The following is a 56,946-nucleotide window of genomic DNA, read 5'->3' as shown; positions in this document are numbered from 1 at the left end:
CCGCAGCGCCTAGTCTCAGGCGAAAGGCACTCTAGTAGGAAATTGGATCCATGGCACAGACGTCCTCGCAAACTGCCGGGCTGCGGCTTGGTGTGAATATTGACCACGTGGCCACCGTGCGCAACGCGCGCGGCGGCTTGGCACCGGACCCGGTGCGGGCGGCCAAATTGGCCGAGGAGGCCGGCGCTGACGGGATCACGGCGCATCTGCGAGAGGATCGCCGCCACATCACCGATGCCGATATCGACGGGCTGATGGACGCCCTGAGCGTGCCGCTGAATTTTGAGATGGCAGCAACGGAGGAAATGCAGAAAATTGCGCTGCGCCATAAACCCCATGCGGTGTGCATCGTGCCGGAAAAACGCGAAGAGCGCACCACCGAGGGAGGGCTGGAAGTGGCCCGCGAGGAAAACAAGCTGGCGCATTACATTGCGCCACTACGGGATGCTGGATGCCGAGTATCAATCTTCATTGCTGCGGATCAGCGCCAGATTGAAGCCGCGCATCGCATCGGCGCCGAGGTCATTGAGCTGCACACCGGGGCGTATTGCGATGCCCATGCTGAAGGCGACTTTGCCAAGCGCGATGCCGAGTTGGCCGCCCTACGCGAGATGTCCAGCTTCGCGCATTCACTGGGGTTGGAGGTCCACGCAGGCCATGGTCTGACCTATGATTGCGTACAACCCATCGCCGCGTTTCCTGAGGTGCGTGAATTGAATATTGGTCATTTCCTCATCGGCGAGGCGATCTTCAGAGGGTTGACCCCCGCCATCGCCGAGATGCGCCGCCTGATGGATGAGGTGCGCGGCTAGGACAGCCACCGACGCCCACGGGTCTTGCCAGTTCCGGTCAGATCGCCTTTGATCAGGGCATGATATTGGGCGTTGGCACTGACTTGGCAAATATCGAGCGTATTCAGCGCACTTTGGACCGGTTTGGTGACCGGTTCAGAAACCGTGTCTTCACCGATATTGAACAGCGTAAGGCCGAGCGGCGCATGGATGTCGCCGGAACCTATGCCAAACGCTGGGCTGCAAAGGAAGCCTGCTCCAAGGCGCTTGGCACCGGTTTGCGCATGGGGATCGCCTGGAAAGATATGGCGGTTTCCAATCTGCGCACGGGCCAGCCGGTTATGCATGTCACCGGTTGGGCCGCTGATCGGCTGGCCAAGATGACGCCGCCGGAGCACGAAGCCATCATTCACGTTACATTGACGGACGATCACCCTTGGGCACAGGCCTTCGTCGTGATTGAGGCGCGTCCAATCGCTCGTGAACCGCTTGCGACGCCGGGCGATGCTTGACTTACCCGGATCGGCCCCGCATGTAGCGCCGGACCCTTGTTTACAGTTAGACCGGAGAGCCTGATGACGGCCAAAGCAACAGTCGGAAGTTCGATCCTTGAGACGGTCAAGACGATTGTCTACGCCCTGCTGATCGCGGGTGTGTTCCGCACACTGTTCTTTCAGCCGTTCTGGATTCCTTCCGGCTCTATGAAGGAAACGCTGCTGATTGGCGACTTTCTGTTCGTAAACAAGATGGCCTATGGCTATTCCTCCGCTTCCTGTCCCAGCCTGAAATTCCCCAGTGTCGGCATCGACATCGACAGCAGTGATATCTGTGGATTCCTTGATGGTGACAACTCTCGTATTTGGGCCGGTGAGCCCGAGCGCGGTGATGTCGTGGTCTTCCGTCATCCGGTCAATCAGAACGATTTCATCAAGCGGCTGATCGGTCTGCCGGGCGATAAGATCCAGGTCAAGAATGGGGTGCTGCACATCAACGGCGCTGCTGTCGCGCTGCAGGATGCGGGCGACTTTGAGGAGTTGATGGCGCCTCAGGGCCCAGCCGGATCTTACCCACTGTGCGAAAACGCACCGGTGGGTGAGGGTGCGATGTGCACGAAGTCCCGTCAGATCGAAACGCTGCCGGGTGGCAGCCAGCATGTTGTGCTCAATATTGGCAATCAGGGGATGGATCACACTGGGATCTATCAGGTGCCTGAGGGGCACTACTTCTTTATGGGCGACAACCGCGACAATTCCTCCGACAGCCGCTTGCCGCAATCAGCGGGTGGCGTTGGTTATGTGCCCTATGAAAACCTCATTGGTCGTGCGGATCGTATCATGTTTTCCTCGGCTGGCCGGTCGATGCTGTTCTTCTGGACTTGGCGCGGGAATCGCTTCTTTAAGGGGATCGAGTGAAACTCTCCAAGGATATGCGCGCGTTTGAGACGCGGATCGGCTATAGTTTTTCCCAGCCGTCACTTCTGGTGCGGGCGCTCACACACGCCTCTGTGTCTTCTCCCAACCGTCAGGACAATCAGCGGCTGGAGTTTTTGGGCGACCGGGTGCTTGGGCTGGTGATGGCTACAGCGCTTCTGGACACGGATAAGGCCGCGACAGAAGGGCAGCTGGCCCCGCGGTTCAATGCGCTGGTGCGCAAAGAAACCTGCGCGGATGTGGCGCGTGATATTGATCTGGGGGCGGTGCTGAAACTGGGCCGCTCCGAGACCATGTCCGGCGGGCGGCGAAAACTGGCGCTGCTGGGCGATGCGATGGAGGCCGTGATTGCAGCCGTCTATAAAGATGGCGGGTTTGACGCGGCGCAGGAGCTGATCCTGCGGCTCTGGGGCAATCGTATCGGTCGGGTTGAGGCGGATGCCCGTGACCCGAAGACCACCTTGCAGGAATTCGCCCAAGCGCGGGGGGAACAGCCCCCGGCCTATGTGCTGGTGGAGCGAACAGGCCCGGATCATCAGCCGGAATTTACTATTTCCGTGCAGTTGCAGGATGGCACCGAAGGCCGCGCGACTGCCGGATCGAAACGTCAGGCCGAACAGGCCGCTGCCAAATTTCTGTTGGCACGATTGGAGCAAGAAAAATGACCACACGCGCCGGCTTTGTTGCCCTGATTGGTGAACCCAACGCAGGCAAATCCACGCTTCTCAACCGCATGGTTGGGGCCAAGGTGTCGATTGTGACCCATAAGGTTCAGACCACCCGCGCCCGCATCCGTGGTGTTGCGATGGAGGGCGAGAGCCAGATCGTTTTTGTCGACACGCCTGGCCTGTTCCAGCCGCGCCGTCGGCTTGACCGCGCAATGGTTGCCGCTGCCTGGGGGGGCGCTGCGGATGCCGATGTGGTCGTGCTGATGGTGGAGGCGCATCGGGGTATCACTGAAGGTGTCGAGCGCATTCTGGAAGGTCTTGAGAACATCGGCGAGGGTCGCAAGATCGCCTTGGCAATCAACAAGATCGACCGCGTTCAGTCCGAGGTCTTGTTGGGTTTGACCAAAGATCTGAATGAACGTTACGCGTTTGCTGATACCTTCATGATTTCCGCAGAAAAGGGGCATGGTGTCGACCATCTGCGCGGCTGGCTGGCAGAGCAGTTGCCAGAGGGGCCGTGGCTCTATCCCGAGGACCAAATCGCCGATCTGCCCATGCGGATGATCGCGGCTGAAATGACTCGTGAGAAACTGACCCTGCGGCTGCATCAGGAACTGCCCTACCAGCTGACCGTGGAAACCGAAAACTGGGAAGAGCGCAAGGATGGGTCTGCCAAGATCGATCAGTTGATTTACGTCATGCGTGACGGTCACAAGGGTATCGTGCTGGGCAAACGCGGTGAAACAATCAAAGCGGTGAGTCAGGCAGCCCGCGCTGAGCTGGAAGAGTTTCTTGACCGCAAGGTGCATCTCTTCCTGCAGGTGAAAGTGCGCCCGAACTGGCTGGAAGAATCCGAACGTTATTCCGAGATGGGTCTCGATTTCAAAGACGGGAACTGATCCCAAATGGCACGGCTGACGGCCAGTTTCTGGGTGCAGGCTTATCTCACGCGCTTGCGGCTGGCCGATATCCCCGCCTTTGTGACCGCGCACGGGGATGACACGGCGGGCGCCGTCCTGATCAAGCTGAACACGCTGGACCGCCGCGCGCAGGCCTTGCATCGCTCTTACGATCTGATGAGCGGTACGCGAAGCTGGGTCACGCTGACAGACGGTGATGAGGCCGAAGTTGATGCCGCCATCGCCAAACAGCGCAGTTTTGATCCCGATCTTTGGGTGATTGAGGTCGAAGATCGTCAGGGCCGTCACCTGCTGGACGAACCGGGGCTGGACTGATCATGGAATGGCGCGACGAGGGCATATTGCTGACGATGCGCCGTCACGGAGAAAGCGGGGCTATTGTCGATGCGTTTACTGCGGAACACGGGCGTCACGCCGGCATCGTGCGCGGCGGCGCAGGGCGTAGGATGGCCCCTGTGTTGCAGCCCGGTGCGCAGCTGGATCTGACTTGGCGTGCCCGCCTTGAAGACCACCTTGGCAGCTATCAGGCTGAATTGATCCGAAGCCGTGCGGCGACTGCCATGTCCAGCCGGTTGGCGCTTGCTGGATTGAACGCGGTGACTGCGCTGCTTGCCTTCTGTCTGCCGGAGCGGGAAGCCCATCCGGAACTCTACCTGCGCAGCACACAGATTCTGGACCTTCTGGGCCGCGATGACATCTGGCCTCTGGCCTATCTGCGTTGGGAGGTGGCCCTTCTGGAGGAGATGGGTTTTGGTTTGGAGTTCGAGCAATGCGCTGTTACCGGCAGTCGTCTCGACCTGATCTATGTCTCACCCAAGAGCGGGCGCGCTGTTTCACGCAGGGGGGCAGGTGCATGGGCTGATCGGATGTTGCCCTTACCGCCGGTATTGATGGGCCGTGGTGGGGCGGAGAATAGTGAGATCGTGACAGCCCTGTCCACCACGGGCTTCTTCCTGCAAAACCGGCTTGCGCCATCGCTTGGCAATCACCCGCTGCCGGAGGCCCGCGAGCGGCTCATCGATGTTCTCAGCCGGCAATCGTGAAGATCATTTCGCGCCCGGCTTCGTTCGACAGGATCATCACCGCGCCTTTAATCTCTACGATCTCCATCGCCTGCAACGCGGCAAGGACATCGGTTTCTTCCTGCAGGGCGGAGCACACCATCCGGGTCGTGGCGAGGTTCCCGACCTCAAACCAGGGATAGGGCGTGGTGAGTTGCCCGGTCACCTGGTTGCAAGGCAACTCACCGGTCAGTGCGCCGGGGCGGGGGAAGTTCAGCGTCGTGACCGCTGACACCGCGTCGCCGTCGACCTCTCGTAGCTGCCATGTGGCGCTGCTGCCTCCGTATGCCCGCAAGGTTTCATCGCCAGTGCAGGCGCTGAGGGTGCCGGTGCAAAGCATGGCAAGCATCAGAAAATACGTCTTTTTCATGGTGGCACGCTAACTTCTGATGGCCGCACGTCAAGACGCAGACAACGAAAAACCCGGCACAGGCGTGCCGGGTCAGTTGCAGCTTCAAATCTGCACAGTGATCGGTCCGTGATCAGGCCAGCAGGCGCCGTGCGATTACCTGTGCCTGAATTTCTGCGGCGCCTTCAAAGATATTGAGGATGCGGGCATCACACAGAACCCGGCTGATTTTGTATTCCAGTGCAAACCCATTGCCGCCATGGATCTGCAAGCCGTTGTCAGCTGCCGCCCAGGCGACACGCGCGCCGAGCAGCTTAGCCATGCCGGCTTCTAGGTCGCAGCGGTGGCCGTTGTCCTTTTCCCAAGCAGAGAAATAGGTCAGCTGGCGCGCGATCATGATCTCTACTGCCATCATCGCCAGCTTAGAGGCTACACGCGGAAAAGCGATCAGCGGCTTGCCAAATTGCTTGCGATCCTGCGCATATTGCATCGCAATATCGAGTGCGGATTGCGCAACACCGATGGCACGGGCGGCGGTCTGGATGCGGGCGGACTCAAAGGTTTCCATCAATTGCTTAAAACCCTTGCCCTCATCTCCGCCAAGCAGGTTTTCACGCTTCACGTGAAACCCGTCAAAGCCCAACTCGTATTCCTTCATGCCGCGATAGCCCAGAACCTCGATCTCGCCGCCTGTCATACCTTCGGTCGGAAACGGGTTTTCATCGGTGCCCGGTGTTTTCTCGGCGAGGAACATCGACAGGCCACGGTGATCGGTCGTGTCGGGATCCGTCCGCGCCAGAAGCGTCATGACATGGGTGCGGGCGGCATGGGTGATCCAGGTCTTGTTGCCGGTGATCTGGTAGTCGCCATTGTCGTCCTTTACGGCGCGGGTGCGCAGGGAGCCGAGGTCGGAACCTGTGTTGGGTTCTGTGAACACAGCCGTTGGCAGGATTTCTGCACTCGCAATCTTGGGCAACCAACTGGCTTTCTGCTCCTCGGTGCCGCCTGCGATGATCAGCTCAGCCGCGATTTCGGAGCGGGTGCCAAGGCTGCCGACGCCGATATAGCCGCGTGAGAGCTCCTCTGAGACCACGCACATGGAGGCCTTGGAGAGGCCAAACCCACCGTATTCTTCAGGAATGGTCAGGCCAAAAACACCCATTTCGGCCAGCTCCTCGATGATCTCCATCGGAATGAGCTCATCTTTCAGGTGCCAATCGTGGGCGTTCGGCTCTACCTTTTCGAGCGCATAGCGACGGAACTGGTCGCGGATCATCTCCAGTTCTTCATCAAGCCCAGAAGCGCCAAACATCACGGATCCAGCCTGATCCTGCATCAGTTCGACCAGCCGCAGGCGGGCGGCCTGGGTATTGCCGCTGTCGCAGAGCGTCATCACAGCAGGGGCCATCAGCATCCGCTGGCTGTCCTGCGACAGGCCGAGATCCTGCAGACGCAGGATTTCACCCTGGTTCATCTGGATGCCACCGTAGATCTGCCAGAGGTATTCGCCAAAACCGATCTGAAGCATCAGCTGCTCCATCTCGCCAAATTTGCCGTCTGCCTGTAACTGTGCGGCCCAACGATGCATTTGGCGCAGGCTGTAAGCGTAAGTCGCAAGCCAGGCGAGCCCATGTGCAGCCGTCTGATGCGCCTCAACCAACACTCCGGAGACGCGCCCATCCTCGCTGACCTGTTCACGTACCGTCGCGCGCGCGGCCTCCAGCAGCTGGTCCACCGGCTCCAGCGCAGCAGCTGTCAGTGTCAGCACGTCAGAGATAAGCGTCGGTTGCATTTGCGGGTCCTGTCCGTCGTGGGCCATGAATCACATCCTTTTCAGCTGCGTATGTGGTAGATCATTTTGCAGTTGCAGCGCAACAAAAATACCCTGTGACATTACGTTTGGATCAAAAATTACGTAAAGATTTTGCGCGCGCAGCGGAGAAAACCTGTGCTAAGGGTCTGATCATGTCAGATAATTCAATTGTTATGCTTTTCCTCCCAGCAGAGTTGATCTCTGTACATCTACTTGCGGCCTTTGCAATTGCGGCGCTTGCCGGCGCCGTGAAGGGGATGGTGGGGTTCGCCATGCCGATGATTCTCGTGTCCGGCCTCAGTCTGTTCCTGCCACCGGATATTGCTTTGGCCGGGCTGATCCTGCCGACTTTGGTGACCAACGGAATGCAGGCCCTGCGGCAGGGGGGGCAGGCGGCCTGGCAGTCGATGAAGCGGTTCAGGATCTTCCTGCTGATTGGTCTCGTTTTTCTGCTGGCCAGCGCGCAGCTTGTCCGGGTTCTACCGCAGGATATTATGCTGATCCTGATTGGTGCCCCGATCACCCTGTTTGCCGTGCTGCAGCTGTTTGGGATCGCCATCCCGATCTCCCGTGCCACGCCGCGCGTTGAGGCGATAGTTGCTGCCTTCGCCGGGTTCATCGGTGGATTCTCCGGGATATGGGGGCCGCCGACAGTGGCCTATCTGACCGCCCTTGGCACGGAGAAACGTGAACAGATGCGGGTACAGGGCGTGATTTACGGGCTGGGCGCGGTGGCGCTGCTGGTTGCGCATATCGGATCTGGTGTGATGCGGGCAGATACAGCGCCGTTCTCGTTACTGCTGATCCCGCCTGCTATTTTTGGTATGTGGATCGGTGGACGCTTGCAGGACCGGATCAATCAGGTCACCTTTCGACGGGCGACGCTGGTTGTATTGCTGGTCGCTGGGGCAAATCTGCTGCGACGGGGCCTCATGTATTAGGGCCTAACAGACATGTTAGGGCCGGTATGGGGCGGAAAGCACGCGAAGAGGACCGCAGATGGCAAAGCGACTGAGCGCTGAACAGCTGGCCACCACATCCATCGCGGTCGCGCTTCTGGTACTCTGTGCAAAGGCGCTGGCCTGGTGGCTGACCGGTTCAATTGCGCTGTTTTCCGATGCGATGGAGTCTCTGGTCAATATCGGCGGCGCAATCATTGCCTGGTTTGCGGTTCGCTACGCCAGTCGCCCGGCTGACGCGGGGCATCCCTTTGGTCACCACAAGGCGGAGTATTTCTCGGCTGTCGTGGAAGGGATCATGATCATCGTGGCAGCCCTGCTGATCCTTCAGGAGGCGATCAGCGCCTTACTCGTGCCGGCTCCCTTGGTTTGGAGCGCGGCCGGGTTGTGGGTCAATGCGGGCGCAATGGTAATAAATCTTCTTTGGGCGCGGGTGCTGATCGCACGGGGGGCGGCACTTAAATCCCCAGCATTGGCCGCAGGCGGTCGCCATCTGATGAGCGATGTTTGGACCTCTGCGGGAGTTCTGATGGGGTTGGTTCTCGCGATGGGGACGGGCTGGTCATTGCTTGACCCGGTCCTGGCCCTGCTGGTTGCGGTTAACATCCTGCGTGAAGGCTATCTGGTTGTGGCCTCATCAGTTGGGGGGCTGATGGATCAGGCTGCGCCCCAGAATGAGCGGGATGAGATTGCTGCGATCATTCACAGAACCGCCCAAGGCGCGTTGCAGGTGCATGGGCTAAAAACCCGCAGGGCCGGGCAGGCGGTGTTTGTCGAATTTCACATGGTCGTTGCAGGAGACATGACCGTGCGGGCATCTCATGCGATCTGTGATCGCATTGAAGAAGCTATCCGCGTGGCGCTGCCGACGGCGCAGGTCACGATCCACGTGGAACCAGAACACAAGTTGGAAGACAGCGGTATCAAGCCGGGACAGTAACGCGTGGGAAACCCGGAAAGGGAAAAGCCCCAATCAGAAGATCAGGGCTTTTTGTGTTTCGAAGCTGTGGAGCTCAGCCGATGGCCGCGGCTTTCACGTCATCATCAATGTAGGGCAGGTACTGTTCAAAGTTGTCAGAGAACATCTGAACCAACTTCGCAGCCTGGGTATCATAGGCGGCCTGATCATCCCAGGTGCGGCGCGGATCCAGCAGAACTTCGGCCACACCGGGAACGGTCACAGGTACATCAAAGCCAAAGTTGCCGTCCTTGCGGAACTCTGCTTCAGCGAGGGAGCCGTCCAGCGCTGCGGTCAGTAGGGCACGAGTGGCACGGATCGGCATGCGCGAGCCGATGCCGTAGGCACCGCCGGTCCAGCCGGTGTTGACCAGCCAGCAGGTTGCACCGTGCTCGGCAATCTTTTCACGCAGGAGGTTGCCATAAACTTCCGGACGGCGCGGCATGAAGGGCGCACCAAAGCAGGTGGAGAAAGTGGGCTCCGGCTCGGTCACGCCGCGCTCGGTGCCGGCCACCTTGGAGGTGAAACCGGACAGGAAGTGATACATTGCCTGCGCCGGTGTCAGCCGCGCGATCGGAGGCAGCACCCCAAAGGCATCACATGTCAGCATGATGATGTTCTTGGGGTGACCGCCGCGTGCGCTCTCCGAGGCATTGGAGATGTAGTGCAGCGGGTAGGCGCAGCGCATGTTGGCGGTCAGGCTGTCGTCGTTGAAGTCCAGCTCCTTGGTCTCCGGATTGAACACCATGTTTTCGATCACGGTGCCGAATTTGGAGGTGGTGGCGTAGATTTCCGGCTCTGCCTCAGCATTCAGGTTGATGGTCTTGGCATAGCAGCCGCCTTCGAAATTGAAGGTGCCGTTGTCGGCCCAGCCGTGCTCGTCATCGCCGATCAGGACCCGGTCCGGGTCTGCAGACAAGGTGGTCTTTCCGGTGCCCGACAGGCCAAAGAACACAGCCGTATCGACCGGATTGCCCTTGGCGTGGTTGGCGGAGCAGTGCATCGGCATGATGCCCTTCTCCGGCAGCAGGTAGTTCAGCAGCGAGAAGACAGATTTCTTGTTCTCACCGGCGTATTCAGTGCCGCCAATCAGGATCATCTTGCGATCAAAGTTCATCGCGATCACGGTCTCGCTGCGGCAGTTGTGGCGCTCCGGATTGGCCTGAAAGCTGGGGCAGTTGATGACAGTGAAATCCGCGATAAAGTCGTCCAGATCTTCACGGTCAGGGCGGCGCAACATGGTGCGAATGAACAGACCGTGCCAAGCCAGCTCGGTCACCATGCGGACGTTGATCGCATGGGCGGGGTCCGCACCACCGACGAGGTCCTGAACATAGTATTCCTTGCCCTGCATATGGGCGAGCATATCTTCATAGAGCGCGTCAAAGCCCTCGGGGCTCATCTCGGCATTGTTTTCCCACCAGATGGTCTTGGCCACACTGTCAGTCTTTACGACATGTTTGTCCTTGGGGGAGCGGCCGGTGAACTTGCCGGTGGTGACAAGAAAGGCGCCGCCATTGCCAAGCGTACCCTCGTCGCGCTTCAGGGCCGCCTCAATCAGGGCTGGCTCCATGAGGTTATAATAGACGTTCCCCAGTCCTTCGATACCTTGATCTTCGAGGCGGAATTGCGGGTTAACCCGTCCAGATGCCATGTGTTCTTTCTCCTGTGTCGACCATCAAAGGCCGCAAACAATAAAAGCCGCGCCCTGGGGCAGAAATCGGCACAACCAGCCGATGTGGCTGGTCTTAACATGAGGGTTTGCACGCTGAACAGAACGGTTTGACGCAGTTAGCGCCATCAAGGCGATGTTTAGCGCAACCATTTTTTTTAAAGACAATTTGCAGGGGTGACTGCCGGAATCTTCAGCGCCTGCTAAGGTATTTTTGTCTCAATTGAGGCGAAACTGTGTCCAGATTCTTCAATTGGCATTGATTCGCCGAGATAGAACGGCGATGAACGTCTAAAAAACGCAAAAAGAGCAGATTAGGGGCCAATCAGATGTCTAAGATTGCTTTAGTCGATGATGATCGGAATATCCTGACTTCGGTCTCGATGACCCTTGAGGCTGAAGGCTTCGAGGTGGAGACCTACAATGACGGGCAGGCTGCGTTGGACGCGTTCAACAAAAAACTGCCGGATATGGCCGTTCTCGATATAAAGATGCCGCGTATGGATGGCATGGACCTGTTGCAGCGGCTGCGGCAGAAAACCCAGATGCCGGTGATCTTTCTCACCTCCAAAGATGATGAGATAGACGAGGTGCTGGGCCTGCGCATGGGGGCTGATGACTACGTCAAGAAACCGTTTTCTCAACGGCTTCTGGTCGAGCGGATCCGCGCTTTGCTGCGCCGTCAGGAAGCGATCAGTGGCGATGCGGTCGCCACGACCACTGAAAACAAGGTGATGGAGCGCGGCAACCTGCGGATGGATCCGCTGCGCCATTCGGTCAGCTGGAAGGGGCAGGACGTGTCACTGACTGTGACCGAATTCCTGCTGCTGCAAGCGCTGGCGCAACGCCCCGGTTTTGTCAAAAGCCGAGATCAGCTAATGGATGTCGCCTACGATGATCAGGTCTATGTTGATGACCGCACCATCGACAGCCATATCAAACGTCTGCGCAAGAAGATGCGCAGCGCGGACTCTGAATTCTCGGCGATTGAGACGCTTTACGGTATCGGATACCGTTACAATGAAGAGTAACCCCCGTATGGGGGCAGGCGGAGTAAAACGCCGATGCGCGATTCCGGCATAAGCCGTTCACAGCGGGATAATGATGTTGTTCTGGGCGACGACTGGGTCGCACCGGACCAGAACGTCACGCGTGAGCTGCAGGACAAGCGCGCGCGCCGTGGTGTGCTGTCGCTGCGGGGCTCGCCGCTGACGCGTAAGATCATCACGCTGAACCTCATCGCGCTGATTATTCTCGTTTCGGGCATTCTCTATCTCAATTCCTCACGCCAGAGTCTGGTGCTGCAGCGCGCCGGGGCCCTTGCGGCAGAGGCGATGCTGATCTCGGATGTGTTTGAGGCGCAGCTGCCTGAGGTTGGCACGGTCAGCCTTGCTGTCGGCGATGGCATCGATCCGGTGACCACTCTGCAGAATATTAGCCTGCGCGCCGGGGCTGAGGTCTTCGTTTTTGATACCGCTGGCACGCTGATCGCACAGACCAAAGGTGTCGAACAAGGCGGCGCGCTGGATCTGCTGACGGATGACAACCCGTCAGCCACCCTGATCAGCGATGGTCTCGCTGCGCTTTGGTCGGCGGCGGGCGGCTTGCTGAAATCGGACGCACCGGAGCCTGAGGCTCAGCCGCTGGAAGACCAGCTGCGCGGTATGGTGCAGCAGGCCTTGGCAGGCGGAACCGAGGTGAAGGCCGTCGTCGATACCAGCGGCGGGACGGTGTTCTCCGCAGCTACGCCGATCCTCTTTCAGGGGCAGGCCATTGGTGTTGTGACACTGGCGTCGCCCACCGGCGAGATTGACGCCTTGGTTCGTGGCGAACAGGAACGCGTTTTGCAGATGTTTGTCGTGGCCTTGGTTGTTTCCATCGGCCTGAGCCTCGTCCTCGCCTCTACCATCGCCAACCCGCTCGCGGATCTGGCCGAAGCGGCTGAGCTGGGCCGGGACGGGGATTCCCGAAAGTCCAAACCGGGGCGTATCCGCATCCCCGATTTGAGTGCACGCCCCGATGAAATCGGCCGCCTCAGCCGGGCGCTCCGCGGCATGGTGAAGGCACTCTATAACCGCATCGACAGCAACGAGCAGTTTGCAGCGGACGTGGCGCATGAGATCAAGAACCCGCTGGCGAGCCTGCAATCCGCCGTGGGAACGCTGCGGATGATCAAACGTGAAGACCAGCGTGAGAAGCTGTTGGATGTCATCGAGCATGACGTGCGGCGTCTGGACCGGCTGGTCAGCGACATTTCCAACGCCTCACGACTGGATGCGGAATTGGTCAAAGAGGATGAAGAGAGTTTTGACCTGCTGCATATGCTGGGCAACCTCAACCAGTTCCTTGGCGAAGACGCCCGCGGGAAGGGCATCGACTACATCACTGATTTGCCGAAAACCCCAATCATGATTCAGGGATTGGAGGCTCGGCTGGCCCAGGTTTTCGTCAACCTGATTACAAATGCGGTTTCGTTTTGCGAGGATGGCGATGCGATCCGGGTCTGGGCGCGCCGCCGCGACAATCGCGTTTTGGTCGTGGTCGAGGATACCGGTCCCGGCATCCCCGATCAGGCCCTAAGCAAAGTGTTCAAGCGTTTCTATTCGCAGCGCCCTGTTGAGCACTTTGGCAATAACTCTGGCCTCGGTTTGGCAATTTCCAAACAGATTGTCGAAGCACACGGTGGTGTGATCTGGGCTGAGAACATCCGCCCGACCGAAGCCGACATCACTTCGGAGCCTCTTGGCGCGCGGTTCGTCGTTGGCCTGCCGGTCTGAGTGATGATCGCGACCCTCACCTGTCGGCTGCACGCCAGCTGCGTCGACGTCGCTGGGAATGGGCTATTGATAACAGGTGGATCCGGCAGTGGAAAATCGACATTGGCATTGCAGTTGATGGCCTTTGGGGCGGCGCTGGTCTCCGATGATCAGGTGATCGTGACTGTAAACGATCAGGGGCTGGAGGCCTCAGCCCCTGAAGCCCTGCATGGCATGATCGAAGCGCGCGGCGTAGGGCTGTTGCGGGCCAGCGCATGTTCGCGATCCCGGCTGACCGCCGTTGTTGATCTGGAACAGCTTGAAACAGATCGCCTGCCACCCCAGCTGGAAACCATGATCCTGAACCAGCCAATCCGCCTGCTGCGCCGCGTCGATGGCCCCCAGTTCGCGCCCGCACTGATACAGTTGCTCAAATACGGAAGCGTTAACCCCGATGCGTGACCCGGATATTGCCTGCGACCCGACGGCGGTGCCGATCGTCCTGGTGACAGGCCCGTCTGGTGCAGGGCGTACCACTGCGATCAATGTGCTTGAGGATCTCGGGTTTGAGGCGATTGACAACCTTCCGCTTCGACTACTGCCGGGACTGGTTGACGCCAACAGCCTGACTCGCCCGATGGCGCTTGGACTCGACAGCCGCAACCGGGATTTCTCCCCGGCGGCGCTGCTTGATGTCATCGATATGCTGTCAGCGCGCCGGGATCTTGATCTGACCGTGCTGTACCTTGATGCGGACCGTGAAGTCCTGCTGCGGCGCTATTCGGAAACGCGCAGGCGGCACCCGCTTGCTCCGGCAGAAGATCCGGAGGTCGGGGTCTTGCGTGAGATTGATCTGATGCTGCCGATCCGCGACCGCGCTGATCTGTTGCTGGATACCTCCGAATTGAACATCCATCAGCTAAAGGCGGATATCGAACGGCGCTTTGCCCCTGGCGGGCGGTCCTTGGCTGTGTCCTTGCAGAGCTTTTCCTATAAACGCGGCGTTCCGCGCAGTATCGATATGGTGTTTGACTGCCGCTTTCTGCGCAACCCTTACTGGGAACAGAGCCTGCGCAGTCTAGACGGGCGCGACGTGGCGGTACAGTCTTACGTTCGTGAGGACAGCCGCTATGAGCCGTTCTTCGATCGGGTGCTGGATCTGATCCGCTTGCTGTTGCCTGCCTACCGAGAAGAAGGTAAATCGCATCTCTCTATAGCATTTGGATGCACCGGAGGGCAGCACCGCTCGGTCACACTGGCAGAAACCCTGGCAAAGGATCTTGCGGAAGACGGGCAGCAGGTGTCAATTAGGCACCGCGAGCTGCACGGCCCGCGACAGAAGTGAGGGACCGGCTTGATCGGAATCGTGATCGTTGCACATGGGGGGTTGGCCAGAGAATATCTGGCCGCCGTGGAGCATGTCGTGGGTCCTCAGGTCTGCCTTGAGGCTATCAGTATCGGTCCGGAAGATGACCGGGACGAGAAACAGCGCGAGATCTGTCGGGCCGCTGACGCGGTCGACAGCGGCGGTGGCGTGGTGGTGGTCACCGATCTGTTTGGCGGGTCTCCGTCTAATCTCAGCCTTTTGGCCTGCACCCCAGCTAATCGAAGGATTCTCTATGGGGCCAATCTTCCTATGCTAATCAAACTGGCAAAATCCCGCCATCTACCGGTGGCCGATGCGGTCCGGCATGCCATGGAGGCGGGTCGCAAGTACATTAACGCCCAAAACATCAACCCCGAAGGGGAGCAAGCGCACTAAATGGTTCAGAAAACGCTGAAAATCGTCAACGAAAAAGGACTGCACGCGCGCGCATCGGCCAAGCTGGTTGAAGTGGTTGAAGGCTTTGATGCCACGGCCGAGGTGTCGCGGGATGGGTTGTCGGCGTCCGGAGACAGCATCATGGGGCTTTTGATGTTGGCAGCCTCAAAAGGAACGACTATTGACATCGAGACTTCGGGCCCGGATGCAGAGGCGCTGGCCTCAGCGCTGGATACGCTTGTTGCCGATAAGTTCGGCGAAGGCTACTGAGGCTCATTCACGACTACGGAACAGGACAAGGCACTTGGCGGATACTGCGCATGATCGGGACACTGGCGTGACGCCAGGGACCGAAGAGACCGGCGAGATCTATGACCGCCGGACGCTCACCTACGCCAATTCCTTTGATGATCGCTGGACGTCGCTTGCGATCCGGGCGATCGAATGGTGCACAGGAAAGCTGACAATCCTGCGCATGGTGCGTCGTTTTGAACGCAGTAATGCTGAATATCGTGGTCAGAAATTCTGGCGCGGTGCCCTGAATGTAATGGGTATCGATCTCGAAACGCCCATGGAACAGATCCAGCGGATCCCTGGTGAAGGACCGGTGGTTGTGGTTGCGAACCACCCACATGGCATGGTCGATGGCATGATCTTTGCGGACCTCATTGGCCGGGTACGGCAGGACTACCGGATCCTGACACGCTCGGTACTGACCGGATTGGATGAGGCGGCGACCTCTTTCATGATCCCGGTGCCATTCCCTCACGATCCCGAAGCGCAAAGCAAGATGGTCGAAATGCGGGCCAAAACCATGGCTCATCTGAAGGAGGGCGGTGTGGTGGCGTTGTTCCCCTCCGGCGTGGTGATGTCGTCAGAGACATGGTTCGGCCCCGCGATTGAGCAGGAGTGGAACGTCTTCACAGCGCAGCTGATCCGTCGTTCCGGCGCGCGGGTGGTGCCAATTTTCTTCCCGGGCAGCAATTCCCGGTGGTACCAGATCGCCAACCGGGTGTCGCCAATCCTGCGGCAGGGGTTGCTGCTGCATGAGATCGTGCGATCCTGCAATAAACCACAAAGCCCGGTTGTCGGCGAACCGCTGACCGAGGCGCAGATGGAAAAACTGCAGAGCGATCCGCGCGGTTTTATGGCCTGGCTGCGGGAGCATACGCTCAGCCTCGGCGAAGACAGCTGATCAATCGCGAGTTCTTCTTCTGGCTAAAACACCCCTGGGGTGAATCGGTCGCCAGAGCAAGAGGGGGCAACGCCCCCTCCTCCCATTCAGGATCAGCGCGTTGGCACCGGTGTTTCACCGCGATAGTCATAGAATCCGCGCTGCGTCTTGCGGCCAAGCCAGCCGGCTTCCACATATTTTGTCAGCAGCGGGCAGGGGCGGTATTTTGTATCCGCCAGACCGTCATGCAACACGTTCATGATCGCTAGGCAGGTGTCCAAGCCGATGAAATCAGCCAGTTCCAACGGACCCATCGGGTGGTTGGCACCCAGTTTCATCGACTCATCGATTGATTTCACCGATCCCACGCCCTCATAGAGGGTATAAACCGCTTCGTTGATCATCGGCATCAGAATGCGGTTCACGATGAAGGCGGGGAAATCTTCGGCGCTGGCAGCAGTCTTGCCCAGCTTTTCCACCACCGCATGGCAGGCTGAGAAGGTGGCCTCATCAGTGGCGATACCACGGATCAGTTCGACCAACTGCATCACCGGCACCGGGTTCATGAAATGGAACCCCATGAACCGCTCTGGGCGGTCGGTGCGGCTGGCCAGTCGGGTGATGGAAATCGAAGATGTGTTGGACGTGAGAATCGTGTGCGGCAGGAGATGCGGCAGCAGATCCTCGAAAATGGCCTGCTTAACAGTCTCCCGCTCTGTCGCCGCCTCGATCACCAGATCGGTCTTGCCAATATCGGCCAGCGTCAGTGAGGTCGAGATGCGCCCCAGCGTGGCCTCAACTTCGGTCTGGTCAATCTTGCCTTTGCTGGCTTGACGGGTCAGATTTTTCTGAATTGCGCTTACGGCCGCGTCCAGCGCTTGCTGATTTATATCATTAAGAACAACGTTGTAGCCTGCCAAGGCCATCACGTGAGCGATGCCATTGCCCATCTGGCCTGCACCAATCACGCCTATTTTCTGGATGTCCATCGCTCATGCCTCTTGGGAGTTTTCCGGCGGATCATACTGGCGGGTCTGCGGAGGGCACAAGGCCGATTGGGTGGCTTTTTAGGCAAAGTTGAGCATTAGCATTTCATCAACGGATCTCGGGTTAGGTGAGTCTCGGGTGAAATTTGGTGGGTATTATGAGCTATGAACTCAAGAGCGCGACAGCGCTTGCGGGCGAGCCTTGCAGCTATGCGGGTTCGAAATTATTGGTCCGCGGGCCGGCGCGTAATCTGACTGAACCATATTTGGCATTTATTGGCGGCACAGAGGTCTTTGGACGTTTTGTCGAACGACCGTTTGTATCTGAAGCCGAGGCGTTGCTTGACCGTGTCTGCGTGAACCTCGGCAGTGTGAACGCCGGGGTCGACAGTTTCCTGAGCGATCCTGATCTTCTGGAAATCGCGGGCCAGGCTGAAACCACGCTGCTGCAGGTGCTTGGTGCACAGAATATCTCCAACGGCTATTACAAGGTGCATCCGCGACGCAATGACAGGTTCCTCTGCGCACATGACCCGTTGCTGGAACTTTACCCGGAAGTGGACTTTACCGAATATCACTTCAACAAGCATCTGCTGAGCGCGCTCAGATCTTGCTGTACAACCCGTTACGAAACGGTTCGCGATCATTTGCAGGATACTTGGGTTGAGCGCATGGGAGAGTTGATCTCGGCCCTGAACGGTGCGGTGACGCTTTTGTGGGTGCATTATGACGTCGACCAGCAGGCTTTGTTTGGTCACGAACCTGCGCTCGTGGACCGGCCCATGGTGGATGCGCTGCGCGCCCGCGTCCTCGGGGTGTTGGAAATTCCCGTACATACGGCACGTGACGCCGCTGACATTGACGGCATGTTTTACGGCCAACTTGATCTGCCCTCGGCGCAGCGCATGCTGGGACCGAAGGAGCATCTGCGAATAGCACAACAGGTGGCGCAGTATCTGCGGCCCCGCCTGACCACATAGGCCCAGCTCCATCGGAAAACTGTCCTATGGATGGCCACGAAAAAAGCCCGCAACACCAGTTGCGGGCTCCTTCATGAGATATCTGCGAAGTTTACAGCTTCTCGATCAGCTCAGGCACGGCCTGGAACAGATCAGCGACAAGACCATAATCGGCCACTTGGAAGATCGGGGCCTCTTCGTCCTTGTTGATCGCAACGATGATCTTGGAGTCTTTCATGCCAGCCAGGTGCTGGATTGCACCGGAGATGCCAACCGCAACATAAAGCTCTGGTGCGACGACCTTACCGGTCTGACCCACCTGCCAGTCGTTCGGCGCGTAACCTGAATCAACTGCTGCGCGGGATGCACCAACTGCGGCACCCAGCTTGTCTGCGAGGCTTTCGATCAGTTTGAAGTCTTCCTCGGAGCCAACACCGCGACCACCGGAAACGACCACACCGGCCGACGTCAGTTCAGGGCGGTCGCTTGCGGCGACCTTGTCTTCAACCCATTCGGACAGGCCGGGGTTCTCAGCTGCGGAGATGGTGTCAACAGAGGCAGAACCGCCGTCGCCAGCCGCGTCAAAGGTGGAGGTCCGGAAGGAGATCACCTTTTTCGCATCACGCGACTTTACAGTCTGCACCGCGTTGCCTGCGTAGATCGGGCGCTCGAAGGTGTCGCCATCAACAACGCCGGACACGTCCGAGATCACCATGACATCCAAGAGGGCCGCCACGCGGGGCAGAACGTTCTTGGCGTCTGTGGTCGCGGGCGCAACAATATGCTCGTAGTCGGATGCCAGCGACGCGATCAGCGCTGCAGTCGGCTCCGCCAGGCGGTGTCCCAGCGACGCATCTTCGGCAACCAGAACTTTGGCGACGCCAGCAATCTTGGCGGCTTCTTCGCCAGCGGCGGCTGCGGAAGCGCCGGCGGCCAGCACCGTAACATCGCCCAGTTTGCCCGCAGCGGTAACCGCTTTTGCGGTTGCGTCCAGCGCCAGCGCGCCATCGGTCACTTCGGCAAGGAGAAGAACAGCCATTACACAGCCCCCGCTTCTTTGAGTTTCCCGACCAGCTCATCAACGGAGCCAACAATAATGCCTGCGGCACGAGCTGCGGGTTCGGTGGTCGAAATGATTTCCAGACGCGGCGAGACATCGACGCCGTAGTCAGCGGCAGTTTTCTCGTCGAGCGGCTTTTTCTTCGCCTTCATGATGTTCGGCAGCGAGGCATAGCGCGGCTCGTTCAGGCGCAGGTCGACCGTGACGATAGCGGGCATCTTCACTTTGATGGTCTGCAGGCCGCCGTCCACTTCGCGAGTCACAACAGCGTTGTCGCCATCGACGTCCAATTCAGAGGCAAAAGTACCCTGGGACCAGCCCAAGAGCGCAGACAGCATCTGACCGGTTGCGTTCATATCGTTGTCGATTGCCTGTTTGCCGGCCAGAACCAGACCGGGCTGCTCTTCTTCGACGACTTTGGCTAGGATCTTGGCAACGGCCAGCGGTTCGATGTCGGTGTGAACATCATCAGCGGCGTTGACGAGGATTGCGCGATCGGCGCCCATGGCCAGCGCGGTTCGCAGGGTTTCCTGCGCCTGCTTCACACCGATGGAGACAACAACGATCTCATCTGCTTTGCCAGCTTCCTTGAGGCGGATGGCCTCTTCGACGGCGATTTCGTCGAACGGGTTCATCGACATTTTGACGTTGGCGAGATCGACACCGCTGCCGTCCGCTTTGACGCGGACCTTCACGTTGTAGTCAATCACGCGCTTGACAGGCACGAGTACCTTCATTTTGCGTTCTCTCCTTAACAAACGGCAAGCCGCCGGGGCGACTCTCCTCCATGCTCTCGCGATGTTGATAGCGGCTTAGATTGCGCCGCAACAGGGCAAAATCGTCACGTTACCGCCCTCCGACGTCGCGTCTGACGGTTTGCATCAGCAGTTTTGCAGGAATGTTGCGACGGAAGATGCTGCACTGCCGCAAGGGAAGCAGATCGTGGCGCAGAATCATGGCCCGTCGGCAAGGCGGTCCGCTTGCCAGTGTAGCCATTGGCGAACTTCGGGTAGATGACGCGCCGTACAGGCTGACTGGCCCGTACGGCGCCAGAAAGATGCCTTGGGGTGCTAGCGATTGGCGCCAGGCACCCACAGAACATCGCGTGCCCCATTGTCGTTGGCAGCGCGTGATGCGACGAAGAACCAGTCCGAGAGCCGGTTGAGATATTTCACTGCCGCCGGATTGATGTCCTCCTGCGTGGCAAGGTCGGTCGCCAAACGTTCAGCGCGCCGCGCCACAGTGCGGCAGACATGCAGGTGCGCGGAGAGGGCGGCACCGCCAGGCAGCACGAAGCTGCGGAGCGGCGAGAGTTCCGCGTTCATCGCATCAATTTCCGCTTCCAGCCGCGAGACCTGCGCATCGGCAACCCGCAGGGGCGGGTAGTCGGCATGAGCGTCCTTGTCCATTTCCGGCCGACACAGATCTGCGCCAAGATCAAAAAGGTCGTTCTGGATGCGGGCCAGAGCGGCATCCATCTCATTCTCGGCCTCCAGCCGGGCCACCCCGACAAAGGCGTTCAGCTCATCCGAGGTGCCATAGGCATTCACCCGCGCGGAATGTTTGGCCACACGGTCGCCATTGCCAAGCGCGGTATCCCCCTTGTCGCCGGTGCGGGTGTAGATCTTGTTCAATACGACCATGGCTCACTGACCTCCCTGGCTGCGAAGATAAACATAGCCAAGGATGAACACCACGGCGAGAAACTGAAACAGGATGCGCAGACGCATCATCTTATTGGCGTTTCTGGCGTTGAAGGCACCACCGGCGCCGAACCCACCAATGCCGATCACCAGCACGATGACAGTTGCTGCGATCGCAGCAATCGCCAGGATGTAGAGCGGATCGCCCATCTTCTCATATTCCTTGTTTCTTGTCGCGCCAGCGGCTGCCCCCATGGCAGGTCTGACCGCGCATCAGCTATCTAAGCCGCGCGAGGATGCGGTCAATCGCGCGTGTGGTCAGGATGCGTTTTAGCACACCGCCAACATGGGTCGGCACAGTGACATAGTAACGCGGATGCGGGCGTCGGCTCTCGCAGGCGTGAACCAGCTTAGCCGTAACAGCGGAGGCCGGGAGTTCAAATCTGTCTGGTCCGGTGCTCTCATAGAGACGTTTTAGCAGGCTCGTCTCATAGCGATCACGCAGGGCGGAATTCTCCCAGTCGACGTATTTCTCAAAATGCGGAATGGCCTTCTCGCGGATCTTGGATGTAACGGGGCCGGGTTCGATCAGGATGACCCTGATTCCGCTGTCCCACAGTTCAACCCGCATGGTGTCGGTCAGCCCCTCAATCGCGTGTTTGGTGGCGACATAGGCCCCGCGCCAAGGGAAACTCACAAATCCGAGGATCGAGGAATTCTGCACGATGCGCCCATGCCCCTGTGCGCGCATCACCGGGATGACGTTGCGGGTCAGCTCGTGCCAGCCAAAGACATTGCTTTCAAAGATACTGCGCAGCCCGTCGGTGGAGACATCCTCAACCGCGCCGGGGAGGCCATGGGCGCCGTTGTTGAACAGCACATCCAATGTGCCGCCGGTGTGCTCCAGCACTTCGTCAAGGCCGCTGCGGAGCGTCTCAGCATTGGTGTAGTCCATCAACGGGCTGATGAACCCCTGCGCCCGCAACCTGTCGCAATCGACGCGTTGACGGCAGGAGGCAAAAACAGTCCAGCCGCGTTCGCGCATCCCATGGGCTGCATCCAGGCCGATCCCGGAAGAGCAGCCTGTCATCAGGATTGTTTTTTGCATAAATCCCCTCGCGCGGTCACCTGTACCGGCGCTTTATGGGCGTTTCTGGCTCACCAGGGAAGCGGCAATCCAGCCAACTTTGCCGTCTTTTAGGGTGCGCAGGTGCAGCCAGCCGGTGCCAATATCTTCAAACACCGCAACTTCCTCGCCGTTACTCAACCGGTCAACGATTGGATAGACTGTGCCCGGACCGGAGCGCATGTTGACGCGCGTTGCCGTGATGGAGCGAATATCAGCGTCCGGCTCCACGATTTCCTGCGGGTCGGTCTCAATTGCGGCCTGGATCAGAGTTTGCGCCGACAACCCGTCGGTGAGCGAGGCCAGCTGTACTGCGCCGGATGTCGCTGTGGACGTTTGGAAACTCGCTTGAGACGCTGATGTGGCCGAAAATGCTGCATCGCTGTTGCTGAGACCTGCGCCGACCGCGGCAATCTGCTCCATCGCCACCCGAGAGCGCAGTGCAGGGTCGGCGGCTGGTCGCGCAGGTTTCCTGTTTGTTGCTTGCGTCCTATCACTCTGCGGGACGCGTAGCGCCACCTTGCTGACCAGAGATTCGGCCGTTACCTCGGTGCTGCGCACAGATGTATTTGATGGGCTACTGTCATTGCCAAAGGCTGCTTTGGCGATATCAACCGCGGCCGAGGGCCCCTTCGGCGGCTTAAAATCGGCGCCGCCACTGGCTTCGTAGAAGCCCCAGCCCAAGAATAGAAACGATGCAATAACAAAACGCGACATATACAAATCCCCCCCAGGATCAGCTTGAAAACCTGTGCAAATTCACGAATGGCGAGCCTCCGCCCTCATGCAGGTAATACGCACCTGCAACACAGTTTGTTCCAGCATCTTCAAATCCTACAGCAGTTTAACGAGTCGCAATAGGGGAGAGGTGGCCGCTTTCTCCCCCGATCGACCGACGGTGCACGCGAAGAGATGCCGGCGTTCGGTAAATCCTCACACGTGGTAGTGGTCGGGCCGATATATGGGGGTAACTCCGCATTTTCTTACGGCCCCGCTTTACCACGACTGGAGGGGACAGTATCACCAATACATGACCGACCTGGTAGATGATCAAGACACCCCCGATTCCCCCGCATCCGGAGAAGTACTGGAACCGTTGCGCCGCGCGATTGGCGAGCGTTACCTGACCTATGCTCTCAGCACCATCATGCACCGGGCATTGCCCGACGCGCGTGATGGCCTGAAACCGGTGCATCGCCGCATTCTCTACGCCATGAGCCGCCTGCGACTCACCTCCACCGGCGGTTTTCTGAAATCGGCTAAGATTTCCGGCGACACCATGGGTGATTTCCATCCTCACGGTGATGCCGCGATCTATGATGCCATGGCGCGTCTGGCGCAGGACTTTAACGTCCGCTACCCGCTGGTGGACGGTCAGGGCAACTTTGGCAATATCGACGGTGATAACCCTGCGGCCTCGCGCTACACCGAAGCGCGGATGACCTTCGTCGCCGAGGCGATGTTGGAAGGCTTGAGTGAAAACGCCGTTGATTTCCGCGATAACTACGACGGACGCCTGACTGAACCGGCGGTACTGCCGGCAACATTCCCGAATATCCTCGCCAATGGTGCAGCGGGTATCGCTGTGGGGATGGCGACCAATATTCCGCCGCATAACATCGGCGAATTGATTGATGCCTGCCTGCATCTGATCAAGACCCCTGATGCGCGCGATGACACCCTTCTGAACTATGTGCCCGGGCCAGATTTCCCCACAGGGGGCATTATCGTTGAGCCTAAGGAAAATATCGCCAAGGCCTACAATACTGGTCGTGGTTCTTTCCGCCTGCGCTGTACCCATGAGGTCGAGGACCTGGGCCGCGGCCAATGGCAGATCGTCATCACCGAAATCCCCTATCAGGTGCAGAAATCCAAGCTGATCGAAAAGATCGCGGAACTGATCCAGACGAAGAAGATCCCGATCTTGGCTGACGTGCGCGACGAGTCGGCCGAGGATATCCGCATCGTTCTTGAGCCAAAGTCCAAGAATGTGGATCCCGAAGTGCTGATGAACATGATGTTCCGCAACTCGGATCTGGAAATTCGCTTCAGCCTTAACATGAACGTGCTGATCGACGGCGTCACGCCCAAGGTCTGTTCGATGAAAGAGGTGCTGCGCGCTTTCCTTGATCACCGTCGCGACGTTCTGCAGCGCCGGTCGCAGCACCGGATGGACAAGATCGATCATCGTCTTGAGGTTCTCGAAGGTTTCATCATCGCCTTCCTCAATCTGGATCGTGTCATTGATATCATCCGGTATGACGATGATCCGAAGGCCGCGTTGATGCGGGAAAACTGGTCGCTGGATCACCCGCGCGCCTATACCGAAGCTGACTACGTTTCGCCCGCTATCGGCGCCGGGGAGTTGACCGAGGTGCAGGCCGAAGCGATTCTCAACATGCGCCTGCGCAGCCTGCGCCGTCTGGAAGAGATCGAACTGGTCCGCGAACGTGACGCCCTGCGCGAGGAACGTGCCGGGCTGGTTGAACTGCTGGCATCAGAGGATCTGCAATGGTCCCGCATCGCTGAGCAGTTGAAGGACACCAAAAAGCAGTTCGGCAAAACCTATGAGGGCGGCCCCCGTCGCACCCGCTTTGCCGAGGCGGGAGAGGTTGAAGAGGTCCCGCTGGAAGCTATGATCGACCGTGAGCCAATCACGGTCGTATGCTCACAGATGGGGTGGATCCGGGCGATGACGGGCCATATCGACCTAGGGCGCGAACTGAAGTTCAAGGATGGCGACAGCCCCCGCTTCATCTTCCATGCCGAAACCACAGACCGGCTGCTGGTCTTTGCCTCCAACGGACGGTTCTACACGATTTCCGCGTCCAATCTGCCCGGCGGACGCGGCATGGGAGAACCTTTGCGGCTGATGGTCGATCTGCCGAATGAGGTTGAGATCGTCGATATCCTGATCCACAACCCGGAAGGCCGCCTGCTGGTCGCCTCGGATGCCGGCAATGGTTTCATCTGCGCGGAGAAAGATATCGTCGCCCAGACCCGTAGCGGCAAACAGGTGCTGAACGTCAAAGACGACGACCGCGCCAAGATCTGTATCCGGGTGACGGGTGACCACGTTGCGGTGGTGTCCGAGAATGGCAAATTCCTTGTCTTCGCAGTTGAGGAAATGCCGGAACTGACCCGAGGCAAGGGCGTGCGTCTGCAGAAATACAATATGGCGCGTGGCAAGCAGGGATCGTTGGAGCTTGATGGCGGGCTGAGTGATGTCACCACCTTCAACTGGGACGATGGTATCAGCTGGGAAATGGGTGGCGGCAAGACACGGCACGAGACCGACTTGGGGCAATGGCTAGGCAAACGTGCCGGTATCGGTAAACGGCCGCCTTATGGTTTCCCGCGCAACTACAAATTCAAATAAGGCGTCTCTTGCGGCCACGCACCTGTGGCCTCAGCGCCACCCGTCGGAACCACACGGCCATCATGGCTTTACCGGTTCCGTACGGGGCGGCTATCTGAAGGCGTCTGTTAATTGAAATGAGACTGCTATGATCCGGATCTTCGCTCTCCTGGCCGCCATGGTCGCCGTTGCCGCCTGTACCGCGGCCGCGCCTGACGAACCGCTGGAGGATCTCGGTACCTTCAAGCTCGGCCATAATATCGTCATCGCCTCCAAGGTGCAGATGGTGCCTGGCTCACGTGAAGTCTCGCAGAAAGAATGGGTCGATATCCTCACCAATGAGGTCGATGCCCGGTTCAGCCAATATAATGGCGACAAGATTTATCACTTCGGAATCAGTGTTGAGGGCTATTTTGTTGCCCCCGGCGGTGTGCCCCTTGTGCTCAGCCCGAAATCGGTTCTGGCCATTAACGTGACCGTCTGGGATGACGCCGCAGGCACCAAGTTGAACAAGGCCGTAAAAAAATTGACCGTATTTGAGACGACAACAGCAGATAGTTTCCTGGTTGGATCAGGTCACGCCCGTACCCGGGAAGAGCAGATGCTGGGGCTCGCGCGCAACGCCGTCGGCCAGATCGAAGACTGGCTGGTGGAGCAGCGGAAGGAAAACGGTTGGTTTGAGCCGGAACAGGGCAGTGCTGCGGACCTCGGTGAAGATGCCACCGCCGCAAGCGCTGGGCAAACGGCGGCGGCTGGCTGACGTTCTCAGGTCGTAATTTGCATCGTTGTGAGGCTGCAGAAGTTCGCGCGTATAACGCGCGAGTTGGCGGTCTCGATCTGGCATCAGTCTAACTGAGATGGGCCGGGCACGCGGGCTGTGGGGTCTCGTCTACGATCTTACGGTGATTTGCGCGCCGACGTGCCGGAACGGGTTGATTTTCACCTGCAAACCAAATAAGCCGCGCGCGCAGAGGAAATTCGGGTCGGGTTTCGACCCCCAATTCAAAAGGGCGCCTACAGAATGGCTAAGGAAAAGTTTGAACGTACAAAACCGCACGTCAACATCGGCACCATCGGCCACGTTGACCACGGCAAGACCACGCTGACCGCAGCGATCACCAAGTATTTTGGTGACTTCAAAGCCTACGACCAGATCGATGGCGCACCTGAAGAGAAAGCGCGCGGGATCACCATCTCGACCGCGCACGTGGAATATGAGACCGAAGCCCGTCACTACGCCCACGTCGACTGCCCCGGCCACGCTGACTATGTGAAGAACATGATCACCGGTGCGGCGCAGATGGACGGCGCGATCCTGGTTGTGAACGCTGCTGACGGCCCGATGCCGCAGACCCGCGAGCACATCCTGCTGGGCCGCCAGGTTGGCATCCCGAAGATGGTCGTGTTCATGAACAAAGTGGACCAGGTTGACGACGAAGAGCTCCTGGAGCTGGTCGAAATGGAAATCCGCGAACTGCTGTCTTCCTACGACTACCCCGGCGACGATATCCCGATCGTTGCAGGTTCGGCTCTTGCGGCGATGGAAGGCAACAAGCCTGAAATCGGCGAAGAGAAGATCAAAGAGCTGATGGCGGCTGTTGACGATTACATCGACACCCCTGAGCGCGCTGTTGACCAGCCGTTCCTGATGCCGATCGAAGACGTGTTCTCGATCTCCGGTCGTGGTACCGTTGTGACCGGTCGTGTTGAGCGCGGCGTGATCAACGTTGGCGACTCGATCGAAATCGTTGGTATCCGTGACACCTCCACCACCACCTGTACCGGTGTGGAAATGTTCCGCAAGCTGCTGGATCGTGGTGAAGCTGGCGACAACATCGGCGCGCTGCTGCGCGGTGTGGACCGTGACGGCGTTGAGCGTGGTCAGGTTCTGTGTAAGCCGGGTTCCGTGAAGCCGCACACCAAGTTCGAAGCTGAGGCCTATATCCTCACCAAAGAAGAAGGTGGTCGTCACACCCCGTTCTTCGCGAACTACCGTCCGCAGTTCTACTTCCGCACCACCGACGTCACTGGCACCGTGACCCTGCCTGAGGGCACCGAGATGGTTATGCCGGGCGACAACCTGAAGTTCGACGTTGAGCTGATCGCACCGATCGCGATGGAAAACGGCCTGCGTTTCGCCATCCGCGAAGGCGGCCGCACCGTCGGTGCCGGCGTTGTGTCGAAAATCACCGACTAAGGTCGAGTTTCCAACGGAAGCTCTGGCCTGTGGTGATAGCTGGTTTTCCGAAAGGAAAATCACCGAGAGCCACTCAGGTGAGATAAACAAAGAAGGCCGCTCCAAACGGGGCGGCCTTTTTCTATGTGGTGACATTTGAACAGGGCAGGGGGCGATTTGTGACCTGAGCGAGACGGGAAAGCGGCCGACTTCCCTCTTATGGCTTTTATAAACACTAGCGTTACGGGGGTTTCTGCCAAGGCACGGTTGGTGTTGTCCGGGGGCGCTTTTATCCGAATCTCGCTGTAGTGCAGGAAAGCAGATCCACAAACTACGCGGTCTCCGGGGCTGGCAGAGTTTGAAGGGTAGTCTCCGCATCGGTGACCAATCCACCAACCGAAACTGCGGCGAAAAACGCTCTAACTAACTAGCCTGATTCTTCTGGCTCTGACCGTCGCGTTCGACCGCCGCATCTGCCCTATCTGTAATCTCATCCAGGGAGGCCTCCAGTCTCAGGCGCAGCTTTTCGGCCTGCTCGTCACTTGGCTTCTTCGGCACCTCCTCTGTCCATTCCTGACATAGGAGAACACCACGCGAAAATGGCAGGGGCAACATCTGCCGGTCCCAGGTTGGCAGCTTAATCACTTTCCGTTCTGCAAACGCGACGGTGAACACACGGCATCCGGTCATCCGCGCCCACGTGATCGGCACGCCCGAAGACACCCGCGCCGGGCCGCGCGGGCCGTCAGCGGCAATGCCGATCGAACACCCTTCCTTGGTGCGGCGCAGCACTTCGCGGGACAGCGCCACATGGCGTTTGTGGCTGGACATCGGGATGGTCTCAAACCCCAGACGCACTAGAATTTGTCCCGCCAGCCGTCCGGCGCGGGCGGCGGAGGTCAGCGCGCAGATCCGGCCTAGAGAAGTGTTAAAGAGATAAGGGGCCATGATCAGCCGCTGGTGCCAGAGCACGAAGATCACGGGTTCCCCCGAGGCGACGCAGGCATCCATCTCTTCAAACCCGCGACGCTCCCAGCGTGAGGTTCGATAGGCGAAACGCACATAGCCCGCCAGCAGCGCCTCAACGGCGCGGTTCACCTTCGGGCTGTCAGCGATTTTCTTACGCAGGCTCACTCTGGGCTCTTTCTTCTGGATCCTTTGTTCTGTCATACTGGAGCGCGACAGTCGGGACCAGTCATCCCGGGCTGAGACAGGGAAATCAGGGAAATTTCGTTGATTTCCCTCTTGCCAGCCGCGCAGCTCTGGCTTAGGAACTGCCGCACCGTAGGGGTATAGCTCAGTTGGTAGAGCGACGGTCTCCAAAACCGTAGGTCTCGGGTTCGAACCCTGATGCCCCTGCCACTCTCTCATCTCAGAAACGAGACATCCCACACGGGCCTTGTCTCGATTCGCTGCCCCATAGCCGCAGCTGCGCCTGTCCGCTCTCTCTTCGTGGGTGGGTCTCGCTGGATCCAGCCCGCATGGCAGGCAAAACGCCTCCGCCGCCATTCTGGGGCGGGGAAGGCGTTGGGTTCCAGGGGTGACGATTGGTCCAATCAGGCGGCGTGAATGGGCGTGCCTGCGGTCTGTGCTGCGCTGTAGCTGTCGGCTGGTTTTGCGGGCAGCACATCCTCGGCCGGAACCGTCACATGCTGTGGCAGCAGTGCGTCGCAATGTCGGGCAAAGACCATGTCCAATCCCCGCTCCAGATCCTGAATGTAGCCTGCCGTATTGAACAGCGGTGCCTTGGATTGCATCAGGCGCAGTTTGCTGCGCAGTGCCATCAGCTGGTCGCGATCACTGGCCAGCTCAAGGGCGCGCGCTTCATAGGCCTGAGGCGTCGTTGTCTGCAACTCCTCCATTCCGGCTGCAGCCAGAAGGCCGGCGGTGGTGCGTGCAGCGAACTGGCGACCGGCCATCGTCAGCACAGGTAGCCCGGCAACCAGTGCATCACGGGCCGCAGGACCGGCATTGAGGGTGAAACTGTCGAGGAAGAGATCCGCAACCATGCTGCGCGCCATCCGCTCTTCACTGGTGCAAGGCGCTGCAAAGATCACGCGGTCCGGGTCGACACGGCGATCGCCTGCCGCCTGCCGAAGAGCCGCCTGCGCCTCTTCAGGGTGATCTGCCAGCCAAAGCACGCTGCCGTCGATCTTGGTCAGCAGGCGCATCCAGATGTCGAACTCCCGCGGGGTTATCGCGTGGCCGGCGGTGAAACTGCAGAATACAAATGCCTCATCCGGCAGGCCGCAATCGCGACGGCTGAACTGATGTCCAGACAAATCCTGCGGCCCTGAAACACTCTGGTAACTGTGCGGCAGGCGGATCAGATGCTCCTCGAAATATCGCTCACTGCCGGGCGGGCAGGTGACGGCATCCCCGACGATATAATCATAGGCGGGGGTGCCCATGGTGCCTGGGAAGCCTGGCATGGCGATTTGAACAGGTGCAATCCGGGCCGAGAATACGGTTGCATCAGCCTCTTGTGTGTAGCTGGTCAGATCAATCGCAATATCCAGTTGGTCTGCCACGGCCTGCGTCTTGATCGTGGTGGGTGACAGTCCGCGAATGTCACGGTGTAGGACACCGACAAGATCTGCGCGCGGCGCGCTGGCGGTGTAGACATATAGGGAGAACCGGCTCTGGTCATGGCGGGCTAGCAGGCTGTCGAGCAGCCGCAGTGCGTCCAGATCCTGATTTGAGCTGACAAAATAGCCGACACGAAGTTGCGGGGGCCGCGTCTCTGCCCGAGGGCGTTGTGGCGCCGGATCCGACTGTAGCCCTGCACTGGCATGGGCCTGCATCCGGATACGTAGGAGGTCGGGGTTATCTTCGAGACCGATCTGAGCCTGAGGCGCACAGGCGGAGCCGCGCAGCCCCAGATGGCGACGGTGATCCTGATATTCGTCGAGCCAGCGCCAGTCGCAAAGATCTGCCATCAAGCGCAGCTTCTGGGCGCGGGCACGATCATCGTTTGGGCGGGCCAGCAGAATCTGTTCCAGATTGCGGATCGCCTCAACCCTGTCGCCGGCCATGCCGGTGAGCTGGGCGAGATTATAGCGTGCCTCCAGAAAACCCGGCGCAAATCGCGCGGCCCGTCCGTAGAGATCGCGCGCGATGCCCAGATTACCGAGCTGTCGCTGGATATTGGCCCGGTTGTAGAGCAGCTGCGCATTGTCCGGCGCCTGATCAATTGCACTGGCAAAGCACTGGTCCGCCTCAATGATGCGATCCTGATCCAACAGTGTATTGCCCAGATTATTGAGCGCAGACAGGCAGGTCGAATCAAGCGCCAGTGCCTTTTTGTAAAGCGCGACCGCATCCTCCGACCGGTTCTGGCGGCGGTAAACATCGCCCATCGCAGCAAAGGTCGTGGCCGAGGTCGGGTTCAGTTCGCAAGCCTTATTGAGGCAGGTCGCAGCCTCATCCAGCGCGGCCTGTGCCAGATGGCAGCGGCCGAGCAATTCCCAGAGGAAAGCGGATTTACGATGGCTGTTCAGCAATTCGGCGCACCGGGCTGCAGCCTGCTGATGTTGCCCGTGCTGAAACAGCGCGGTCAGTTGCTCCTGCAGTTCAGGATCCAACTTGGCGTCCGCCTGCTTTGGCCGCGCGTGGCCGCGCCCGGAAAGTTTACCGGAAATTTGCATGGTCAGCGGTGGGGTTGCCTGCGCTTCGCGCTGGGTGGCGGCCCCTGCTGGGGTGGTTTGACTCAGGCGGGTAGCCTGTGGATCGTTCTGTGCGAGGGTCATGGAATCCTATCTCATAATCGCGCTCGGTGGCGGGCAGGGCGCGATGTGATGGCATCTGCGTTGCCCGGTGGCGATATTTATGCCTCTCGAAAATTAAGATAGAATTGACTGCACCAGCGGCGGTTGGCGCATCTGTTCTGGCAGGGGCGATCATCACGGGGCTTCAACGGACGGCGGGCTTGTGCCTGTCCAGTCAGACACCGGACGCCAGATGCCGGTGCGCGATCCGCGGTGGGGCTTGAAATTGCCATGGTCTGCGTTTAAATCGCTGTTTGATTGCTAGCAGAGAGAATCCCGCCTCATGGCCACCACCAACCCCGTCCAGTTTATTCAGCAGGTCCGCGCCGAAGTTTCCAAGGTCGTCTGGCCGACCCGCCGTGAGGTGCTGCTGACCACCGTGATGGTGTTTGTCATGGCGGCGCTTACGGCCGTGTTCTTTGCCATTGTGGATATTCTGATCCGCTTTGGGCTTGAGGGCATCTTGGGCATGTTCGGCTAACTCAGCCTGACGACCCCGTGTTGCGCATCGTTGCGACACAGGGGGGTAGGCTTTGCAATTGACGGCTCACCTCTTGATCTTGCCCCCCCGGGGCGGTAGGTGAGCGCTTAGCTCTGACGTAGGCGTGTGGCGATTCGTGTCGCGCGCCGCTTTTTGTTAGAGGGCAGCCGCGAGAGGCTGCATTTTATTTCAGCAGCGGCACGACAGTCTAGTCGGCCAAGAGACACAAGGACGATCAGGTTCATGGCGAAACGGTGGTATTCGGTCAGCGTTCTTTCGAACTTCGAAAAGAAAATCGCAGAGCAGATCCGCACGTCGGTCGCAGAACAGGGCCTTGAAGACGAGATCGACGAAGTTCTGGTCCCCACCGAAGAGGTGATCGAGATTCGTCGCGGCAAGAAAGTCTCGACAGAGCGTCGCTTCATGCCCGGCTACGTGCTGGTGCATATGGAAATGTCCGATCGTGGCTACCACCTGATTTCCTCCATTAACCGGGTCACCGGCTTCCTCGGTCCGCAAGGCCGCCCGATGCCGATGCGCGATGCCGAAGTGCAGGGGATCCTGGGCCGCGTCCAAGAAGGCGAAGAGGCGCCGCGCACCCTCATTTCCTTCGAGGTTGGTGAGAAAGTCAAAGTCAATGACGGTCCGTTCGAAGATTTCGACGGCATGGTCGAAGGCGTCGACGACGACAATCAAAAGCTCAAGGTTACCGTGTCCATCTTTGGCCGGGAAACCCCGGTGGAGCTGGACTTTACGCAGGTTACGAAGCAGGGTTGACAATTTTAACGCGCTTACGGATCGTCCGTCAATCTTATTGCGGGAGATCTTTATGCGTTGGTTTTTGTTGGTAAGTTGCGTCGGATTGTCAGCATGCAATACGACGACGGCAACGAATGAACCTGAGCCTCAGCCAGTAGCTAGTGAGCCTGCTGCTTCAGTAGTCAAGACGCGCTCCATGACGTTCAGCGCCGAAAACAATGGCTCTCCCATTGTTGCAAATTGCACGGTTCAGGGGCCAGACTTTAGCCGAACTTTTGACACGCCAACTAAACTTGACATTCCTATTGATTCGACCAGTAGAGCAATCATTTCATCCATCAGTTGCGAAGCTGGCGGAATGCGCGCTGTGGCAAGTGATATTCCCGGCCCTCAGACCAAGACTGTCAAAGCTAGGTTTGGTGGCTCTGGTTTGTTTGGGAGCAAAGCTTTGCTCTTTGGTCCGGGTGGCAATACTGTGCAGTACTATGTCCGAAGCGCAGACGAAGGCGTAATTCGAGTTGGTCGCGCTCCGGACCCATAGGTCTAGAGAAAGATTGGGGTCAGAATTATTTGGACCTTAGCGTTACAATAGGACTGTTGCGCAACGTACTTGCCAACCTCACCATTCCCCTATAAACGCCGCCTCTATCGCCTCCGGGCGAGATTCTCTCGTGGGAGATCTAGGGATCGCGATCCTGACATCGGACCACGCAACATACACCGGATGGGACGCGTCTCATCTTCGTTGAAAGGACTACCAAATGGCTAAGAAGCTTGTTGGCACAATGAAGCTGCAAGTGCCCGCCGGTAAGGCAAACCCGTCTCCGCCGGTTGGTCCGGCGCTGGGTCAGCGCGGCATCAACATCATGGAATTCTGCAAGGCGTTCAACGCCAAGACCGCAGACATGGAGCCCGGCGCGCCGTGCCCGACCGTGATCACCTACTATCAGGACAAGTCCTTCACCATGGACATCAAGACGCCGCCTGCGTCTTACTACCTGAAGAAGGCCGCCAAAGTGAAATCCGGCGCGAACAACCCGTCGCGCGAAACCGTGGGCACCGTCAGCGTTGCTCAGGTGAAGGAAATCGCCGAAGCGAAAATGAAAGATCTGAACGCGAACGACATCGAAGCCGCGATGCAGATCATCCTGGGCTCTGCCCGCTCCATGGGCATCGAGGTGAAGTAAGATGGCTAAGCTCGGTAAACGGACCCGCGCTGCGCGCGAAGCTTTCGCTGGCAAGGACAACCTGTCGGTGGAAGAAGCAGTCGCTCTGATCAAAGCGAACGCAAACGCAAAATTCGACGAAACCATCGAAATCGCCCTGAACCTCGGCGTTGACACCCGTCACGCAGACCAAATGGTTCGCGGCGTTATCGGTCTGCCCAACGGCACCGGCAAAGACATGCGTGTTGCTGTTTTCGCTCGTGGCGCGAAGGCTGACGAAGCCAAAGAAGCTGGCGCGGACATCGTCGGTGCAGAAGACCTGATGGAAACCATCCAGGGCGGCACCATCGATTTTGATCGCTGCATTGCAACCCCTGACATGATGCCGATCGTTGGCCGTCTGGGTAAAGTGCTTGGCCCCCGCAACCTGATGCCGAACCCCAAGGTTGGCACCGTGACTATGGACGTGAAAGCGGCCGTGGAAGCAGCCAAAGGTGGCGAAGTTCAGTTCAAGGCTGAAAAAGGCGGCGTTGTACACGCAGGCGTTGGCAAAGCGTCCTTCGACGAAGCCAAGCTGATCGAGAACGTCAAGGCGTTCATCTCGGCAGTCGCCAAGGCAAAGCCAGCTGGTGCCAAAGGCGCCTACATGAAGAAAATCGCTCTGTCCTCCACTATGGGCCCGGGCGTTACCGTTGACGTGGAAACCGCGGTTACCGAGTAATCTCGGCAAGCGGGGCGATGCTCTGGTGGTGCGCGATGTCGTGCCGCCGCAGATCGCATCCATCAGCGACAGATCGGGGGTCCCTTGCGGGGCCCCCGGTTTTGCGTTTCGGGGGTGTCCTTGGCAGTATCTCGGCTGATCCGGCCTCTGTTGGGTCTTGAGGCAATTTTGCCCTTGGAAAACCCCTAAAATGGGACTAACTACGACCGCGAGATAAAGCGTGCGATTCGTCGTGCGCTTTATTTCATTTCGTCCAAGATGGTGGGTGGCCTGTCGATCGGGTCTTAATTTCCCTCCTGAGACGGGAACGACCAAAGGATCGAGGGAATTCCTACCCTCGGGTGATTTTGGCTCACCCCGTTAAAACGGACTTGAACGCCGGACAGCAATGTTCGGCACATCAATGAGCCGGGATGCGCAAGTGTCCCTAAACTTGGAGAGAACTGTGGATAGAGCCCAGAAAGAGAGAGTGGTCGAGGAACTCGGCCAGATCTTCGAAAGCTCTGGCGTGGTGGTCGTAGCCCACTACACCGGTCTGACAGTTGCTGAGATGCAGGATCTGCGGGCGCGCGCAAGCGACGCTGGCACCTCCGTGCGTGTTGCCAAGAACAGGCTCGCCAAAATCGCCCTCGAGGGTAAGCCGTGTGAAAACATGTCTGACCTGCTGACGGGGATGACCGTACTGACCTATTCCGAAGATCCTGTGTCCGCCGCTAAGGTGGCAGAGGATTTCGCCAAGGAGAACAAAAAGTTCGAAATCCTTGGCGGCGCAATGGGTGAGAACGCTCTGGACCGTGCCGGCGTTGAAGCCGTGTCGAAAATGCCTTCGCGCGACGAGCTTATTGCTCAGATCGCAAGCTGCATCGGCGCACCTGCTTCCAACATCGCTGGCGCAATTGGCGCACCTGCAAGCAACATCGCAAGCATTCTTTCGACCATCGAAGAGAAGGCGGAAGCTGCGTAAGCGGTTGGCACTGAATGACTGGCGTCAGGCACCTGCCTGCACGTTGGAACACACACACTGTAAACGGAAAGAGCTGATAAAATGGCTGATCTGAAGAAACTGGCAGAAGACATCGTTGGTCTGACCCTGCTTGAAGCACAAGAACTGAAAACCATCCTGAAGGATGAGTATGGCATCGAGCCCGCAGCTGGCGGCGCAGTTGTCATGGCAGCTGGCGGCGACGCCGGTGGCGCAGCTGAAGAAGAAAAGACCGAATTCGACGTCGTTCTGAAGAACGCCGGCGCTTCCAAGATCAACGTGATCAAAGAAGTTCGCGGCATCACCGGTCTTGGCCTGAAAGAAGCCAAAGAGCTGGTCGAAGCTGGCGGCAAGATCAAAGAAGGCGTGGACAAAGCCGAAGCAGAAGACATCAAAGGCAAGCTGGAAGCAGCTGGCGCCGAAGTCGAGCTGGCCTAAGCTACGCGATACGGGACAACACTGGGGGTCGGTTTCGGCACCCTCTGAACATCCCGGAAATTTGGCTGGGCCCGGTGAAAACCGGGTCCAGCCGAACCTGTCTTAGAAAGGGCCCAAACTTCTGGGCGTTTTTTCAGGCGAGGTTCAAAGGATCGGGAGGCCACCATTCGGGAAGGTGGTCATGAATTGATCCGAACACGCTGTCTCGTATGGGCAAGGTGCCGGGGCCCGGCGGCATCCTTGCTCAGTGAGAATTGGAAAGGTGACATCTGACATGGCTCAATCGTTCCTTGGCCAGAAACGTCTTCGCAAATACTACGGTAAAATCCGCGAAGTCCTGGACATGCCGAACCTCATCGAGGTCCAGAAATCTTCTTACGACCTCTTCCTGCGCTCTGGTGATGCAGAACAGCCGCTCGACGGCGAAGGCATCATGGGCGTGTTCCAGTCGGTATTCCCGATCAAGGACTTTAATGAGACGTCGGTTCTGGAGTTCGTGAAATATTCCTTCGAGCGTCCGAAGTACGACGTCGAGGAGTGTATGCAACGCGACATGACCTATTCAGCTCCGCTGAAGGTCACATTGCGTCTGATCGTCTTTGATGTCGACGAAGATACCGGCGCGAAGTCGGTGAAGGACATCAAGGAACAGGACGTCTACATGGGCGATATGCCCCTGATGACGCCGAACGGCACCTTTGTGGTCAACGGCACCGAGCGTGTGATCGTGTCCCAGATGCACCGTTCGCCGGGCGTGTTCTTTGATCACGACAAAGGCAAGACGCATTCTTCGGGTAAGCTGCTGTTTGCCTGCCGCATCATCCCGTATCGCGGTTCCTGGCTCGACTTCGAATTTGACGCCAAGGACATCGTTTTTGCGCGCATCGACCGTCGCCGCAAACTGCCTGTAACGACCCTGCTCTATGCGCTGGGTCTGGATCAGGAAGGCATCATGGATGCCTATTACAACACCGTGAACTTCAAGCTTGAGAAGAGCCGTGGCTGGGTCACGCCGTTCTTCCCCGAGCGTGTGCGCGGTACCCGTCCGACCTATGATCTGGTCGACGCGGCCACCGGTGAGATCTTTGCCGAAGCGGGCAAGAAGGTCACGCCGCGCGCCGTTAAGAAGATGATCGACGAAGGCAACATCACCGACCTGCTGGTGCCCTTCGAGCATATTGTTGGCAAGTTTGTCGCCAAGGACATCATCAACGAAGAGAACGGTGCCATCTACGTCGAGGCCGGCGATGAGCTGACTCTCGAGTACGACAAGGGCGGCGAGCTGATTGGCGGGACCGTCAAGGAACTGATCGATGCCGGTATCACCGACATCCCGGTTCTGGACATCGACAACATCAACGTCGGTCCCTATATGCGCAACACTATGGCGCAGGATAAAAACATGGGCCGCGACACCGCGCTCATGGATATCTACCGCGTCATGCGCCCAGGTGAGCCGCCGACCGTCGAGGCAGCCTCCGCGCTGTTTGACACGTTGTTCTTCGACTCTGAGCGCTATGATCTCTCCGCCGTTGGCCGTGTGAAGATGAATATGCGCCTTGCTCTGGATGCTGAGGACACTCAGCGGACCCTGCGCAAGGAAGACATCATCTCCTGCATCAAAGCGCTGGTTGAGCTGCGTGACGGCAAGGGCGACATCGACGACATCGACCACCTCGGCAACCGTCGTGTGCGCTCCGTTGGCGAACTGATGGAAAACCAGTACCGCGTTGGCCTGCTGCGCATGGAACGTGCGATCAAGGAACGGATGTCCTCCGTCGAGATCGACACCGTGATGCCGCAGGATCTGATCAACGCCAAGCCCGCTGCGGCCGCGGTGCGTGAATTCTTCGGCTCCTCGCAGCTGTCGCAGTTCATGGACCAGACCAACCCGCTCTCCGAAGTGACGCACAAGCGTCGCCTTTCGGCGCTTGGGCCTGGCGGTCTGACCCGTGAGCGTGCTGGCTTTGAGGTGCGCGACGTTCACCCGACCCACTATGGTCGGATGTGCCCGATTGAGACACCGGAAGGCCCGAACATTGGTCTGATCAACTCGCTGGCGACCTTTGCCCGCGTGAACAAGTACGGCTTCATCGAAACACCCTACCGCGTCGTCAATGACGCCAAGGTGACCGACGAAGTTCACTACATGTCCGCGACCGAGGAAATGCGTCACACCGTAGCGCAGGCGAACGCGACACTGGACGAAGATGGCAAGTTCATCAACGATCTGGTCTCGACACGTCAGTCCGGCGACTACACCCTGGCCCCGCGTGAAAGCGTGGACCTGATCGACGTTTCGCCAAAACAGTTGGTATCGGTTGCGGCCTCGTTGATCCCGTTCCTTGAGAACGACGATGCTAACCGGGCTCTGATGGGCTCGAACATGCAACGTCAGGCGGTTCCGCTGCTGCGCGCAGAGGCGCCGCTGGTCGGTACCGGTATCGAAGAGATCGTGGCACGGGATTCCGGCGCGGCCATCATGGCCAAGCGCGGTGGTATCATCGACCAGATCGACGCACAGCGTATCGTGATCCGGGCGACGTCCGATCTCGAAATGGGCGACGCGGGTGTGGACATCTACCGCATGCGCAAGTTCCAGCGTTCGAACCAGAACACCTGCATCAACCAGCGTCCGCTGGTGAAAGTAGGCCAGGAAGTCCGCAAGGGCGAAGTGATTGCTGATGGTCCGTCCACCGACATGGGTGAACTGGCTCTGGGTAAAAACGTCGTCGTGGCCTTCATGCCCTGGAATGGCTACAACTACGAAGACTCCATCCTGATCTCCGAGCGCATCGCGCGTGACGACGTCTTTACCTCGATCCACATCGAGGAATTCGAAGTCGCCGCCCGTGATACCAAGCTTGGGCCGGAAGAGATCACCCGCGACATTCCGAACGTCGGTGAAGAAGCGCTGCGTAACCTCGACGAGGCTGGCATCGTTTACATCGGTGCGGATGTGGAACCGGGCGATATCCTGGTTGGCAAGATCACACCCAAGGGCGAAAGCCCGATGACCCCGGAAGAAAAGCTGCTGCGCGCCATCTTCGGCGAAAAAGCATCTGACGTGCGCGACACCTCGCTGCGCGTGAAGCCGGGCGACTACGGGACCGTGGTCGAAGTGCGTGTCTTCAACCGTCACGGCGTCGAAAAAGATGAACGTGCGCTGCAGATCGAGCGTGAAGAAGTCGAGCGTCTGGCCCGTGACCGGGACGACGAGATGGGCATTCTGGATCGCAACATCTATGCACGCCTGCGTGGCATGCTGTTGGGTAAAACCGCAGTCAAGGGCCCCAAAGGTATTCGCGCCGGTTCGGAAATCACTGAAGAGCTGCTGGACACACTCAGCCGTGGTCAGTGGTGGATGTTGGCGCTTGAAGACGAGCAGAGCGCACAGATCGTCGAGGCCCTGAACGAGCAGTACGAGGCACAAAAGCGTGCCCTGGATGCCCGTTTTGAGGACAAGGTCGAGAAAGTGCGTCGCGGCGATGATCTGCCGCCGGGTGTGATGAAGATGGTCAAAGTCTTCATCGCGGTGAAGCGCAAGCTTCAGCCGGGTGACAAGATGGCGGGCCGTCACGGAAACAAAGGTGTGATCTCGAAAGTGGTGCCGATGGAGGACATGCCGTTCCTCGCAGATGGTACTCCGGTCGATTTCTGTCTGAACCCGCTCGGCGTTCCGTCGCGGATGAACGTTGGTCAGATTCTGGAGACCCACATGGGTTGGGCCGCACGCGGTCTAGGCATCAAGATTGATGATGCGCTTCAGGACTATCGTCGCTCCGGCGATCTGACCCCGGTTCGTGAAGCGATGCATCACGCCTATGGTGACGACGTCTACGGTGAAGGTATTGCCGATATGACCGAGACCGATCTGGTTGAGGCCGCCGGCAATGTGACCCGTGGTGTGCCGATCGCAACACCAGTCTTTGATGGCGCCAAAGAGGCCGACGTCAACGACTCTCTGGTGCGCGCTGGCTTTGACACCTCTGGTCAGTCGATCCTGTTTGATGGCCGCACCGGCGAGCAGTTTGCCCGCCCTGTGACCGTCGGCATCAAGTATCTGCTGAAACTGCACCATCTGGTTGACGACAAGATCCACGCGCGTTCGACCGGTCCGTACTCCCTCGTTACCCAGCAGCCGCTGGGTGGTAAGGCACAGTTCGGTGGTCAGCGCTTTGGTGAGATGGAAGTCTGGGCTCTGGAAGCTTATGGCGCCGCCTACACCCTGCAGGAGATGCTCACCGTGAAATCGGATGACGTTGCAGGCCGGACCAAGGTCTATGAATCGATCGTCAAGGGCGAGGACAACTTTGAAGCGGGCGTACCGGAATCGTTTAACGTTCTGGTGAAAGAAGTCCGTGGCCTCGGCCTGAATATGGAACTCCTGGATGCAGAGGGTGAGGAGTAAGGGCCTCGGCCCTTGCTTTCTCCCCTTTCTGCACGAATTTGAGGTATCAAAATGAACCAGGAACTGACGAATAATCCGTTCAACCCGCTGACACCGCCAAAGGTCTTTGATGAGATCAAGGTGTCGCTGGCATCGCCCGAGCGGATCCTGTCGTGGTCCTACGGCGAGATCAAAAAGCCGGAAACCATCAACTACCGGACGTTCAAACCCGAACGTGACGGTCTGTTCTGCGCGCGTATTTTTGGCCCGATCAAAGATTACGAATGTCTTTGCGGCAAATATAAGCGCATGAAATATCGCGGCGTTGTCTGCGAGAAATGCGGTGTGGAAGTCACCCTGCAAAAAGTCCGCCGCGAGCGCATGGGCCACATCGAACTGGCGTCGCCGGTTGCGCATATCTGGTTCCTCAAGTCGCTGCCGTCGCGCATCGGCCTGATGCTGGATATGACCCTGCGCGATCTTGAGCGGGTTCTGTATTTCGAAAACTACGTTGTCATCGAGCCGGGTCTGACTGACCTCACTTACGGCCAGATGATGACCGAAGAAGAATACATGGACGCCCAGGACCAGTTTGGCATGGACGCCTTCACCGCCAACATCGGCGCTGAAGCGATCCGTGAAATGCTGGCTGCCATCGATCTGGAAGCCGAAGCCGAGCATCTGCGTGCAGAGCTGGCCGAAGCCACAGGCGAGCTGAAGCCCAAGAAGATCATCAAGCGCCTGAAGGTGGTTGAGAGCTTCCTGGAATCCGGCAACCGCCCGGAATGGATGGTCATGACCGTCATTCCTGTGATCCCGCCGGAACTGCGCCCGCTGGTGCCGCTGGATGGGGGCCGCTTCGCGACCTCTGACCTGAACGATCTGTATCGTCGCGTCATCAACCGGAACAACCGTCTGAAGCGCCTGATTGAGCTGCGCGCGCCTGACATCATCGTTCGCAACGAAAAGCGGATGCTGCAGGAATCCGTGGATGCTCTGTTCGACAACGGTCGTCGTGGCCGCGTGATCACCGGCGCCAACAAACGTCCGCTGAAGTCGCTGTCCGACATGCTGAAGGGTAAGCAGGGCCGCTTCCGTCAGAACCTTTTGGGTAAGCGGGTCGACTTCTCCGGTCGTTCGGTCATTGTGACCGGCCCCGAGCTTAAGCTGCACCAGTGCGGTCTACCGAAAAAGATGGCGCTCGAACTGTTCAAGCCCTTCATCTATTCGCGTCTGGAGGCCAAAGGTCTGTCCTCCACCGTGAAGCAGGCGAAGAAGCTGGTCGAAAAAGAGCGTCCCGAAGTCTGGGATATCCTCGACGAGGTTATTCGTGAACACCCTGTTATGCTGAACCGTGCGCCGACGCTGCACCGTCTTGGCATTCAGGCGTTTGAACCCACGCTGATCGAAGGTAAGGCCATCCAGCTGCACCCGCTGGTCTGCTCGGCGTTCAACGCGGACTTCGACGGTGACCAGATGGCTGTGCACGTTCCGCTGAGCCTCGAGGCCCAGCTGGAAGCGCGCGTCCTGATGATGTCCACGAACAACGTTCTGTCGCCTGCCAACGGCGCGCCGATCATCGTTCCGTCGCAGGATATGATCTTGGGTCTCTACTATGTGACCTTGGAACGCGAAGGCATGCCCGGTGAAGGCAAAATCTTTGGTACCATCGACGAGGTTCAGCACGCGCTGGACGCCGGCGAAGTGCACCTGCACACCAAGATCACAGCGCGGATCACTCAGATCGACGAAGAAGGCAACGAGGTCCTCAAGCGTTTTGAGACCACCCCGGGCCGTGTCCGTCTGGGCGCGCTGCTGCCGAAAAACGTCAAAGCACCGTTCGAGCTGGTCAACCGTCTTCTGCGGAAGAAAGAGGTTCAGCAGGTCATCGACACCGTCTACCGTTACTGCGGTCAGAAAGAGTCCGTGATCTTCTGTGACCAGATCATGACCATGGGTTTCCGTGAGGCGTTCAAGGCGGGCATTTCGTTCGGCAAGGACGACATGGTGATCCCCGATACCAAATGGACGCTGGTCGATGAGACCCGCGATCAGGTGAAGGACTTCGAACAGCAGTACATGGACGGCCTGATCACTCAGGGTGAAAAGTACAACAAAGTTGTCGATGCCTGGTCGAAGTGTAACGACAAAGTCACTGACGCGATGATGGGCACCATCTCCGCAGACAAGCGTAACGAGGCTGGCGCCGTGATGGAACCGAACTCGGTTTACATGATGGCTCACTCCGGTGCGCGTGGCTCGGTTACTCAGATGAAACAGCTGGGCGGGATGCGTGGCCTGATGGCGAAGCCGAATGGCGACATCATCGAGACCCCGATCATCTCGAACTTTAAAGAAGGCCTGACCGTTCTCGAGTACTTCAACTCGACTCACGGTGCCCGTAAGGGTCTGTCGGATACCGCGCTTAAGACGGCGAACTCGGGTTACCTGACCCGTCGTCTGGTGGACGTGGCACAGGATTGCATTGTGCGCGATCGTGACTGTGGCACCGAGGCCGCGATCACTGCGGAAGCAGCGGTCAACGACGGTGAGGTTGTGGCCTCGCTTGGTGAACGTATTCTGGGTCGTGTTGCGGCTGAGGATATCAAGAAGCCTGGCACTGAGGAGATCATCGTCGCCGTAGGCCAGCTGATCGACGAACGCATGGCAGATGCAGTGGAAGAGGCCGGCGTTCAGTCGACCCGTATCCGCTCGCCGCTGACCTGTGAGGCCGAAGAAGGCGTCTGCGCCCAGTGCTATGGCCGTGACCTGGCCCGTGGTACGCAGGTGAACACCGGTGAGGCCGTCGGCATCATCGCCGCGCAGTCCATCGGTGAACCCGGTACACAGCTGACGATGCGGACCTTCCACATCGGCGGCGTTGCTCAGGGTGGCCAGCAGTCCTTCCTCGAAGCCTCGCAAGAGGGCAAGATCGTCTTCGAGATGCCGCAGACCCTGGAGAACGCCAACGGCGAGACCCTGGTTGTTGGTCGGAACATGAAGCTGATCATTCAGGACGAGCACGGTGAAGAGCGCGCCAGCCACAAGCTGGGTTACGGCTCCAAACTGTTCGTCAAGGAAGGTCAGTCCGTGGCCCGTGGCGATAAGCTGTTCGAATGGGATCCCTACACCCTGCCGATCATCGCCGAGAAACCCGGTACCGCGAAATATGTGGACCTGGTCTCCGGTATCGCCGTGCGGGATGAGACCGACGAAGCCACCGGCATGACCCAGAAGATCGTGATCGACTGGCGTGCGGCTCCGAAGGGCTCCGATCTCAAGCCGGAAATCATCCTGGTGGATGGCGATGGTGAGCCGGTGCGCAGCGATGCGGGCAACCCGCTGACCTATCCTATGTCCGTGGACGCCATTCTGTCGGTCGAAGAAGGCCAGCAGATCATGGCAGGTGACGTTGTTGCGCGTATCCCGCGTGAAGGCGCCAAGACCAAGGACATCACCGGTGGTCTGCCACGTGTTGCGGAACTGTTCGAAGCTCGTCGTCCCAAGGATCACGCGATCATCGCCGAAATCGATGGTTATGTGCGCTTTGGCCGCGACTACAAGAACAAGCGTCGCATCTCGATCGAGCCGGCTGACGAGTCGATGGAGCCCGTCGAATACATGGTGCCCAAGGGCAAGCACATTCCGGTTCAGGAAGGTGACTTCGTCCAGAAGGGCGACTACATCATGGACGGCAACCCGGCGCCGCATGACATCCTGTCCATCATGGGTGTCGAGGCTCTGGCCAACTACATGATCGACGAGGTTCAGGACGTCTATCGCTTGCAGGGTGTGAAGATCAACGACAAGCACATCGAGGTGATCGTTCGCCAGATGCTGCAGAAGTGGGAGATCTCCGACTCCGGTGACACAACGCTGCTGAAAGGTGAGCATGTGGACAAGCAGGAGTTCGACACGGCCAACGAAAAGGCACTGTCGCGCGGCAAGCGTCCGGCACAGGGCGAGCCGATCCTTCTGGGGATCACCAAGGCATCGCTCCAGACCCGGTCGTTCATCTCTGCGGCGTCTTTCCAGGAAACCACCCGCGTTCTCACCGAGGCTTCGGTGCAGGGCAAACGCGACAAGCTGGTGGGCCTCAAAGAGAACGTCATCGTTGGCCGCCTGATCCCGGCTGGTACCGGTGGTGCCACTCAGCGGGTACGCAACATCGCTCAGGGACGTGACAATGTCGTCCTTGAGGCACGCCGCGAGGAGGCCGAAGCCGCCGCCGCACTGGCTGCCCCGTCGATGGATGATGTTGCCACCGAGGATAACCTCGACAATCTGGTGGAAACCCCAGAGAGCCGCGATTGATCCACGCTGATCTGAAATGAAAAAGCCCCTCGCAACCGATGTTGCGGGGGGCTTTTTCTTGGAAATGTCCGCAAACCATGATGGCTCGCTCTGCGGACGGTGCCGACCTTCACGTAAGCGAGCTCAATGACCACTTATCCATGCCGCAAAAAAATTGGGATAATGACTTCTTCTTCATCCCAGATATGGCGGTTGAGGATATTTTCCAGTGCTTGGCCACCCTTATGCAAGCATGCCAGTTGGTCGCGTGTGACCACGGGATCGTTTAGCTGGGTCAGTGCTGCTTGCGTGTCATCCAGTGCCGCATCCAACACCTTGTGATCGCCATCCAACAAAGAAAGCCCACGGTTTAGTTCGGGGTACATCAATCCAAATTGAGGGAAGTAACCATGGTCTTCGATCTCATGGTGATGATGTGCAAATCCGATCAGGTTCTTGGCAAACGGCAGCAAATTCATTTGTGCGACGGCCTCACCGACATCACTGGCAGGCACGTCCAGAAGCCGCTCAATCCCACGCGACAGCTGTGCAGCGCCATCCAGCAGGTTGCGATGGATCGACATAAAGAAGCTTGCTTTGCCACCAAAACGTGGGTGATCTTCCCACTCGGATCGTGTGCTTTCCAACAAAGTCTCTTCTACCGAGGACGGAAGCGCTTTGCGCTTGCTGACATGATACTCAGGCAGATCATAATCGAGGAGCATTTTCGCAGCTTTCTGAATTATCTTGCCATCAGCCAAGGGCGCAGCACTTTACTGAGCCACGGCATAATAGGCCACGTTAAGAGCGCAGACAGAACAATCACGATAATCAAGACCTGAAGAAACTGCGGCAAGCCACCAATGATGGGTGAACTCAGCGCCATCAAAAGCATCAACATCGGGTAGACGGCAGCGGCGCTCATGGCCGTGCGCTTCCATGCTGGTGGCAAATGTGGGGCCGATCCCTCCGCATGATCCACCCACATCCCTAAACCAATGGCCTGCACATGCTGCGCGGGGCCACCTGTAATGGCTTCGATCTTGGCCAACTTCTCGCGAATGGCTGGGTTTTCCCGCCACTGCGTCACAGCGGCTTCATCAGACCACCGCGACAACACTGTGTACTCGACCTGATGCGGGCGGCTGTGCCGCACGGTATCGACTGACAAGAAGCCGTTCTGGGCTTCGAACAATCGGTGCAGTTCTTCGACAAGCGCCTCGTAGCGAGCCTTGGCCTCCATTGGGACATGGTCCGTTACCGCCAATGTGACTGAATCGCTCATAGCACCAGCTCCGGTCCAGCAGGCACAATGCCGCTTGGATTTACACCGCGCAGGCTCGCCCAATAATGGGTCTTGATCTGATCGAACTTCACCGTGTCGGCGACATCGCCATGCTCATAGAGTTTCTGGCGCAGAGCCGAGAGATTTGGGTAGTCCGCAATCCGTCGAATGTTGCATTTAAAAAGTGCGACATAGACCTGATCGAAGCGGATCAGCGTTGTGAACAACCGCCAGTCGGCTTCGGTCAACTGACCACCCACCAGATAGCCGCTGCCTTCTAACCGCGCCTCAACCGTGTCCAGCGCCGAGAACAGATCGGTGACTGCTTCTTCATATGCAGTCTGCGTTCCGGCAAACCCGCAACGGTAAACGCCATTGTTGATCTTGCTGTAAACGAGGTCATTCACCTCGTCGATTTCCGCCAGAAGCGCCTCAGGTGCAAAGTCGGTGTCATTTCCTGCAACGCCTACGAAAGCCGAGTTCAGCATTCGCGCAATCTCAGCGGATTCATTGCTGACAATGGTGTTTAGCTTTTTGTCCCACAAGACCGGAACACTTACGCGGCCAGTGTATGTGGGGTCGGCGAGTGTATAGATTTCATGCAGATACCTCTTGCCGAAAAGGTGGTCGGGGAAGCCACCATCAGCATCGGTGAACTCCCAGCCGTCTTGGTTGACGATGGGGGCAACGGGCGAGACAGAAATCGCGTCTTCCAGCCCTTTCAGGTTGCGCATGATCAATGTGCGGTGCGCCCAGGGACAGGCATAACAAACATAGAGGTGATATCGGCCCACTTCAGGTGCAAACTTTGCGCCGGGGTCAGTCGATATCCAGTTTCGGAAGTCGGTTTCCTGACGGCGATAATGCCCATCCTGTGAGGCCAGAATGTCGCCCTCGCGGGTCCATACGCCATCAATCAATTTACCAGCCATCATGACCTCCCGGTTGGGTGCCCCAGCAGTATGAACCACTGGGGTCTTTGTTTCTTTTACTCAGCAGAATCTTGTTGGGCTTGCTGTGCTAGGTAGCTCTCATAAACAAGGCCATAGGCGGTGTGGCCGCCCAGAACGCCGCCCAGCGGATACCCCACCGGGTTGCGCCAATCGTCCATAACCTCGGCCAGCACAGAGCCCCAAGTTGTGACTTTCACACCGGCCTGGCTCATCCGCAGCATGGCAGCATCACGGGTGGCGTCATCCCACGTGCCTGATGCATCAACGACGGCATATACGTCATAGCCCTCTGCAACGGCAGACAGCGCCGGAAACAACAGGCAAACATCCGTGACAATGCCCGCCATAATGATCTTCTTGCGACCTGTTGCTTCGATTGCAGCTTTGAATTCTGGCGACTTCCACGCGTTGATTTCGCCAGCACGGTTGATCACGGTATCGCCAAGCACGTTGGTGATGTCCGACAGGATCGGGCCATTGGGACCTTCCGACAGGGATGCTGTGACCACCGATGGAATACCTGCCGTTTTGGCCATGTTGGTCAGACCGTTGATGTTTTTGCGAAGGGTTTCAGGCTGAATGTCACGCACACTGGCGAGCAAACCAGTTTGGTGATCGATCATCGCCAATATAGCGTTATCTGGTGTCAGGAATTCTGAAAACTTATCAGACATGGGAGTGCCCTTTCGGTTGGGTTGGGAAGGTTAGGCCAGCGTGCCGACCAGAATGAATTGAACGTCGGTCGTGGCTGTGAAGGTGCCATTGGCACCACGGATCAGATCGCCACCGGTCAGATGCGTTGTTTCAAATTGTCCATCGCCTTTGGCGACATAGGCCAAGTAAGGAGCTGTCAGTTCGATGCTCTGCCCTGCGGTAAGCATGGCCACGTCGATGGTGGTTTCGGCCGAGAAAGACTTCGTGTGGTCAGGCAAACCGCCATAAATACGGACTGTTTCACCCCATGTCGGGCTGAACTTTTTGTACCCGGCTGGTTCGCCTTTCACTTCGGGCATGACCCAAAGTTGAAGCATCCGGTTCTGGGTTTCATCAGGGTTCACTTCGTTATGTTTGAACCCTTCGCCGCCAGCCCGTTGGACCTGTGCGTCATTGGTGTCGAGCGATCCGCCGTGTTCCAAAGACCCCTGATGCGCGACGCGGCCTTCCACCATGACAGAGATCACATCGATCTCTTTGTGTGGATGCATGGTTGTTTCACCTTTGGGATTAAACCGCGCATCAGCCAGATAAACAAAGTTACCGATGCCATCCCAGGCATCCGGATTGGCGCGGTCACCCCAGAGCTTTTTGCCGGTTACAAGACGGTGTTCCTTCAAGCCCGCGAAGCCGCCTTCCGTTAGCGTATCGCGGTGTAGAATTTCCAAACTTTGCGATGTCATAGCGTGTCCAATCAAGCGTGTTGCATTGCTTGATCAGAATATGAGACTATTCCATTTGTGGATCAATTGAGCAAAAAGGCAAAAGAAAATTCTAAAAATGGAACATAGAGACTTAAACGATTTGGCCGTTTTTGCAGCCATTGCGCAGGCTGGTAGCATTACGGGTGCTGCCAAAAAGATGAAGCTTCCGAAGTCGAACGTCAGCCGCAGGCTTTCTCGGTTGGAAGACCGCCTCGGTGTTCAATTGATCGAGCGCAACACCCGCAGCAGTCGGCTGACGTCGATTGGTATACGTTACGCCGATTACTGTCGTCTGATGGTAGAAGAAGCCAATGCTGCCGACGCTGTTGTTGAGACAAGTCTGGGAGAACCGGCAGGGGAACTGAGGGTGTCAGCCTCGGTTCTGGTCGGGCAGCAAATCATTGCGCCAGCGATAGCGGCCTATGGTCAGCAGTTCCCCAAAGTTCAAGTCATCCTGGAATTGACGAACATGAGGGCAAATCTGATTGAGGATGGCTTTGATCTTGCATTCCGCATTGGTGAAAAGCCGGATTCCTCGCTGATGTCACAAGCCATAGGGACGTTTCCTTTTGGTCTCTATGCCAGCCCCGGCTACTTGCGCAGTTCGGGCAACCCTCAACTGCCCAGGGATTTGCAGCACCATCGGTGCTTGATAATGCGCAGCGGGTTCAAAACCTCCCGGTGGAAACTACAGCGAGACGGAGAAGTCATAGATTTCGCGGCCAATGGGGATGTCGTCGTTAACGACTTTCTAACCCTTCGAAGCCTGGCTATCGCAGGTGGCGGTATCGCGATGCTTCCGGCCTATGCTGTACACGCAGAGTGCGCCTCCAGCCTTCTTTCCGCTGTCCTACCAAATTGGAGTGCTTCAAGTGTGCCTCTGTCGGCAATCTATCCGAGCCGCCGCGGCGCGACGCTCAAACAAAGGGCTTTTATCGACCATGTAAGAAAAGCTGCGGAGAACTTGGCTTGATTAAGGATTGTCGTGGCAAAACCGACATTGATGCAGAACGCAGCAGCGGGAATTATGGGCTCGAAGCGGACCAACGCGATGTGCGGACATCTCGTTTTTCGTTGCACCGGCTTCGCTTGCGGGCCGACCGCGCGGTTCGCACGATTTAGGATCTTCCCAATTCGCGCCGGGAATGGTCTGTTGCTGCGGATGACGAAGAGCCCCGTCGGGCCGTAACAGGACAGCGAAGAATGGATATCAAACTCAGCGTTGTTGGCTTGGTGCGCTTCTCGGTGCTGACCCCGACTTACTATTCCGAACGTTTTGCCACGCTTGCGGATACGGCGGCCCATCTCTTCGCGCCAGAGCGGATGGAGCTGCGGTTTCGGGTGTTCGAACGGCTGTGTCTGCGCTCCCTTCTGCGCCAGAGTGATCAGGGGTTTCACCTGATCCTCCTCACCGCCGAAGATATGCCCGAGGCCTATTTGGAGCGCCTTGCGCGTCTGTTGGAGCCTGCCACCAATATCACGCTGATGCCCGTCGGCCCCGGTGCCCATTATCGAATGCTGAAGCAGGGTTATAACGCGGTTCCGCTTGATGGTGCGACGCATCGGTTGATGTTCCGGCTGGATGATGACGATGCGGTGGATCTGGATTATGTCGCGCACAATCGCCGCCTCGCCATGGGGCTGATCCCCCTGCAGAGCGGCAACACGCCTTTCATCCTGGCCAACAACCGTGGCCTTTACCTGCGGCGCACTCAGGGGCCGGATGGCCCGACGGATGAGATTTTCGACGCTTGCGAGAAGGCGCCGCTGTCGGTAGGGGCCGCGCTTGTGGCTCCGGTGGAGTACCGCGACAATCCCTATCGCTACAACCACCGGCGCTACGCGCAGCATTGGAACACATATTCTGACATCTCGACACCTGGCTTCCTGCGCACGATTCATGGCGACAATAAATCCCGCCCGGCGCAGATGGGAATCACACATAAGATGTCGGACACGGAGATTGCCACAGCGCTGGACCGCCATTTCGCTATGACACCGGATCAATTGCGCGACGTGTTGCCGTGATCTCCCGGCTGACTGGAAACCAGCTGGGCGCGCTGTTGATGGTGGGCAGTATGGCCGGTTTCACCCTCAATGATGGGATGGTCAAACTTGCCGGACAAAGCCTTCCGCTCTCGCAGATCCTTGTGGTGCGCGGTGTGGCCGTCAGCCTGCTGATCTATTCGCTGGCGCGGAGCTATGGCGGATTGCGTCTGTCGCTCTCACGGCGTGACTGGGCCTTGGTTGCGGGGCGCAGCCTTGCTGAAATCGCCACCACCTATTTCTTTCTCAGCGCGCTGTTGACCCTGCCAATTGCGAATGTGACGGCCATCTTGCAGATGCTGCCGCTCACAGTGACGCTGGCGGCCGCGCTCCTGTTTGGAGAGCAGGTCGGCTGGCGACGAGCGACCGCCATCGGGGTTGGCTTTTTTGGCATGCTGTTGATCGTACGTCCGGGCGCTGATGGATTTGATACGGGCACAGGCTACGCGCTTGCGGCGGTGATCTGCATCACGGCTCGTGATCTCTTTACCCGGCGTATGTCGGCGGCCGTGCCATCGCTGACGGTCACATTGATGGCGGCTTTGTCGGTGTTGGTGTTTGGCCTCGGGCTTGGCCTACAGGAGACGTGGCAGCCGCTGCCCCTTTTGACCACGCTGATCCTGCTGTTGGCAGCGGGCTGTATCTTTATCGGCTATCTGTTTTCAGTGATGGTGATGCGGGTGGGCGATGTGGCGGCGGTCTCGCCGTTTCGCTACACCGGCCTTCTTTGGGCGCTGCTTCTCGGGTGGCTGATGTTTGACAACTGGCCAGATACGCTCACCCTCATCGGGGCGGCCATTGTGGTCGCGGCGGGCATTTTCAGCCTGTTGCGCGAACGCCCGCGGCGCGCCGCCACGCCAGACCTGTCACCACCGGAATGACACGTCTTACCTCGTGATCGCAAAGCGCGCCTCGAATGCACCTTCCTGCTCGGGGGTGAGACGGGTCAGCTCCGGTTCCTTGGCGCCCTTTTGGCGAGAGTCGTTGGAGGCATTGAGCGTTCGGACGAACATCGGCGCATCCGGAATCGTGATGCTGGGCATGAAGCGGGCGATCTTGTGGTGGGCGAAATTCATGATGCTTTGCTTGCATCCCCCCGCGACATACATGCCCATTGCGGCCACAAAGTAGGGACGGTGCACTTCGGCGGCATAAATCCCATCCGGTTGGAAACGGGCGGTGAACCCCTTGCAGAAATCAATCGCGAGGGTCTGGTTGCGCGCAATCAGCGGTTGGCAGTCTTGAGCGGTTTGTCGCAGCCGTTCAACGAAATCGACTGACACCGCATCATCGTCATCATGGCGAAACTGCAAACAGGGGGCGCCGGGGTCGTGGCGGGCGTCATTCAGCACCTGTTTCATCACCTGTCTGTGCGGACCTGGGGGGAGGGCGCGGATCTTCACCTGCGGCATGTCCGCTGTTAACGCGCGCAGTCGCGCGATGGGTACCTCCGGTAGGCTGTCGCCGATGACAATCACCAGTGTGAAATTCGGATCGGTCTGAGCGCGCAGGCAGGGCAGGGCGACGGTCTCCATCAGATGAAACCGCTCTTCCAGACGCGCTTGCGCATAGAGATAGGCAATGCGCGCCTCTAAACTGTCATGCTCCACCTGAAAGCCGCCGATGGCCGGGTAGGAAAACCGGCATAGACCTATGACCTGCATTGCTGTAGACCCTCGCATCCACGGCCTCTCATATCGGCCTGCTCGTTGTCCGGGACTATGCACCGCGCTGGTTGTGCAGACAAGCAAGCTACTCGCACCGGTTCCCTCCCGGCGTTTGTCACACCTGTCGGTGTTGAGCGCGCCGGTGGCCGCTGTTGACATCCCCCGCGACTCCCCATATACGCCCGCCTATCCGGCACCCGGGGGTCGCCCCAAAAGCCGATATCAAAATCTAAGTGGCCCAAGATCTCGTGCGCCTATTTGCGCGGATCCTCTGTAAACCCACCGCGTCGTTTACCTCGGAATGGAAACGATTGCGGTTTTTGCGCTTGCGGACGCGTAAGTGCGACGAATTTAGCCGTACGTTCAAGGACGTGCATGACACATGTGTTGTTGAGACGGGGAAAGAACCGGAATGCCAACGATCCAACAGCTGATCCGCAAGCCGCGGCAGCCGAAAGTAAAACGCTCTAAGTCCATGCACCTGGAACAGTGCCCGCAAAAGCGCGGCGTCTGCACCCGTGTGTATACCACCACACCGAAGAAACCGAACTCCGCTATGCGGAAAGTTGCGAAGGTCCGCCTGACCAACGGTTTCGAAGTGATCTCCTACATCCCGGGTGAAAGCCACAACCTTCAGGAGCACTCCGTGGTTCTGATCCGTGGCGGCCGTGTAAAAGACCTTCCCGGTGTCCGTTACCACATCCTGCGTGGTGTTCTGGATACCCAGGGCGTCAAAGACCGTAAGCAACGCCGTTCGAAGTACGGCGCGAAGCGTCCTAAATAAGAAGGATATTGATAAATGTCTCGCCGTCACGCTGCTGAGAAACGCGAAGTTCTGCCCGACGCCAAGTTTGGCGACCGCGTTCTGACCAAATTCATGAACAACCTGATGATCGATGGTAAAAAATCGGTCGCAGAAAGCATCGTTTACAACGCATTCGACCGCGTTGAATCGAAAATCAAACGTGCCCCCGTGGAAGTGTTCCACGAAGCCCTGGACAACGTGAAGCCTTCCGTCGAAGTGCGTTCGCGTCGTGTGGGTGGTGCAACCTACCAGGTGCCTGTCGAAGTGCGCCCCGAGCGTCGCGAAGCCCTGGCGATCCGCTGGCTGATCAAAGCGGCCCGCGCACGCAACGAAAACACCATGGAAGAACGCCTCGCCGGTGAGCTGCTGGACGCTGTTCAGTCCCGCGGTACCGCCGTGAAGAAGCGCGAAGACACCCACAAGATGGCAGAGGCCAACAAAGCCTTCTCCCATTATCGCTGGTAAGCTAGGGGACCCAAACCTATGGCACGCGAATATCCGCTCGAACTATACCGTAACTTCGGTATCATGGCGCACATCGATGCAGGTAAAACCACCTGCTCCGAGCGCATCCTGTATTACACCGGCAAATCCCACAACATCGGTGAGGTGCACGATGGTGCAGCCACCATGGACTGGATGGAGCAGGAGCAGGAACGCGGCATCACCATCACTTCGGCTGCGACCACCACCTTCTGGGAACGCACCGAGGATGGCGAAACTGCTGACTCGCCCAAGCACCGCCTGAACATCATCGACACCCCCGGCCACGTTGACTTCACCATCGAAGTTGAGCGTTCGCTGGCGGTTCTCGACGGTGCTGTCTGTGTTCTGGACGCCAACGCTGGTGTTGAACCCCAGACCGAAACCGTGTGGCGTCAGGCTGACCGCTACAAGGTTCCGCGTATGGTGTTCGTCAACAAGATGGACAAGATCGGCGCTGACTTCTTCAACTGCGTTAACATGATCGAAGACCGTACTGGCGCCCGCGCGGTTCCGGTTGGTATTCCGATCGGCGCAGAAACCGAGCTGGAAGGCCTGGTTGATCTGGTCAACATGGAAGAATGGCTGTGGCAGGGTGAAGACCTTGGCGCGTCGTGGATCAAAGCTCCGATCCGTGACAGCCTGAAAGACATGGCCGACGAATGGCGCGGTAAGATGATCGAAGCGGCCGTTGAGCAAGACGACGCTGCGATGGAAAACTACCTGATGGACGGCGCTGAGCCGGACGTCGCGACCCTGCGCGCTCTGCTGCGCAAGGGCACACTGGCACTGGACTTCGTTCCGGTCCTGGGTGGTTCCGCATTCAAGAACAAAGGCGTTCAGCCTCTGCTCAACGCTGTGATCGACTATCTGCCCAGCCCGATGGACGTTGTCGACTACATGGGCTTCAAACCCGGTGACGAAACCGAAACCCGTGACATCGCCCGCCGTGCGGACGACGACATGGCGTTCTCGGGTCTGGCATTCAAAATCATGAACGACCCCTTTGTCGGTTCGCTGACCTTCACCCGGATCTATTCCGGTGTGCTGAACAAGGGCGACACGCTGCTGAACTCGACCAAAGGTCGTAAAGAGCGCGTTGGCCGGATGATGATGATGCACTCCAACGACCGTGAGGAAATCACGGAAGCGTTTGCAGGCGACATCATCGCACTGGCAGGTCTGAAAGACACCACAACCGGTGACACGCTTTGCGCCGTCAACGATCCTGTGGTTCTGGAAACCATGACCTTCCCCGATCCGGTGATTGAGATCGCGGTTGAGCCGAAAACCAAGGCCGACCAGGAGAAAATGTCCCAGGGTCTGCAGCGTCTTGCTGCTGAAGATCCGTCCTTCCGCGTGGAGACCGACATCGAGTCCGGTCAGACCATCATGAAGGGCATGGGCGAACTTCACCTGGACATCTTGGTTGACCGTCTGAAGCGTGAATTCAAGGTCGAAGCCAACATCGGTGCGCCGCAGGTTGCTTATCGTGAGACCATCGGTCACGAAGTTGAACACACCTACACCCACAAGAAACAGTCGGGTGGTTCGGGTCAGTTCGGCGAAGTGAAGATGATCATCTCGCCGACAGAGCCTGGCGAAGGTTACTCCTTCGAATCCCGCATCGTTGGTGGTGCGGTTCCGAAGGAATACATCCCCGGTGTTGAAAAGGGCGTTCAGTCCGTCATGGATAGCGGCCCGCTGGCTGGCTTCCCCGTGATCGACTTCAAGGTTGCCCTGATCGACGGTAAGTTCCACGACGTTGACTCCAGCGTTCTGGCCTTCGAAATCGCAGCACGTATGTGTATGCGTGAAGGCATGCGCAAAGCTGGCGCCAAGATGCTGGAACCGATCATGAAGGTGGAAGTTATCACACCTGAGGATTACACCGGTGGCATTATCGGCGATTTGACCTCGCGTCGTGGTCAGGTGACCGGACAGGAGCCCCGCGGCAACGCAATTGCGATCGATGCATTTGTGCCGCTGGCGAACATGTTCGGCTACATCAACACCCTGCGTTCGATGAGCTCGGGCCGCGCCCAGTTCACCATGCAGTTCGATCACTACGATCCGGTTCCGCAGAACATCTCTGACGAGATCCAGGCAAAATTCGCATAAGCGAACAGATATTGAGGGGTTCGCGCCACGGCGCGTGCCCTTCTCAACACGAAAAGGAGGCCTCTCATGGCTAAGGAAAAGTTTGAACGTACAAAACCGCACGTCAACATCGGCACCATCGGCCACGTTGACCACGGCAAGACCACGCTGACCGCAGCGATCACCAAGTATTTTGGTGACTTCAAAGCCTACGACCAGATCGATGGCGCACCTGAAGAGAAAGCCCGCGGGATCACCATCTCGACCGCGCACGTGGAATATGAGACCGAAGCCCGTCACTACGCCCACGTCGACTGCCCCGGCCACGCTGACTATGTGAAGAACATGATCACCGGTGCGGCGCAGATGGACGGCGCGATCCTGGTTGTGAACGCTGCTGACGGCCCGATGCCGCAGACCCGCGAGCACATCCTGCTGGGCCGCCAGGTTGGCATCCCGAAGATGGTCGTGTTCATGAACAAAGTGGACCAGGTTGACGACGAAGAGCTCCTGGAGCTGGTCGAAATGGAAATCCGCGAACTGCTGTCTTCCTACGACTACCCCGGCGACGATATCCCGATCGTTGCAGGTTCGGCTCTTGCGGCGATGGAAGGCAACAAGCCTGAAATCGGCGAAGAGAAGATCAAAGAGCTGATGGCGGCTGTTGACGATTACATCGACACCCCTGAGCGCGCTGTTGACCAGCCGTTCCTGATGCCGATCGAAGACGTGTTCTCGATCTCCGGTCGTGGTACCGTTGTGACCGGTCGTGTTGAGCGCGGCGTGATCAACGTTGGCGACTCGATCGAAATCGTTGGTATCCGTGACACCTCCACCACCACCTGTACCGGTGTGGAAATGTTCCGCAAGCTGCTGGATCGTGGTGAAGCTGGCGACAACATCGGCGCGCTGCTGCGCGGTGTGGACCGTGACGGTGTTGAGCGTGGTCAGGTTCTGTGTAAGCCGGGTTCCGTGAAGCCGCACACCAAGTTCGAAGCTGAGGCCTATATCCTCACCAAAGAAGAAGGTGGTCGTCACACCCCGTTCTTTGCGAACTACCGTCCGCAGTTCTACTTCCGGACCACCGACGTCACTGGCACCGTGACCCTGCCTGAGGGCACCGAGATGGTTATGCCGGGCGACAACCTGAAGTTCGACGTTGAACTGATCGCACCGATCGCGATGGAAAACGGCCTGCGTTTCGCCATCCGCGAAGGCGGCCGCACCGTCGGCGCCGGCGTTGTGTCGAAAATCACCGACTAAGGTCGAGTTTCCAACGGAAACTCTGGCCTGTGGTGACAGGTGGTTTTCGCTAGAAAATCACCGAGAGCCACTCAGGTGAAACAAAAGAAAGGCCGCTCCAAACGGGGCGGCCTTTTTCTATGTGGTGACATTTGAATAGGGCAGGGGGACGATTTGTGACCTGAGCGAGACGGGAAAGCGGCCAGGGGCCGGAGGCCGTCTTGCAAAAGCTCCAGCGGAGCTTTTGAGGCCGCAAGGAGCGTTAGCTCCGGGAGCGATGCAATCGCGCCTGTACTCCAGGCTGGCCGGGCGCGGCCCGAACGCGGGGC

53 protein-coding genes and 1 tRNA gene are annotated in these 56,946 nt (G+C 58.4%); 36 read left to right on the top strand and 18 right to left on the bottom strand.

The window, feature by feature from the left end:
* Positions 1-50 precede the first annotated feature (50 nt).
* The 7 genes from J4721_RS12215 (at position 51) to recO (ending at position 4,852) form a co-directional block, all read left to right on the top strand.
* Positions 51-812 (top strand): pyridoxine 5'-phosphate synthase, encoded by a 762-nt coding sequence (locus J4721_RS12215; protein ID WP_102849767.1) that lies wholly within the window; start codon positions 51-53, stop codon positions 810-812.
* A gap of 59 nt (positions 813-871) precedes the next feature.
* Positions 872-1,303, top strand: a complete 432-nt coding sequence (gene acpS, locus J4721_RS12210) for a holo-ACP synthase (protein ID WP_014878885.1) — start codon at positions 872-874, stop codon at positions 1,301-1,303.
* A gap of 63 nt (positions 1,304-1,366) precedes the next feature.
* On the top strand, positions 1,367-2,203 hold the full coding sequence (gene lepB, locus J4721_RS12205; RefSeq protein ID WP_014876059.1) for a signal peptidase I: 837 nt from the start codon (positions 1,367-1,369) through the stop codon (positions 2,201-2,203).
* Positions 2,200-2,886 (top strand): ribonuclease III, encoded by a 687-nt coding sequence (rnc, locus tag J4721_RS12200; RefSeq protein WP_076617617.1) that lies wholly within the window; start codon positions 2,200-2,202, stop codon positions 2,884-2,886. Before lepB ends, rnc begins: the two co-directional genes overlap by 4 nt.
* Positions 2,883-3,788, top strand: a complete 906-nt coding sequence (era, locus tag J4721_RS12195) for a GTPase Era (protein ID WP_014876057.1) — start codon at positions 2,883-2,885, stop codon at positions 3,786-3,788. Before rnc ends, era begins: the two co-directional genes overlap by 4 nt.
* Positions 3,789-3,794: 6 nt before the next feature.
* Positions 3,795-4,124 (top strand): DUF1491 family protein, encoded by a 330-nt coding sequence (locus J4721_RS12190; RefSeq protein ID WP_027248529.1) that lies wholly within the window; start codon positions 3,795-3,797, stop codon positions 4,122-4,124.
* A 2-nt stretch (positions 4,125-4,126) separates the two neighbouring features.
* Positions 4,127-4,852 (top strand): DNA repair protein RecO, encoded by a 726-nt coding sequence (gene recO, locus J4721_RS12185; RefSeq protein WP_102873454.1) that lies wholly within the window; start codon positions 4,127-4,129, stop codon positions 4,850-4,852.
* Here the strand turns inward: recO and J4721_RS12180 are convergent.
* Both J4721_RS12180 and J4721_RS12175 read right to left on the bottom strand, forming a co-directional pair.
* Entirely contained in the window at positions 4,836-5,240 is a 405-nt protein-coding gene (locus J4721_RS12180; protein WP_102873455.1) for an META domain-containing protein, read from the bottom strand. The two genes, recO and J4721_RS12180, sit on opposite strands and share 17 nt — an antisense overlap.
* Before the next feature lie 112 nt (positions 5,241-5,352).
* Positions 5,353-7,038: an acyl-CoA dehydrogenase family protein gene (locus tag J4721_RS12175; RefSeq protein ID WP_102873456.1), complete on the bottom strand. Its 1,686-nt coding sequence runs from the start codon at positions 7,036-7,038 to the stop codon at positions 5,353-5,355.
* A gap of 146 nt (positions 7,039-7,184) precedes the next feature.
* Between J4721_RS12175 and J4721_RS12170 the strand changes: the two genes are divergently transcribed.
* Complete coding sequence (locus J4721_RS12170) at positions 7,185-7,973, top strand: sulfite exporter TauE/SafE family protein (RefSeq protein WP_102855891.1); 789 nt, start codon at positions 7,185-7,187, stop codon at positions 7,971-7,973.
* Between the two features lie 58 nt (positions 7,974-8,031).
* The gene (locus tag J4721_RS12165; RefSeq protein WP_102873457.1) at positions 8,032-8,931 is read left to right on the top strand and encodes a cation diffusion facilitator family transporter; all 900 of its coding nucleotides are present in this window, start codon (positions 8,032-8,034) and stop codon (positions 8,929-8,931) included.
* A gap of 73 nt (positions 8,932-9,004) precedes the next feature.
* On the opposite strand, the gene J4721_RS12160 is transcribed toward J4721_RS12165, so the two are convergent.
* Entirely contained in the window at positions 9,005-10,603 is a 1,599-nt protein-coding gene (locus tag J4721_RS12160; protein ID WP_014876050.1) for a phosphoenolpyruvate carboxykinase, read from the bottom strand.
* 347 nt (positions 10,604-10,950) lie between these two features.
* Between J4721_RS12160 and J4721_RS12155 the strand changes: the two genes are divergently transcribed.
* From J4721_RS12155 to J4721_RS12125, 7 genes are read left to right on the top strand one after another with little or no spacing between them, the layout of a single operon-like run.
* On the top strand, positions 10,951-11,652 hold the full coding sequence (locus tag J4721_RS12155; RefSeq protein ID WP_014876049.1) for a response regulator transcription factor: 702 nt from the start codon (positions 10,951-10,953) through the stop codon (positions 11,650-11,652).
* A 33-nt stretch (positions 11,653-11,685) separates the two neighbouring features.
* Entirely contained in the window at positions 11,686-13,398 is a 1,713-nt protein-coding gene (locus J4721_RS12150; protein ID WP_027248533.1) for a sensor histidine kinase, read from the top strand.
* A 3-nt stretch (positions 13,399-13,401) separates the two neighbouring features.
* Positions 13,402-13,839: an HPr kinase/phosphorylase gene (locus tag J4721_RS12145; protein ID WP_256440705.1), complete on the top strand. Its 438-nt coding sequence runs from the start codon at positions 13,402-13,404 to the stop codon at positions 13,837-13,839.
* Positions 13,832-14,722, top strand: a complete 891-nt coding sequence (rapZ, locus tag J4721_RS12140; protein ID WP_014876046.1) for an RNase adapter RapZ — start codon at positions 13,832-13,834, stop codon at positions 14,720-14,722. Before J4721_RS12145 ends, rapZ begins: the two co-directional genes overlap by 8 nt.
* Positions 14,723-14,731: 9 nt before the next feature.
* On the top strand, positions 14,732-15,139 hold the full coding sequence (locus J4721_RS12135) for a PTS sugar transporter subunit IIA (protein WP_014876045.1): 408 nt from the start codon (positions 14,732-14,734) through the stop codon (positions 15,137-15,139).
* Positions 15,140-15,409: an HPr family phosphocarrier protein gene (locus J4721_RS12130; protein ID WP_014876044.1), complete on the top strand. Its 270-nt coding sequence runs from the start codon at positions 15,140-15,142 to the stop codon at positions 15,407-15,409.
* Positions 15,410-15,443: 34 nt separating this feature from the next.
* Complete coding sequence (locus tag J4721_RS12125; protein ID WP_014876043.1) at positions 15,444-16,334, top strand: lysophospholipid acyltransferase family protein; 891 nt, start codon at positions 15,444-15,446, stop codon at positions 16,332-16,334.
* 92 nt (positions 16,335-16,426) lie between these two features.
* On the opposite strand, the gene J4721_RS12120 is transcribed toward J4721_RS12125, so the two are convergent.
* Positions 16,427-17,302: a 3-hydroxybutyryl-CoA dehydrogenase gene (locus J4721_RS12120; protein ID WP_014876042.1), complete on the bottom strand. Its 876-nt coding sequence runs from the start codon at positions 17,300-17,302 to the stop codon at positions 16,427-16,429.
* Between the two features lie 155 nt (positions 17,303-17,457).
* Between J4721_RS12120 and J4721_RS12115 the strand changes: the two genes are divergently transcribed.
* Complete coding sequence (locus tag J4721_RS12115) at positions 17,458-18,279, top strand: DUF6473 family protein (protein WP_014876041.1); 822 nt, start codon at positions 17,458-17,460, stop codon at positions 18,277-18,279.
* Positions 18,280-18,370: 91 nt separating this feature from the next.
* Here J4721_RS12115 and J4721_RS12110 read toward each other — a convergent pair whose 3' ends face one another.
* From J4721_RS12110 to J4721_RS12085, 6 genes are all read right to left on the bottom strand, one after another.
* Positions 18,371-19,297 carry an electron transfer flavoprotein subunit alpha/FixB family protein gene (locus J4721_RS12110; RefSeq protein ID WP_014876040.1) on the bottom strand — a complete coding sequence of 309 codons (927 nt, stop codon included), beginning with the start codon at positions 19,295-19,297 and terminating at the stop codon, positions 18,371-18,373.
* Positions 19,297-20,055 (bottom strand): electron transfer flavoprotein subunit beta/FixA family protein, encoded by a 759-nt coding sequence (locus J4721_RS12105; protein WP_014876039.1) that lies wholly within the window; start codon positions 20,053-20,055, stop codon positions 19,297-19,299. The genes J4721_RS12110 and J4721_RS12105 overlap by 1 nt, the downstream gene beginning before the upstream one ends.
* A 333-nt stretch (positions 20,056-20,388) precedes the next feature.
* Positions 20,389-20,961, bottom strand: a complete 573-nt coding sequence (locus J4721_RS12100) for a cob(I)yrinic acid a,c-diamide adenosyltransferase (RefSeq protein WP_014876038.1) — start codon at positions 20,959-20,961, stop codon at positions 20,389-20,391.
* Between the two features lie 3 nt (positions 20,962-20,964).
* Positions 20,965-21,171: a twin transmembrane helix small protein gene (locus J4721_RS12095; protein ID WP_014878898.1), complete on the bottom strand. Its 207-nt coding sequence runs from the start codon at positions 21,169-21,171 to the stop codon at positions 20,965-20,967.
* A gap of 67 nt (positions 21,172-21,238) precedes the next feature.
* Positions 21,239-22,069: an SDR family NAD(P)-dependent oxidoreductase gene (locus J4721_RS12090; protein WP_211002755.1), complete on the bottom strand. Its 831-nt coding sequence runs from the start codon at positions 22,067-22,069 to the stop codon at positions 21,239-21,241.
* Between the two features lie 33 nt (positions 22,070-22,102).
* A complete protein-coding gene (locus J4721_RS12085) occupies positions 22,103-22,804 on the bottom strand; it encodes an SH3 domain-containing protein (RefSeq protein ID WP_211002754.1) in 702 nt (233 codons plus the stop codon).
* A 313-nt stretch (positions 22,805-23,117) separates the two neighbouring features.
* Between J4721_RS12085 and parC the strand changes: the two genes are divergently transcribed.
* The 3 genes from parC to tuf (J4721_RS12070) all read left to right on the top strand — a co-directional run bounded on the left by parC (position 23,118) and on the right by tuf (J4721_RS12070) (position 27,642).
* Positions 23,118-25,466: a DNA topoisomerase IV subunit A gene (gene parC / locus J4721_RS12080; RefSeq protein WP_102859356.1), complete on the top strand. Its 2,349-nt coding sequence runs from the start codon at positions 23,118-23,120 to the stop codon at positions 25,464-25,466.
* Between the two features lie 127 nt (positions 25,467-25,593).
* Positions 25,594-26,205 (top strand): hypothetical protein, encoded by a 612-nt coding sequence (locus J4721_RS12075; protein WP_102870598.1) that lies wholly within the window; start codon positions 25,594-25,596, stop codon positions 26,203-26,205.
* A 261-nt stretch (positions 26,206-26,466) separates the two neighbouring features.
* On the top strand, positions 26,467-27,642 hold the full coding sequence (gene tuf, locus J4721_RS12070; protein ID WP_014876013.1) for an elongation factor Tu: 1,176 nt from the start codon (positions 26,467-26,469) through the stop codon (positions 27,640-27,642).
* 402 nt (positions 27,643-28,044) lie between these two features.
* Here the strand turns inward: tuf (J4721_RS12070) and J4721_RS12065 are convergent, their stop codons facing one another.
* Complete coding sequence (locus J4721_RS12065; protein ID WP_211002753.1) at positions 28,045-28,755, bottom strand: DUF374 domain-containing protein; 711 nt, start codon at positions 28,753-28,755, stop codon at positions 28,045-28,047.
* Between the two features lie 152 nt (positions 28,756-28,907).
* On the opposite strand from J4721_RS12065, the gene J4721_RS12060 reads away from it, so the two are divergent.
* Positions 28,908-28,983 (top strand) — tRNA-Trp (locus tag J4721_RS12060).
* A 194-nt stretch (positions 28,984-29,177) separates the two neighbouring features.
* On the opposite strand, the gene J4721_RS12055 is transcribed toward J4721_RS12060, so the two are convergent.
* Positions 29,178-31,370 carry a glycosyltransferase family 41 protein gene (locus J4721_RS12055; RefSeq protein ID WP_211002752.1) on the bottom strand — a complete coding sequence of 731 codons (2,193 nt, stop codon included), beginning with the start codon at positions 31,368-31,370 and terminating at the stop codon, positions 29,178-29,180.
* A gap of 301 nt (positions 31,371-31,671) precedes the next feature.
* Here J4721_RS12055 and secE point away from each other — a divergent pair, with 301 nt between their 5' ends.
* From secE to rpoC, 8 genes are all read left to right on the top strand, one after another.
* A complete protein-coding gene (gene secE, locus J4721_RS12050) occupies positions 31,672-31,869 on the top strand; it encodes a preprotein translocase subunit SecE (RefSeq protein ID WP_008560174.1) in 198 nt (65 codons plus the stop codon).
* 243 nt (positions 31,870-32,112) lie between these two features.
* Positions 32,113-32,646 (top strand): transcription termination/antitermination protein NusG, encoded by a 534-nt coding sequence (gene nusG / locus J4721_RS12045; RefSeq protein WP_014876030.1) that lies wholly within the window; start codon positions 32,113-32,115, stop codon positions 32,644-32,646.
* A gap of 743 nt (positions 32,647-33,389) precedes the next feature.
* Entirely contained in the window at positions 33,390-33,815 is a 426-nt protein-coding gene (rplK, locus tag J4721_RS12040; protein WP_014876029.1) for a 50S ribosomal protein L11, read from the top strand.
* A gap of 1 nt (position 33,816) precedes the next feature.
* On the top strand, positions 33,817-34,515 hold the full coding sequence (gene rplA / locus J4721_RS12035) for a 50S ribosomal protein L1 (protein WP_014878906.1): 699 nt from the start codon (positions 33,817-33,819) through the stop codon (positions 34,513-34,515).
* A gap of 445 nt (positions 34,516-34,960) precedes the next feature.
* On the top strand, positions 34,961-35,479 hold the full coding sequence (gene rplJ, locus J4721_RS12030; RefSeq protein WP_027248544.1) for a 50S ribosomal protein L10: 519 nt from the start codon (positions 34,961-34,963) through the stop codon (positions 35,477-35,479).
* An 81-nt stretch (positions 35,480-35,560) separates the two neighbouring features.
* Entirely contained in the window at positions 35,561-35,935 is a 375-nt protein-coding gene (gene rplL, locus J4721_RS12025; RefSeq protein WP_014876026.1) for a 50S ribosomal protein L7/L12, read from the top strand.
* 274 nt (positions 35,936-36,209) lie between these two features.
* Positions 36,210-40,346 (top strand): DNA-directed RNA polymerase subunit beta, encoded by a 4,137-nt coding sequence (gene rpoB, locus J4721_RS12020; RefSeq protein WP_061049586.1) that lies wholly within the window; start codon positions 36,210-36,212, stop codon positions 40,344-40,346.
* A 51-nt stretch (positions 40,347-40,397) separates the two neighbouring features.
* Positions 40,398-44,639 carry a DNA-directed RNA polymerase subunit beta' gene (gene rpoC / locus J4721_RS12015; protein WP_014876024.1) on the top strand — a complete coding sequence of 1,414 codons (4,242 nt, stop codon included), beginning with the start codon at positions 40,398-40,400 and terminating at the stop codon, positions 44,637-44,639.
* Between the two features lie 134 nt (positions 44,640-44,773).
* Here rpoC and J4721_RS12010 read toward each other — a convergent pair whose 3' ends face one another.
* The 5 genes from J4721_RS12010 to J4721_RS11990 are packed head-to-tail and all read right to left on the bottom strand — an operon-like array spanning position 44,774 to position 48,253.
* The gene (locus tag J4721_RS12010; protein ID WP_123619001.1) at positions 44,774-45,379 is read right to left on the bottom strand and encodes a hemerythrin domain-containing protein; all 606 of its coding nucleotides are present in this window, start codon (positions 45,377-45,379) and stop codon (positions 44,774-44,776) included.
* A complete protein-coding gene (locus tag J4721_RS12005; RefSeq protein ID WP_027248545.1) occupies positions 45,361-45,903 on the bottom strand; it encodes an antibiotic biosynthesis monooxygenase in 543 nt (180 codons plus the stop codon). Before J4721_RS12005 ends, J4721_RS12010 begins: the two co-directional genes overlap by 19 nt.
* On the bottom strand, positions 45,900-46,835 hold the full coding sequence (locus J4721_RS12000; protein ID WP_247656082.1) for a glutathione S-transferase family protein: 936 nt from the start codon (positions 46,833-46,835) through the stop codon (positions 45,900-45,902). Before J4721_RS12000 ends, J4721_RS12005 begins: the two co-directional genes overlap by 4 nt.
* Positions 46,836-46,891: 56 nt before the next feature.
* Entirely contained in the window at positions 46,892-47,530 is a 639-nt protein-coding gene (locus J4721_RS11995; RefSeq protein ID WP_211002751.1) for an isochorismatase family protein, read from the bottom strand.
* Positions 47,531-47,560: 30 nt separating this feature from the next.
* Positions 47,561-48,253 carry a pirin family protein gene (locus J4721_RS11990; RefSeq protein WP_211002782.1) on the bottom strand — a complete coding sequence of 231 codons (693 nt, stop codon included), beginning with the start codon at positions 48,251-48,253 and terminating at the stop codon, positions 47,561-47,563.
* A 97-nt stretch (positions 48,254-48,350) separates the two neighbouring features.
* Between J4721_RS11990 and J4721_RS11985 the strand changes: the two genes are divergently transcribed.
* The 3 genes from J4721_RS11985 to J4721_RS11975 all read left to right on the top strand — a co-directional run bounded on the left by J4721_RS11985 (position 48,351) and on the right by J4721_RS11975 (position 51,201).
* Positions 48,351-49,247: a LysR family transcriptional regulator gene (locus J4721_RS11985; protein ID WP_211002750.1), complete on the top strand. Its 897-nt coding sequence runs from the start codon at positions 48,351-48,353 to the stop codon at positions 49,245-49,247.
* A 230-nt stretch (positions 49,248-49,477) separates the two neighbouring features.
* A complete protein-coding gene (locus J4721_RS11980) occupies positions 49,478-50,302 on the top strand; it encodes a glycosyltransferase (RefSeq protein ID WP_211002749.1) in 825 nt (274 codons plus the stop codon).
* A 50-nt stretch (positions 50,303-50,352) separates the two neighbouring features.
* Positions 50,353-51,201: a DMT family transporter gene (locus J4721_RS11975; protein ID WP_247656080.1), complete on the top strand. Its 849-nt coding sequence runs from the start codon at positions 50,353-50,355 to the stop codon at positions 51,199-51,201.
* Positions 51,202-51,207: 6 nt separating this feature from the next.
* Here J4721_RS11975 and J4721_RS11970 read toward each other — a convergent pair whose 3' ends face one another.
* Positions 51,208-51,984, bottom strand: a complete 777-nt coding sequence (locus J4721_RS11970; protein WP_211002747.1) for a putative rhamnosyl transferase — start codon at positions 51,982-51,984, stop codon at positions 51,208-51,210.
* Between the two features lie 415 nt (positions 51,985-52,399).
* On the opposite strand from J4721_RS11970, the gene rpsL reads away from it, so the two are divergent.
* The 4 genes from rpsL to tuf (J4721_RS11950) all read left to right on the top strand — a co-directional run bounded on the left by rpsL (position 52,400) and on the right by tuf (J4721_RS11950) (position 56,638).
* Entirely contained in the window at positions 52,400-52,771 is a 372-nt protein-coding gene (gene rpsL / locus J4721_RS11965) for a 30S ribosomal protein S12 (protein ID WP_005621086.1), read from the top strand.
* Positions 52,772-52,786: 15 nt separating this feature from the next.
* A complete protein-coding gene (rpsG, locus tag J4721_RS11960) occupies positions 52,787-53,257 on the top strand; it encodes a 30S ribosomal protein S7 (RefSeq protein WP_014876015.1) in 471 nt (156 codons plus the stop codon).
* A gap of 18 nt (positions 53,258-53,275) precedes the next feature.
* On the top strand, positions 53,276-55,396 hold the full coding sequence (gene fusA, locus J4721_RS11955) for an elongation factor G (protein WP_102887031.1): 2,121 nt from the start codon (positions 53,276-53,278) through the stop codon (positions 55,394-55,396).
* A gap of 66 nt (positions 55,397-55,462) precedes the next feature.
* Positions 55,463-56,638 carry an elongation factor Tu gene (tuf, locus tag J4721_RS11950; protein ID WP_014876013.1) on the top strand — a complete coding sequence of 392 codons (1,176 nt, stop codon included), beginning with the start codon at positions 55,463-55,465 and terminating at the stop codon, positions 56,636-56,638.
* The last annotated feature ends 308 nt before the right edge of the window (positions 56,639-56,946 follow it).

Origin of the sequence: Phaeobacter sp. HS011 (assembly GCF_018101215.1) — a bacterium.
In the GTDB taxonomy this organism is placed as follows: Bacteria; Pseudomonadota; Alphaproteobacteria; order Rhodobacterales; family Rhodobacteraceae; genus Phaeobacter; species Phaeobacter inhibens.
This window is presented reverse-complemented; position numbering and strand designations above follow the sequence as displayed.

What these genes read in the sequence shown, in the direction of transcription:
- J4721_RS12115 (WP_014876041.1), top strand. Translation starts at nt 17,458, where the DNA reads ATGAGCTATGAACTCAAGAGCGCGACAGCGCTTGCGGGCGAGCCTTGC.
- J4721_RS12155 (WP_014876049.1), top strand. Translation starts at nt 10,951, where the DNA reads ATGTCTAAGATTGCTTTAGTCGATGATGATCGGAATATCCTGACTTCG.
- J4721_RS12130 (WP_014876044.1), top strand. Translation starts at nt 15,140, where the DNA reads ATGGTTCAGAAAACGCTGAAAATCGTCAACGAAAAAGGACTGCACGCG.
- J4721_RS12170 (WP_102855891.1), top strand. Translation starts at nt 7,185, where the DNA reads ATGTCAGATAATTCAATTGTTATGCTTTTCCTCCCAGCAGAGTTGATC.
- J4721_RS11970 (WP_211002747.1), bottom strand. Translation starts at nt 51,984, where the DNA reads ATGCAGGTCATAGGTCTATGCCGGTTTTCCTACCCGGCCATCGGCGGC.
- J4721_RS12180 (WP_102873455.1), bottom strand. Translation starts at nt 5,240, where the DNA reads ATGAAAAAGACGTATTTTCTGATGCTTGCCATGCTTTGCACCGGCACC.
- J4721_RS12150 (WP_027248533.1), top strand. Translation starts at nt 11,686, where the DNA reads ATGCGCGATTCCGGCATAAGCCGTTCACAGCGGGATAATGATGTTGTT.
- J4721_RS12055 (WP_211002752.1), bottom strand. Translation starts at nt 31,370, where the DNA reads ATGACCCTCGCACAGAACGATCCACAGGCTACCCGCCTGAGTCAAACC.
- J4721_RS11980 (WP_211002749.1), top strand. Translation starts at nt 49,478, where the DNA reads ATGGATATCAAACTCAGCGTTGTTGGCTTGGTGCGCTTCTCGGTGCTG.
- J4721_RS11995 (WP_211002751.1), bottom strand. Translation starts at nt 47,530, where the DNA reads ATGTCTGATAAGTTTTCAGAATTCCTGACACCAGATAACGCTATATTG.
- secE (WP_008560174.1), top strand. Translation starts at nt 31,672, where the DNA reads ATGGCCACCACCAACCCCGTCCAGTTTATTCAGCAGGTCCGCGCCGAA.
- J4721_RS12095 (WP_014878898.1), bottom strand. Translation starts at nt 21,171, where the DNA reads ATGGGCGATCCGCTCTACATCCTGGCGATTGCTGCGATCGCAGCAACT.
- J4721_RS12075 (WP_102870598.1), top strand. Translation starts at nt 25,594, where the DNA reads ATGATCCGGATCTTCGCTCTCCTGGCCGCCATGGTCGCCGTTGCCGCC.
- J4721_RS12175 (WP_102873456.1), bottom strand. Translation starts at nt 7,038, where the DNA reads ATGGCCCACGACGGACAGGACCCGCAAATGCAACCGACGCTTATCTCT.
- J4721_RS12120 (WP_014876042.1), bottom strand. Translation starts at nt 17,302, where the DNA reads ATGGACATCCAGAAAATAGGCGTGATTGGTGCAGGCCAGATGGGCAAT.
- rapZ (WP_014876046.1), top strand. Translation starts at nt 13,832, where the DNA reads ATGCGTGACCCGGATATTGCCTGCGACCCGACGGCGGTGCCGATCGTC.
- J4721_RS12005 (WP_027248545.1), bottom strand. Translation starts at nt 45,903, where the DNA reads ATGAGCGATTCAGTCACATTGGCGGTAACGGACCATGTCCCAATGGAG.
- rplK (WP_014876029.1), top strand. Translation starts at nt 33,390, where the DNA reads ATGGCTAAGAAGCTTGTTGGCACAATGAAGCTGCAAGTGCCCGCCGGT.
- J4721_RS12215 (WP_102849767.1), top strand. Translation starts at nt 51, where the DNA reads ATGGCACAGACGTCCTCGCAAACTGCCGGGCTGCGGCTTGGTGTGAAT.
- J4721_RS12190 (WP_027248529.1), top strand. Translation starts at nt 3,795, where the DNA reads ATGGCACGGCTGACGGCCAGTTTCTGGGTGCAGGCTTATCTCACGCGC.
- tuf (WP_014876013.1), top strand. Translation starts at nt 55,463, where the DNA reads ATGGCTAAGGAAAAGTTTGAACGTACAAAACCGCACGTCAACATCGGC.
- rplA (WP_014878906.1), top strand. Translation starts at nt 33,817, where the DNA reads ATGGCTAAGCTCGGTAAACGGACCCGCGCTGCGCGCGAAGCTTTCGCT.
- acpS (WP_014878885.1), top strand. Translation starts at nt 872, where the DNA reads ATGATATTGGGCGTTGGCACTGACTTGGCAAATATCGAGCGTATTCAG.
- rpoC (WP_014876024.1), top strand. Translation starts at nt 40,398, where the DNA reads ATGAACCAGGAACTGACGAATAATCCGTTCAACCCGCTGACACCGCCA.
- J4721_RS12160 (WP_014876050.1), bottom strand. Translation starts at nt 10,603, where the DNA reads ATGGCATCTGGACGGGTTAACCCGCAATTCCGCCTCGAAGATCAAGGT.
- rpsL (WP_005621086.1), top strand. Translation starts at nt 52,400, where the DNA reads ATGCCAACGATCCAACAGCTGATCCGCAAGCCGCGGCAGCCGAAAGTA.
- fusA (WP_102887031.1), top strand. Translation starts at nt 53,276, where the DNA reads ATGGCACGCGAATATCCGCTCGAACTATACCGTAACTTCGGTATCATG.
- J4721_RS12100 (WP_014876038.1), bottom strand. Translation starts at nt 20,961, where the DNA reads ATGGTCGTATTGAACAAGATCTACACCCGCACCGGCGACAAGGGGGAT.
- tuf (WP_014876013.1), top strand. Translation starts at nt 26,467, where the DNA reads ATGGCTAAGGAAAAGTTTGAACGTACAAAACCGCACGTCAACATCGGC.
- J4721_RS12110 (WP_014876040.1), bottom strand. Translation starts at nt 19,297, where the DNA reads ATGGCTGTTCTTCTCCTTGCCGAAGTGACCGATGGCGCGCTGGCGCTG.
- J4721_RS11985 (WP_211002750.1), top strand. Translation starts at nt 48,351, where the DNA reads ATGGAACATAGAGACTTAAACGATTTGGCCGTTTTTGCAGCCATTGCG.
- J4721_RS12085 (WP_211002754.1), bottom strand. Translation starts at nt 22,804, where the DNA reads ATGTCGCGTTTTGTTATTGCATCGTTTCTATTCTTGGGCTGGGGCTTC.
- J4721_RS12165 (WP_102873457.1), top strand. Translation starts at nt 8,032, where the DNA reads ATGGCAAAGCGACTGAGCGCTGAACAGCTGGCCACCACATCCATCGCG.
- J4721_RS11990 (WP_211002782.1), bottom strand. Translation starts at nt 48,253, where the DNA reads ATGACATCGCAAAGTTTGGAAATTCTACACCGCGATACGCTAACGGAA.
- rpoB (WP_061049586.1), top strand. Translation starts at nt 36,210, where the DNA reads ATGGCTCAATCGTTCCTTGGCCAGAAACGTCTTCGCAAATACTACGGT.
- rpsG (WP_014876015.1), top strand. Translation starts at nt 52,787, where the DNA reads ATGTCTCGCCGTCACGCTGCTGAGAAACGCGAAGTTCTGCCCGACGCC.
- era (WP_014876057.1), top strand. Translation starts at nt 2,883, where the DNA reads ATGACCACACGCGCCGGCTTTGTTGCCCTGATTGGTGAACCCAACGCA.
- rplL (WP_014876026.1), top strand. Translation starts at nt 35,561, where the DNA reads ATGGCTGATCTGAAGAAACTGGCAGAAGACATCGTTGGTCTGACCCTG.
- nusG (WP_014876030.1), top strand. Translation starts at nt 32,113, where the DNA reads ATGGCGAAACGGTGGTATTCGGTCAGCGTTCTTTCGAACTTCGAAAAG.
- J4721_RS12105 (WP_014876039.1), bottom strand. Translation starts at nt 20,055, where the DNA reads ATGAAGGTACTCGTGCCTGTCAAGCGCGTGATTGACTACAACGTGAAG.
- J4721_RS12090 (WP_211002755.1), bottom strand. Translation starts at nt 22,069, where the DNA reads ATGCAAAAAACAATCCTGATGACAGGCTGCTCTTCCGGGATCGGCCTG.
- recO (WP_102873454.1), top strand. Translation starts at nt 4,127, where the DNA reads ATGGAATGGCGCGACGAGGGCATATTGCTGACGATGCGCCGTCACGGA.
- J4721_RS11975 (WP_247656080.1), top strand. Translation starts at nt 50,353, where the DNA reads ATGGCCGGTTTCACCCTCAATGATGGGATGGTCAAACTTGCCGGACAA.
- J4721_RS12145 (WP_256440705.1), top strand. Translation starts at nt 13,402, where the DNA reads ATGATCGCGACCCTCACCTGTCGGCTGCACGCCAGCTGCGTCGACGTC.
- lepB (WP_014876059.1), top strand. Translation starts at nt 1,367, where the DNA reads ATGACGGCCAAAGCAACAGTCGGAAGTTCGATCCTTGAGACGGTCAAG.
- J4721_RS12000 (WP_247656082.1), bottom strand. Translation starts at nt 46,835, where the DNA reads ATGGCTGGTAAATTGATTGATGGCGTATGGACCCGCGAGGGCGACATT.
- parC (WP_102859356.1), top strand. Translation starts at nt 23,118, where the DNA reads ATGACCGACCTGGTAGATGATCAAGACACCCCCGATTCCCCCGCATCC.